The sequence below is a fragment of the Mycolicibacterium sp. CBM1 genome (assembly GCF_054073305.1).
Genome location: NZ_JBSXPP010000002.1, coordinates 56,277 through 113,593, shown reverse-complemented (window position 1 = coordinate 113,593; position 57,317 = coordinate 56,277). Strand labels below are relative to the sequence as shown.

General features: G+C 67.7%; 52 protein-coding genes and 2 pseudogenes (2 of these 54 cut by a window edge). 25 read left to right on the top strand and 29 right to left on the bottom strand.

All coding sequences use genetic code 11. From position 1 onward, the window contains the following. Both alaS and ACXDF8_RS03270 read right to left on the bottom strand, forming a co-directional pair. Nucleotides 1-1,327, bottom strand: the 5' end (the start) of a protein-coding gene (gene alaS, locus ACXDF8_RS03275; protein ID WP_457221813.1) for an alanine--tRNA ligase. It extends 1,388 nt beyond the left edge of the window; 1,327 of the gene's 2,715 nt are visible here — the first part of the coding sequence; the start codon lies at nt 1,325-1,327; the stop codon falls past the left edge of the window. Nucleotides 1,328-1,420: 93 nt separating this feature from the next. Continuing rightward, nucleotides 1,421-1,822: a secondary thiamine-phosphate synthase enzyme YjbQ gene (locus ACXDF8_RS03270; protein WP_457221812.1), complete on the bottom strand. Its 402-nt coding sequence runs from the start codon at nt 1,820-1,822 to the stop codon at nt 1,421-1,423. Nucleotides 1,823-1,919: 97 nt separating this feature from the next. Between ACXDF8_RS03270 and ACXDF8_RS03265 the strand changes: the two genes are divergently transcribed. After that, nucleotides 1,920-2,552 carry a hypothetical protein gene (locus ACXDF8_RS03265; protein WP_457221811.1) on the top strand — a complete coding sequence of 211 codons (633 nt, stop codon included), beginning with the start codon at nt 1,920-1,922 and terminating at the stop codon, nt 2,550-2,552. Nucleotides 2,553-2,648: 96 nt separating this feature from the next. On the opposite strand, the gene ACXDF8_RS03260 is transcribed toward ACXDF8_RS03265, so the two are convergent. Next, nucleotides 2,649-3,989: a replication-associated recombination protein A gene (locus tag ACXDF8_RS03260; protein ID WP_457221810.1), complete on the bottom strand. Its 1,341-nt coding sequence runs from the start codon at nt 3,987-3,989 to the stop codon at nt 2,649-2,651. Between the two features lie 34 nt (nt 3,990-4,023). Between ACXDF8_RS03260 and ACXDF8_RS03255 the strand changes: the two genes are divergently transcribed. Beyond that, the gene (locus tag ACXDF8_RS03255) at nt 4,024-4,902 is read left to right on the top strand and encodes a DMT family transporter (protein ID WP_457221809.1); all 879 of its coding nucleotides are present in this window, start codon (nt 4,024-4,026) and stop codon (nt 4,900-4,902) included. On the opposite strand, the gene ACXDF8_RS03250 is transcribed toward ACXDF8_RS03255, so the two are convergent. Continuing rightward, nucleotides 4,879-5,460: a TetR/AcrR family transcriptional regulator gene (locus ACXDF8_RS03250; protein ID WP_457221808.1), complete on the bottom strand. Its 582-nt coding sequence runs from the start codon at nt 5,458-5,460 to the stop codon at nt 4,879-4,881. The genes ACXDF8_RS03255 and ACXDF8_RS03250 overlap by 24 nt on opposite strands. Nucleotides 5,461-5,557: 97 nt before the next feature. Here ACXDF8_RS03250 and ACXDF8_RS03245 point away from each other — a divergent pair, with 97 nt between their 5' ends. After that, the gene (locus ACXDF8_RS03245; RefSeq protein WP_457221807.1) at nt 5,558-6,346 is read left to right on the top strand and encodes an SDR family NAD(P)-dependent oxidoreductase; all 789 of its coding nucleotides are present in this window, start codon (nt 5,558-5,560) and stop codon (nt 6,344-6,346) included. Between the two features lie 98 nt (nt 6,347-6,444). Further along, nucleotides 6,445-7,806 (top strand): HNH endonuclease signature motif containing protein, encoded by a 1,362-nt coding sequence (locus ACXDF8_RS03240; RefSeq protein ID WP_457221806.1) that lies wholly within the window; start codon nt 6,445-6,447, stop codon nt 7,804-7,806. Here the strand turns inward: ACXDF8_RS03240 and ACXDF8_RS03235 are convergent. Further along, on the bottom strand, nt 7,803-8,528 hold the full coding sequence (locus ACXDF8_RS03235) for an IclR family transcriptional regulator (protein ID WP_457221805.1): 726 nt from the start codon (nt 8,526-8,528) through the stop codon (nt 7,803-7,805). The genes ACXDF8_RS03240 and ACXDF8_RS03235 overlap by 4 nt on opposite strands. Nucleotides 8,529-8,634: 106 nt before the next feature. Here ACXDF8_RS03235 and ACXDF8_RS03230 point away from each other — a divergent pair, with 106 nt between their 5' ends. Genes ACXDF8_RS03230 through ACXDF8_RS03220 form a run of 3 tightly spaced genes read left to right on the top strand, consistent with a single transcriptional unit; the run spans nt 8,635 to nt 10,763 of the window. Next, on the top strand, nt 8,635-9,489 hold the full coding sequence (locus ACXDF8_RS03230) for an LLM class F420-dependent oxidoreductase (protein ID WP_457221804.1): 855 nt from the start codon (nt 8,635-8,637) through the stop codon (nt 9,487-9,489). A gap of 12 nt (nt 9,490-9,501) precedes the next feature. Continuing rightward, entirely contained in the window at nt 9,502-9,990 is a 489-nt protein-coding gene (locus ACXDF8_RS03225; RefSeq protein WP_457221803.1) for a nuclear transport factor 2 family protein, read from the top strand. Then, nucleotides 9,987-10,763, top strand: coding sequence for an SDR family NAD(P)-dependent oxidoreductase (locus tag ACXDF8_RS03220; protein WP_457221802.1), 777 nt, complete (start codon nt 9,987-9,989; stop codon nt 10,761-10,763). Before ACXDF8_RS03225 ends, ACXDF8_RS03220 begins: the two co-directional genes overlap by 4 nt. 1 nt (nt 10,764) lies before the next feature. Here the strand turns inward: ACXDF8_RS03220 and ACXDF8_RS03215 are convergent, their stop codons facing one another. Next, entirely contained in the window at nt 10,765-11,976 is a 1,212-nt protein-coding gene (locus ACXDF8_RS03215) for an acyl-CoA dehydrogenase family protein (protein WP_457221801.1), read from the bottom strand. A 151-nt stretch (nt 11,977-12,127) separates the two neighbouring features. Next, on the bottom strand, nt 12,128-12,967 hold the full coding sequence (locus tag ACXDF8_RS03210; RefSeq protein WP_457221800.1) for a DUF3097 domain-containing protein: 840 nt from the start codon (nt 12,965-12,967) through the stop codon (nt 12,128-12,130). 147 nt (nt 12,968-13,114) lie between these two features. On the opposite strand from ACXDF8_RS03210, the pseudogene ACXDF8_RS03205 reads away from it, so the two are divergent. Further along, nucleotides 13,115-14,114: pseudogene (locus tag ACXDF8_RS03205) on the top strand (serine hydrolase domain-containing protein). Between the two features lie 32 nt (nt 14,115-14,146). On the opposite strand, the gene ACXDF8_RS03200 reads toward ACXDF8_RS03205, so the two are convergent. From ACXDF8_RS03200 to ACXDF8_RS03175, 6 genes are all read right to left on the bottom strand, one after another. Next, the gene (locus ACXDF8_RS03200; protein WP_457221799.1) at nt 14,147-15,217 is read right to left on the bottom strand and encodes a zinc-binding metallopeptidase family protein; all 1,071 of its coding nucleotides are present in this window, start codon (nt 15,215-15,217) and stop codon (nt 14,147-14,149) included. Next, nucleotides 15,210-16,178: a transglutaminase family protein gene (locus tag ACXDF8_RS03195; protein ID WP_457221798.1), complete on the bottom strand. Its 969-nt coding sequence runs from the start codon at nt 16,176-16,178 to the stop codon at nt 15,210-15,212. The genes ACXDF8_RS03200 and ACXDF8_RS03195 overlap by 8 nt, the downstream gene beginning before the upstream one ends. Beyond that, nucleotides 16,145-18,832, bottom strand: coding sequence for a circularly permuted type 2 ATP-grasp protein (locus ACXDF8_RS03190; protein ID WP_457221797.1), 2,688 nt, complete (start codon nt 18,830-18,832; stop codon nt 16,145-16,147). The genes ACXDF8_RS03195 and ACXDF8_RS03190 overlap by 34 nt, the downstream gene beginning before the upstream one ends. A 79-nt stretch (nt 18,833-18,911) precedes the next feature. Next, on the bottom strand, nt 18,912-22,226 hold the full coding sequence (locus ACXDF8_RS03185; protein WP_457221796.1) for a transglutaminase family protein: 3,315 nt from the start codon (nt 22,224-22,226) through the stop codon (nt 18,912-18,914). 102 nt (nt 22,227-22,328) lie between these two features. Further along, nucleotides 22,329-22,781 (bottom strand): hypothetical protein, encoded by a 453-nt coding sequence (locus tag ACXDF8_RS03180; RefSeq protein ID WP_457221795.1) that lies wholly within the window; start codon nt 22,779-22,781, stop codon nt 22,329-22,331. A gap of 72 nt (nt 22,782-22,853) precedes the next feature. Continuing rightward, nucleotides 22,854-23,780 carry a DUF389 domain-containing protein gene (locus tag ACXDF8_RS03175; RefSeq protein ID WP_457221794.1) on the bottom strand — a complete coding sequence of 309 codons (927 nt, stop codon included), beginning with the start codon at nt 23,778-23,780 and terminating at the stop codon, nt 22,854-22,856. A 51-nt stretch (nt 23,781-23,831) separates the two neighbouring features. Between ACXDF8_RS03175 and ACXDF8_RS03170 the strand changes: the two genes are divergently transcribed. Beyond that, complete coding sequence (locus ACXDF8_RS03170) at nt 23,832-24,134, top strand: hypothetical protein (RefSeq protein ID WP_457221793.1); 303 nt, start codon at nt 23,832-23,834, stop codon at nt 24,132-24,134. A gap of 22 nt (nt 24,135-24,156) precedes the next feature. Here ACXDF8_RS03170 and ACXDF8_RS03165 read toward each other — a convergent pair whose 3' ends face one another. From ACXDF8_RS03165 to ACXDF8_RS03150, 4 genes are all read right to left on the bottom strand, one after another. After that, on the bottom strand, nt 24,157-27,054 hold the full coding sequence (locus ACXDF8_RS03165) for an MMPL/RND family transporter (RefSeq protein WP_457221792.1): 2,898 nt from the start codon (nt 27,052-27,054) through the stop codon (nt 24,157-24,159). Then, entirely contained in the window at nt 27,051-27,470 is a 420-nt protein-coding gene (locus ACXDF8_RS03160; RefSeq protein WP_457222050.1) for an MmpS family transport accessory protein, read from the bottom strand. The genes ACXDF8_RS03165 and ACXDF8_RS03160 overlap by 4 nt, the downstream gene beginning before the upstream one ends. Nucleotides 27,471-27,779: 309 nt before the next feature. Beyond that, on the bottom strand, nt 27,780-29,111 hold the full coding sequence (locus tag ACXDF8_RS03155; RefSeq protein ID WP_457221791.1) for a condensation domain-containing protein: 1,332 nt from the start codon (nt 29,109-29,111) through the stop codon (nt 27,780-27,782). A 25-nt stretch (nt 29,112-29,136) separates the two neighbouring features. Continuing rightward, nucleotides 29,137-29,631: a winged helix-turn-helix transcriptional regulator gene (locus ACXDF8_RS03150; protein ID WP_457222049.1), complete on the bottom strand. Its 495-nt coding sequence runs from the start codon at nt 29,629-29,631 to the stop codon at nt 29,137-29,139. 90 nt (nt 29,632-29,721) lie between these two features. Between ACXDF8_RS03150 and ACXDF8_RS03145 the strand changes: the two genes are divergently transcribed. Next, nucleotides 29,722-30,906, top strand: a complete 1,185-nt coding sequence (locus ACXDF8_RS03145) for a thiolase family protein (protein WP_457221790.1) — start codon at nt 29,722-29,724, stop codon at nt 30,904-30,906. Nucleotides 30,907-31,037: 131 nt separating this feature from the next. On the opposite strand, the gene aspS is transcribed toward ACXDF8_RS03145, so the two are convergent. Next, nucleotides 31,038-32,840 carry an aspartate--tRNA ligase gene (aspS, locus tag ACXDF8_RS03140; protein WP_457221789.1) on the bottom strand — a complete coding sequence of 601 codons (1,803 nt, stop codon included), beginning with the start codon at nt 32,838-32,840 and terminating at the stop codon, nt 31,038-31,040. A 116-nt stretch (nt 32,841-32,956) separates the two neighbouring features. Between aspS and ACXDF8_RS03135 the strand changes: the two genes are divergently transcribed. Beyond that, complete coding sequence (locus ACXDF8_RS03135; protein WP_457222048.1) at nt 32,957-33,448, top strand: SRPBCC family protein; 492 nt, start codon at nt 32,957-32,959, stop codon at nt 33,446-33,448. A gap of 7 nt (nt 33,449-33,455) precedes the next feature. On the opposite strand, the gene ACXDF8_RS03130 is transcribed toward ACXDF8_RS03135, so the two are convergent. Beyond that, entirely contained in the window at nt 33,456-34,940 is a 1,485-nt protein-coding gene (locus ACXDF8_RS03130) for a carboxylesterase/lipase family protein (protein WP_457221788.1), read from the bottom strand. A gap of 71 nt (nt 34,941-35,011) precedes the next feature. Between ACXDF8_RS03130 and ypfJ the strand changes: the two genes are divergently transcribed. Next, nucleotides 35,012-35,896 carry a KPN_02809 family neutral zinc metallopeptidase gene (ypfJ, locus tag ACXDF8_RS03125; protein ID WP_457221787.1) on the top strand — a complete coding sequence of 295 codons (885 nt, stop codon included), beginning with the start codon at nt 35,012-35,014 and terminating at the stop codon, nt 35,894-35,896. On the opposite strand, the gene ACXDF8_RS03120 is transcribed toward ypfJ, so the two are convergent. Then, entirely contained in the window at nt 35,893-36,567 is a 675-nt protein-coding gene (locus ACXDF8_RS03120) for a DUF427 domain-containing protein (protein WP_457221786.1), read from the bottom strand. The genes ypfJ and ACXDF8_RS03120 overlap by 4 nt on opposite strands. A gap of 1 nt (nt 36,568) precedes the next feature. Beyond that, nucleotides 36,569-37,450 carry an acyl-CoA thioesterase gene (locus ACXDF8_RS03115; protein ID WP_457221785.1) on the bottom strand — a complete coding sequence of 294 codons (882 nt, stop codon included), beginning with the start codon at nt 37,448-37,450 and terminating at the stop codon, nt 36,569-36,571. An 83-nt stretch (nt 37,451-37,533) separates the two neighbouring features. On the opposite strand from ACXDF8_RS03115, the gene ACXDF8_RS03110 reads away from it, so the two are divergent. The 4 genes from ACXDF8_RS03110 to ACXDF8_RS03095 all read left to right on the top strand — a co-directional run bounded on the left by ACXDF8_RS03110 (nt 37,534) and on the right by ACXDF8_RS03095 (nt 42,005). After that, on the top strand, nt 37,534-38,166 hold the full coding sequence (locus tag ACXDF8_RS03110) for a TetR/AcrR family transcriptional regulator (protein WP_457221784.1): 633 nt from the start codon (nt 37,534-37,536) through the stop codon (nt 38,164-38,166). A gap of 132 nt (nt 38,167-38,298) precedes the next feature. Beyond that, nucleotides 38,299-39,528 carry an amidohydrolase family protein gene (locus ACXDF8_RS03105; protein ID WP_457221783.1) on the top strand — a complete coding sequence of 410 codons (1,230 nt, stop codon included), beginning with the start codon at nt 38,299-38,301 and terminating at the stop codon, nt 39,526-39,528. Between the two features lie 81 nt (nt 39,529-39,609). Continuing rightward, nucleotides 39,610-40,749: an acyl-CoA dehydrogenase family protein gene (locus ACXDF8_RS03100; RefSeq protein ID WP_457221782.1), complete on the top strand. Its 1,140-nt coding sequence runs from the start codon at nt 39,610-39,612 to the stop codon at nt 40,747-40,749. Continuing rightward, nucleotides 40,746-42,005 carry an acyl-CoA dehydrogenase family protein gene (locus ACXDF8_RS03095; protein WP_457221781.1) on the top strand — a complete coding sequence of 420 codons (1,260 nt, stop codon included), beginning with the start codon at nt 40,746-40,748 and terminating at the stop codon, nt 42,003-42,005. Before ACXDF8_RS03100 ends, ACXDF8_RS03095 begins: the two co-directional genes overlap by 4 nt. A gap of 140 nt (nt 42,006-42,145) precedes the next feature. Here the strand turns inward: ACXDF8_RS03095 and ACXDF8_RS03090 are convergent, their stop codons facing one another. Continuing rightward, a complete protein-coding gene (locus tag ACXDF8_RS03090) occupies nt 42,146-43,456 on the bottom strand; it encodes a sensor domain-containing phosphodiesterase (RefSeq protein ID WP_457221780.1) in 1,311 nt (436 codons plus the stop codon). A gap of 445 nt (nt 43,457-43,901) precedes the next feature. On the opposite strand from ACXDF8_RS03090, the pseudogene ACXDF8_RS03085 reads away from it, so the two are divergent. Continuing rightward, nucleotides 43,902-44,294: pseudogene (locus ACXDF8_RS03085) on the top strand (LLM class flavin-dependent oxidoreductase); the annotation flags it as partial. A gap of 106 nt (nt 44,295-44,400) precedes the next feature. On the opposite strand, the gene ACXDF8_RS03080 reads toward ACXDF8_RS03085, so the two are convergent. Beyond that, complete coding sequence (locus ACXDF8_RS03080) at nt 44,401-45,063, bottom strand: hypothetical protein (protein WP_457221779.1); 663 nt, start codon at nt 45,061-45,063, stop codon at nt 44,401-44,403. 83 nt (nt 45,064-45,146) lie between these two features. After that, nucleotides 45,147-45,575 (bottom strand): Rv2576c family protein, encoded by a 429-nt coding sequence (locus ACXDF8_RS03075; RefSeq protein WP_457222047.1) that lies wholly within the window; start codon nt 45,573-45,575, stop codon nt 45,147-45,149. A 212-nt stretch (nt 45,576-45,787) separates the two neighbouring features. On the opposite strand from ACXDF8_RS03075, the gene urtA reads away from it, so the two are divergent. The 6 genes from urtA to ACXDF8_RS03045 all read left to right on the top strand — a co-directional run bounded on the left by urtA (nt 45,788) and on the right by ACXDF8_RS03045 (nt 51,084). Then, nucleotides 45,788-47,050: an urea ABC transporter substrate-binding protein gene (urtA, locus tag ACXDF8_RS03070; protein WP_457221778.1), complete on the top strand. Its 1,263-nt coding sequence runs from the start codon at nt 45,788-45,790 to the stop codon at nt 47,048-47,050. A 65-nt stretch (nt 47,051-47,115) separates the two neighbouring features. Further along, a complete protein-coding gene (urtB, locus tag ACXDF8_RS03065) occupies nt 47,116-48,000 on the top strand; it encodes an urea ABC transporter permease subunit UrtB (protein WP_457221777.1) in 885 nt (294 codons plus the stop codon). Nucleotides 48,001-48,026: 26 nt separating this feature from the next. Further along, nucleotides 48,027-49,127: an urea ABC transporter permease subunit UrtC gene (gene urtC, locus ACXDF8_RS03060; RefSeq protein ID WP_457222046.1), complete on the top strand. Its 1,101-nt coding sequence runs from the start codon at nt 48,027-48,029 to the stop codon at nt 49,125-49,127. Beyond that, nucleotides 49,124-49,930 carry an urea ABC transporter ATP-binding protein UrtD gene (gene urtD, locus ACXDF8_RS03055; protein ID WP_457221776.1) on the top strand — a complete coding sequence of 269 codons (807 nt, stop codon included), beginning with the start codon at nt 49,124-49,126 and terminating at the stop codon, nt 49,928-49,930. The genes urtC and urtD overlap by 4 nt, the downstream gene beginning before the upstream one ends. Further along, the gene (urtE, locus tag ACXDF8_RS03050) at nt 49,930-50,622 is read left to right on the top strand and encodes an urea ABC transporter ATP-binding subunit UrtE (protein ID WP_457221775.1); all 693 of its coding nucleotides are present in this window, start codon (nt 49,930-49,932) and stop codon (nt 50,620-50,622) included. Before urtD ends, urtE begins: the two co-directional genes overlap by 1 nt. Before the next feature lie 78 nt (nt 50,623-50,700). Next, a complete protein-coding gene (locus ACXDF8_RS03045; protein WP_457222062.1) occupies nt 50,701-51,084 on the top strand; it encodes a hypothetical protein in 384 nt (127 codons plus the stop codon). 116 nt (nt 51,085-51,200) lie between these two features. On the opposite strand, the gene ACXDF8_RS03040 is transcribed toward ACXDF8_RS03045, so the two are convergent. The 3 genes from ACXDF8_RS03040 to ACXDF8_RS03030 all read right to left on the bottom strand — a co-directional run bounded on the left by ACXDF8_RS03040 (nt 51,201) and on the right by ACXDF8_RS03030 (nt 53,691). Further along, nucleotides 51,201-51,662, bottom strand: a complete 462-nt coding sequence (locus tag ACXDF8_RS03040; protein ID WP_457221774.1) for a hypothetical protein — start codon at nt 51,660-51,662, stop codon at nt 51,201-51,203. Between the two features lie 92 nt (nt 51,663-51,754). After that, complete coding sequence (gene hisS / locus ACXDF8_RS03035; RefSeq protein WP_457221773.1) at nt 51,755-53,014, bottom strand: histidine--tRNA ligase; 1,260 nt, start codon at nt 53,012-53,014, stop codon at nt 51,755-51,757. Continuing rightward, entirely contained in the window at nt 53,011-53,691 is a 681-nt protein-coding gene (locus tag ACXDF8_RS03030; RefSeq protein WP_457221772.1) for an MBL fold metallo-hydrolase, read from the bottom strand. The genes hisS and ACXDF8_RS03030 overlap by 4 nt, the downstream gene beginning before the upstream one ends. A gap of 108 nt (nt 53,692-53,799) precedes the next feature. Here ACXDF8_RS03030 and ACXDF8_RS03025 point away from each other — a divergent pair, with 108 nt between their 5' ends. Further along, nucleotides 53,800-54,696 (top strand): peptidylprolyl isomerase, encoded by an 897-nt coding sequence (locus ACXDF8_RS03025; protein ID WP_457221771.1) that lies wholly within the window; start codon nt 53,800-53,802, stop codon nt 54,694-54,696. Between the two features lie 6 nt (nt 54,697-54,702). After that, complete coding sequence (locus tag ACXDF8_RS03020; RefSeq protein WP_457221770.1) at nt 54,703-55,701, top strand: peptidylprolyl isomerase; 999 nt, start codon at nt 54,703-54,705, stop codon at nt 55,699-55,701. Nucleotides 55,702-55,719: 18 nt separating this feature from the next. Here ACXDF8_RS03020 and ACXDF8_RS03015 read toward each other — a convergent pair whose 3' ends face one another. Both ACXDF8_RS03015 and ACXDF8_RS03010 read right to left on the bottom strand, forming a co-directional pair. Next, a complete protein-coding gene (locus ACXDF8_RS03015; protein ID WP_457221769.1) occupies nt 55,720-55,962 on the bottom strand; it encodes a hypothetical protein in 243 nt (80 codons plus the stop codon). 316 nt (nt 55,963-56,278) lie between these two features. Next, nucleotides 56,279-57,317 carry the 3' portion of a wax ester/triacylglycerol synthase domain-containing protein gene (locus ACXDF8_RS03010; protein WP_457221768.1) on the bottom strand. The gene runs 167 nt beyond the window's last position, so only the last 1,039 of its 1,206 coding nucleotides appear in the window; the start codon falls outside the window, past its right edge; its stop codon occupies nt 56,279-56,281.

Genomic DNA, 57,317 nt, shown 5'->3' with positions numbered 1-57,317 from the left:
TGCGGGCCGCGGCGTCGGCCTTGGCCCGGCGACGCTGCTCGGCCATCAGTTCGCGGAACCCGAGTTCGTCGACGGTCAGCCCGGACTCGGCGGCCATCTCCAGGGTCAGTTCGATCGGGAAGCCGTAGGTGTCGTGCAAGGCGAACGCATCCGAGCCGCCCAGTACCGTCTTGCCGGCCTTCCTGGTCGCGGCCGCAGCGTCCTCGAACAGCTTGGAGCCCGAGGCCAGCGTGCGGTTGAACGCGTTCTCCTCGGCGACGGCAATGCGCTCGATGCGGGTGTCAGCCAGTTCCGGATACGACGGGCTCATCGCGTCGCCCACGGTGAGAATCAGCTCGGACATGATCGGCTGCTCGATACCGAGGAGCTTGGCCGCTCGGATGATCCGCCGCAGCAACCGACGCAGAACGTAGCCGCGGCCTTCGTTACCCGGGGTGACACCGTCGCCGATGATGATCGCCGCGGTGCGGCTGTGGTCGGCGATGATCCGGTAGCGGACGTCGTCCTCGTGTGAGCCCTGGCCGTACCCGCGCGGGGCGTACTGCGCCACCTTGTCGATCACCGGCCGCAGCAGGTCGGTCTCGTAGACGTTGTCGACGTTCTGCAGCAGGCAGGCGATGCGCTCCACGCCCATGCCGGTGTCGATGTTCTTGCGCGGGAGAGGGCCCAGGATCTCGAAGTCGTCCTTAGAGGTGCCCTCGCCGCGCTCGTTCTGCATGAACACGAGATTCCAGATCTCGATGTAGCGGTTCTCGTCGGCCTCCGGGCCGCCCTCGACGCCGTACTCGGGCCCGCGGTCAAAATAGATCTCCGAGCAGGGTCCGCACGGCCCCGGAATGCCCATCGACCAGTAGTTGTCGGCCATGCCGCGGCGCTGGATCCGCTCCGGCGGCAGGCCGGCGATCTCCTGCCAGAGCTGCTCGGCCTCGTCGTCGTCGTAGAAGACCGTGGCCCACAGCCGCTGGGGATCGAAGCCGTAGCCGCCGTCGGCGACCGGCTTGGTCAGCAGCGTCCAGGCCAGCTCGATCGCGCCGCGTTTGAAGTAGTCGCCGAACGAGAAGTTGCCGGCCATCTGAAAGAAGGTGTTGTGCCGGGTGGTGATGCCCACCTCGTCGATGTCCGGCGTCCGGATGCATTTCTGGATGCTGGTGGCCGTGGCATACGGCGCCGTCCGCTGCCCAAGGAAGAACGGCACGAACTGCACCATGCCGGCGTTGACGAACAGCAGGTTCGGATCGTCGAGGATCACCGAGGCGCTGGGCACCTCGGTGTGGCCTGCCTTCACGAAGTGATCCAGGAACCGCTTCCTGATCTCGTGTGTCTGCACTGGGGTTCCTTGCGTTCGGGGGTGCGGCCGACTGACGCTTCGACCGCACCACATTACCGGTCCGGGTGCCGGCGCCCACCGGCTCGACGGCTCTCAGCCGGCCAGAAAGCTCAGCCGTACCGATCGGCGTGGGTTGTCGCGGTTCAGGTCGACCAGGACCACGCTCTGCCAGGTGCCCAGCAGCGGCGCGCCGTCGGCGACCGGAACCGTCATCGACGGCGCCACGATGCCTGGCAGCACGTGGTCGGCGCCGTGGCCCGGCGAGCCGTGCGAGTGCCGGTAGCGCTCGTCACGCGGCAACAACCGCTCGAGGGTGTCGATCAAGTCGTCGTCGGAGCCGGCACCGGTCTCGATGACCGCAACGCCGGCGGTGGCATGCGGGACGAAGATGTTGCACAGTCCGTCGCCGCGACCGCAGCAGAAGGCGCGAACCTCGTCGGTGAGATCGACGAGCCGCCGCCGGGAGGTGTCGATGTCGAGTACATCGCTGTCCATCCCCCCAACCTACGGGCCCCGACGGCGACCGCACCGCCCGCGCGCCGGGACTTAAGGCTCTCCCCCCTCGCCGCGGCGGGGACTACGGTTCGCGACTATGGGCGAGCAGCGGCCGGCATTGGCGATGCTCATGGCGGCGGTTGGCACAGCAGGGCTGTACCGCTGGATCGTGCGTCCCAGGATGTACACCTGGGGCGCGACGGCGGCCGAGGTCGCCGCCCGGCTGCCGGGCGACGAGCTGGTCGACGCCGACGCGCCCCGGACCACCCGCGCCATCACCATCGGCGCCCCGGTCGACGCGGTGTGGCCGTGGCTGGCCCAGATCGGTGAGAACCGCGGTGGCTTCTACAGCTACGACATCCTGGAGCGGTTGGCCGGCGCCGACATCCACAACGCCGATGCGGTGCGTCCCGAGTGGCAGGATCTGGAGGTGGGCGACACCGTGTGGTTGGCGCGCCGCTACGGCCAGCGCGCCAGGCAACTGGTCGCGCAGGTGCAGCCAATGTCGCATGTGGTGCTGACCTCGGTGGCCGACTTCGATCGAATCCAGCTCGGCGAGAAGGCATTTGGATCGTGGTCCTTCTACGTGCGGCCGCACGGTGACGCCACCCGACTACTCGCCCGCGGCATCGGCGGCGCCGTGGGGATCGCCACGTTCGACATCGTGCACTTCGTCATGGAACGGGGAATGCTGCGCGGCATCCGCGACCGCGCCGCACGCAGCACCTGAGCATTCTGGTCCAGGTGGTCGTGGCGGCTCTCGGGGTAGCGCCGATATCCGCGCTGACCGGCCAGCGGCGTAGGCGCGGGCCGCCGCGCCGCTGACTCAGCGCCTGCGGCGGATGATCGCCCGAAGCTTGTCCAGTCGACTGGCGATCTCCCGCTCAGTGCCGTGGCTGGTCGGCTTGTAGTAGTCCACGCCAACCACCTCGTCCGGCGGATACTGTTGTGGCACAACACCATCCGGATCGTCGTGTGGATAGCGGTAGCCCTGGGCGTTGCCGAGTTTCGCCGCGCCGGCGTAGTGCCCGTCACGCAGATGCGGCGGCACCAGCCCGGCCTTGCCGGCCCGGATGTCGTTCATCGCGGCAGCCAGTGCGGTGGTCACGGCGTTCGACTTGGGTGCGGTCGCCAGGTGGACGGTGGCGTGGGCGAGCGTGAGCTGCGCCTCGGGCATCCCGATCAGCGCGACGGTCTGCGCCGCAGCGACCGCCGTCTGCAACGCCGACGGATCCGCCATCCCGATGTCCTCGCTGGCCAGGATCATCAACCGGCGGGCCACGAACCGCGGGTCCTCCCCGGCGACCAGCATCCGCGCCAGGTAGTGCAAAGCGGCGTCGACATCCGAGCCACGGACCGACTTGATGAACGCGCTGATCACGTCGTAGTGCTGGTCGCCGTCGCGGTCGTAGCGGACGGCGGCCTTGTCCAGCGACTGTTCGACGGTCTCCACGCTGATGTGTTCGCCGACCTCGGCAGCCACCTCCAGGGCGGTTAGCGCGCGCCGCGCGTCACCTGTCGAGAGCTGGACCAGCAGGGCGATCGCGTCCTCGTCGACGGTGATCTTGCCGGCCAGTCCGCGCGGATCGTCGATGGCCCGCTGCACCACAGCGCGGATGTTGTCCGGGGTCAGCGGTTGCAGCTGCAGGATCAGGGAGCGCGACAGCAACGGCGCCACCACCGAGAACGACGGGTTCTCGGTGGTCGCGGCCACCAGCAGCACCACCCGGTTCTCGACGGCGGCGAGCAGCGCGTCCTGCTGGGTTTTGGAGAATCGGTGCACCTCGTCGATGAACAGCACGGTCTGCTCCCCGTAGGCGGCCGCGCGACGGGCGTTGTCGATGACCGCCCGCACTTCCTTGACACCGGCCGTCAAGGCGGACAGCGCCTCGAAGCGTCTACCGGTGGCCTGGGACACCAGCGAGGCCAACGTGGTCTTGCCGGTGCCGGGTGGTCCGTAGAGGATCACCGATGCCGCGCCGGAGCCTTCGACGAGCCGGCGCAGCGGGGAGCCGGGCCGCAGCAGGTTCTCCTGCCCGACCACTTCGTCCAGCGAGGCCGGCCGCATCCGCACGGCCAGCGGCGCGGAGGCTGTCCCTGACGCCGACCCCGGCCCTGACCCGAGCCGGTCGTCGTCGCCGGGAACGTCGAACAGGCTGTCGGACACGCACTCAGGCTTACCACGTTCGTACTGTGGTCGGGTGACTGCACGCGGGTGGGTCCTGTTCGCCGCGATGAGCGTCATCTGGGGCATCCCGTACCTGTTGATCAAGGTCGCCGTCGGCGAGGTGTCGGTGCCGGTGCTGGTGTTCACCCGCTCGGCGGTGGGCGCGACGCTGCTGCTGCCGCTGGCACTGTCCCGCCAGACCCGCGCGCTGCTGCGCATGCACTGGAAGGCGGTGGCGGCGTTCGCGTTCTTCGAGATGGTGGCCGCGTGGCTGCTGCTGTCCGACGCTGAGCGGCACCTGACGAGTTCGCTGACCGGCCTGCTGATCGCCGCGGCGCCGATCATCGCGGCGGTGCTCGATCGGCTTTCCGGCGGTGAGCAGCTGGGTCCGGCCCGAGTGGTCGGCCTCGGCGTCGGGCTGGCCGGTGTCGCGGTGCTGGCCGGTCCCGGCCTGTCGGTCGGCGGCGCCTGGCCGGTGTTCGAGGTGCTGCTGACGGCGACCTGCTATGCCATCGCCCCGCTGATCGCGGCACGCCATCTGGCCGGTGTGCCGGGGCCCGCCCTGACATCGGCCTGCCTGGGTTTGGCCGCGCTCGTGTACGCGGTGCCGGCAGCCCTGACCTGGCCAGCGCACCGGCTGACAGGCGGCGCTTACGGGGCCATCGCTGCCTTGGCGGGCATCTGCACGGCACTAGCGTTCGTGGTGTTCTTCGCGCTCATCCGCGAGGTGGGGGCCACCCGCGCGTTGTTGTTCACCTACGTCAACCCCGCCGTGGCACTGGTGGCCGGGGTGCTTGTGTTGCACGAGCCGCTCGGCTGGTTCCACATCGCCGGGTTGGTGCTGATCCTGGCGGGCTCGGTGCTGGCGACCCGGGTCACGCGGAAGCCGTCAGAAGACGTCACCCACGAGTAGGCGGCAGGCGACATCGACGTCGGCCAGGGCGTCCTCGGGGCGCAGCGCTCCCCCGACCGTCCAGGTCAGGATTCCGAAGGCCGCCTGCTGCACCAGCCGGGTGCGGCGCAGCTGTTCGGCCGTCGGGTCCTCGACGCCGGCAATCGACAGGATGAGTTCGCGCAACGTGGGATCGTCGGGGGCATCCTCCTGCGCACGAACGATCTGCGTCGAGGTGATCATGGCATGCGCAAGATGCTTGTGCCGCAACAGATTTCGACAGGCAGCTACCATCAGGGCGGCGATGTCACCGGCCGGGTCGCCGCTCGGCGGCGGCGGACGGAACTTGGAGACCTGCGCGAAGAGCACCGCCGCGAACACATGGTGCTTCGAGGGGTAGTAGCGATAGAGGGTGCGCAGTGCCACACCGGCGTCTGCGGCGATCTCCTGCGCGCCGATGCGATCGATCTCTTTGGTCGCGCCCAGCCTGGCGGCAGCGGCGAGGATGGCACCGCGCCGATTCTCCTGGTCATCGGTCGCCGGGCGGGCCGGCGCCCGGGGCTCTCCGATCCGCGGCACGCTGACCAGTATCGGGCATGGGGTGGGCGACCGCGCAGCCGTACCGATCAGCGGGACCGTACCGACCGGCGCCGGCGGCGGGGGCCACGATCGGGTGATGTCGTATGCGAAGTACGGGCCGTGGGCGGTGATAGCGGGCGGATCCGAAGGCGTGGGCGTCGAATTCGCCCGCCTGCTCGCCGGTGCGGGAGTCAACCTGGTGCTGGTGGCCCGCAAGCCTGAACCGCTGGCCGCCGCGGCCGCGGACTGCCGGCGCCTCGGCGTCGAGGTCCGCACGCTCGCAATCGATCTCGTCGATCCGGACGCGGTGGCTACCGTGACGTCGCAGACCGCGGATCTGGAGGTCGGGCTATTCGTCTACAACGCCGGAGCCAACACGTGCAGTGCGGAATTTCTCGACGCTGAGCTGGTCGATTTCCAGCGAGTGATCGATCTGAACATCACGACGATGATGGCGCTGGTGCAGCACTATGGCCGCTTGATGCGCGACCGGCGCCGGGGCGGCATCCTTTTGGTCGGTTCCATGTCAGGCTACCTGGGCTCGGTGCGCCACACCGTGTACGGCGGCGTGAAGGCATTCGGCCGGATCTTCGCAGAGGGGTTGTGGCTGGAGTTGCGCGATCACGGAGTCGACGTTCTCGAACTGGTTCTAGGTGTGACGCGGACACCGGCCATGGAACGGGTGGGGCTCAACTTCGACGTGCCCGGCATGCGGGTCGCCGACCCCGCGGATGTCGCGCGGGAAGGGCTGGACCACCTGGGGCACGGTCCGGTTCACGTCGCGGGCGGCAACGCCGAGGATGTGGCGCGCCGCAACGATCCAGACCGCGCCAAAGTGGTAGCCGGCGCGCACCGGATGATGCAGAGATTGATGGGGCTGACGTAGTTCTCGGTCGCGCTGACTGGTTATCCCCAGTTCGTTGTTGATCCCCAGATGTGTTGGGGCGCCCGGTTTTGTCGGTGCCGCGGGGTACCGTTTCGAACATGCGTTCGGTCGGTGTGATGTTGGACGATCTCGACACCGTCCTCGGGGAGATCGGCGCGGTCGATGTCGAGGCGTTGGCGGCGCCGGAACGGTTTGCGGTGTTGGAGCGGTTGGAGACCGCACGGCGACGACAGGCCGCGGTCGCCTTGTCCTGGGTGGGCACGCTGGAGCAGTTCCAGGGGTGTCCGCCGGTGAGTATCGCGGTGGCGGATGTGTTGCGGATCAGCCCGCGCGAGGCCAAACGCCGGATCCGTGATGCCGAGCAGCTGGCCCCCCGGCGGACCTTGACCGGGGAGCCGGTGGCGCCGCTGTTACCGCAGACCTCGCAGGCCTGGCATGACGGGCAGTTGGATGGCGAGCATCTGCGAGTGATCCAGCAGTTCTTCCGCGACCTGCCCGACCATGTCCCGCCCGCGGAGCGGGACAAGGCCGAACGCTCGCTAGCCGAGCATGCGGTGAGTCTGCGGCCGGATCAGTTGGCCACGGTCGCCCACCAACTGTCGCTGCTGCTCAACCCCGACGGGAAGCTCTCTGAGGAGGACCGGGCCCGCAAACGCGGGTTCGTGTGGTGCGGCGGGCAAGGTGTCGACGGGATGAGCGTCGGGAAACTGATCGCCGATCCCGAGCTACGGGCCGCGGTGGATGCCTGGATGGCCAAATACGCCGCACCCGGCATGTGCAACCCCGCCGACGAATCCCCGACCGTGGCACCGTCGCAGGAGGTCGCGGCCACAGACACGCGGGGGTATGCCCAACGCCAACACGACGCCCTCACCGCCCTGCTACGCGGAGCATTGGGGGATCCGAAGTTCGGCCAACACAACGGCCTACCGGTCACCGTCATCGTCTCGGCCACCCTGCACGACCTCCACGCGAAGACCGGTCACGCCGTCACCGCCGCCGGGACATTGATCCCGATCCCCGACCTGATCCGCCTGTCCGCCCACGCCTATCACTACCTGGCGTTGTTCGACGGAATCACTGGGCGGGCGTTGTGGCTGGGCCGCACCAAACGCATCGCCTCGGCCGACCAACGCATCATCCTGCACGCCAAAGATCGGGGCTGCACCCGGCCCGGCTGCCCCGCGCCGGGCTATCACAGCGAGGTTCACCACGCCGCCCAAGACTGGAAACACGGCGGCAACACCAACATCGACGACCTCACCCTGGCCTGCGGGCCCGACAACCAACTCGTCGACACCGGCGGCTGGACCACCCGCAAACAACCCGACGGCACCACCGCATGGATCCCACCACCGGGTCTTCCCATGCTGCACGGCGGCACCAACACCTACCACCACCCCGAACGACTACTCGGCGGCGCCTCGCCACCCGACGACGGCGGCGGCGAAGCCGCCTAGTTCGACGCTCCCGCCAGTGCGCGGGCGATCCGGGCGGCCGCCCCGGCTACCAGAGGCTGGCAGCGCTGGGCGAGCACTCGATCGGAGGTCACGATTCCGATCGCGGCGCGCGAACCGATCGTCGCTGCGACCGACACCATTGGAGTCGCGTAATCGCCTTGCCGGACCACCACCCGGCGGCGCACATTGTGCAACTCCCCCCACCACGCGGCATCAGGCTCCCAGTCCTGCACGTGGCCGAGTTCGGCGACGACGTCTTCGGGCGAAAGGCCGGCCAGCGCAGCGACACCCAGCGCAACTCGATAGGCGGGACAGCGCGAGCCCACCGAGGTTGGCACCTGACGGGCCGACGGTCCACCGAGCTTGTCGAGGTGGACGATCTCGCCGCGGTCGAGCAGACCGAGATGCACCACCGCGCCGGTGCGCAGCTGCATGTCGTGCAGGACCGGCGCGGCGACCGAGCGCAGCCGGGCGTCGGCGGCCTCTCCCGCTCCCCAGGCCGATGTCCGGGCGCCGAGTCGGTAGCCCCGGCCGCTGTGGGTCAGCCATTGCAGGCGCACCAATTGGTCGAGGATGCGGTGGGTGGTCGAGCGGGGCAGTTGCGCCCGCGCGGCGATCTGGTCCAGCGTCAAGCCCGCCGAGGCATCGTCGAAAGCGTCGATGATCGCCGTAAACCGGTCGAGCATCGACGCGGGAGCGGTATCGCTCAGCGCCGCGGTCATGGGCACTCCTGTCCACCTGACGAGAATTGGTTCTACCCGCACCGTAGCGGTCCCGATCACCGGGACGCAAGCATTCGGCCGGTGTGGCGGCCGATAGAACAGCACTGTGCGGATCGGACTGTCGACGCCGGTGGTGATGCAGTTGCCCGGGGTGTCCGCCGCGTGGGAAGCGTGTGCGACGGTCGCCGATCTGGCGCAGATCGCACACACCGCCGATGAGCTGGGCTTCGATCACCTGACGTGTGCTGAGCACGTCGCCGTGCCCATCGATGACGGCGCGCAACGCGGGCTGACGTACTGGGATCCGCTGTCGACGTTCGGCTTCCTCGCCGCTCACACCGAGCGGATCCGGTTGACGACGTCGGTGATCGTGCTCGGCTACCACCACCCGCTGGAGATCGCCAAGCGGTTCGGCACGCTGGACCTGCTCAGCGGCGGACGCCTGGTGCTCGGTGTCGGCGTCGGGTCGCTCGCCGAGGAGTTCGATCTGCTCGGCGCTCCATTCGTCGACCGCGGCGAGCGCGCCGACGACGCCATCAACGCGCTGCGCGCCTCACTGTCGACCCCCAGGCCGGCCTATCACGGCAGCCACTACCGATTCGAGGGGTTCGCCGTGCAACCCTGCGCGGTCCAGCCTCGGGTGCCCATTTGGGTCGGCGGCCGCACCTTGCGCTCACTGCGCCGCGCCGCCCGGCTGGCCGATGGCTGGATGCCCTTCGGCCTGAGCGCCCCCGACATCGCCGACATGCTCACCGAGGTCGACCTCCCGCCGGATTTCGAGGTGGCCCTGCCCACCGGGCACGCCCTGGACCCGATGGCCGATCCGGAACGAACTCGCAAGCGACTCAACACCTTACGCGATGTCGGTGCCACCATCGCCACCTGTTCGGTGTCCGCTACGGCATCGGGCCACTACTGCGAGCAACTGGCCGCACTACGGGAGCTGGCCGACCCGCTCTGAGAGGAACGCATCATGAGCGACACCCTGACGGACTTGGAGAGACGCCTCAAAGTCATCGAAGACGAACGCGACATCGCCCGGCTGATCGGCTCCTACGGTCCGCTGGTGGATTCCGGTGACGCCGAGGCCGTCGCCGCGCTGTGGGCCGTCGACGGCAACTACGACACCGGCGACTGGACGATGACCAGCCGTGCAGACGTCGCGGCCATGGTGCACTCCCCCGAACACCAAGGATTGATCGAGCGGGGCTGCTGTCACTTCTTCGGCCCACCCGTGGTCACCGTGGACGGCGACGAGGCGGTCGCCGTCTGCCAATCCGCACTGCTGGTGCGCCGGCGCGACTCCCCCGGCTATCAGGTCGCCCGTGCCGGCGTGCACCTGATCCGGCTGCGCCGGGCCGACACCGGCTGGCAGATCACCAGCCGCACCGCCCGACAGATCGACGGCAGCGGTTCGGCCGCAAGTCTGGTCGCCGCCGCCATCGTCGGGGGTGCCCGGTGAGCGGGGCACTGACGGGCAGGGTCGCGCTGGTCACCGGTGCCGGTGCCGGGATCGGTGCGGGCATCGCCCGCCGGTTTGCGCATGAGGGCGCCCGGGTGGTGGTCGCCGAGTTCGACGCAGCGAGCGGATCGGCAGTGGCCGAGGAGATCGGCGGGCTGTTCGTCGCGACCGACGTCTCGCAGCGCGATCAGGTCGAGAACTCCGTCACCGCAACGATTTCCAAGTACGGATCGGTCGACATCCTGGTGAACAACGCGTGGGGCGGCGGCGGAGTCGGGCGGGCAGAGCACAAGACCGACGAGCAGCTCGCCCACGGCATGGCGGTTGGCTACTACGGACCGTTCTGGGCGATGCGAGCCACCTACGGACACATGAAAGAGCGCGGCTGGGGCCGGGTGATCAACATGTGCAGCCTCAACGGCGTCAACGCCCACATCGGTTCGCTGGAGTACAACGCCGCCAAGGAGGCGCTTCGCACCCTGACCCGCACCGCCGCTCGGGAGTGGGCACCGACCGGGGTGACCGTCAACGCCATCTGTCCGGCCGCCAAAAGCCAAGCATTCCTGGCTGTTACGGCGCAACATCCCGAGATAGCCGCCGTCGCCGATGCCGCCAACCCGATGGGCCGGATGGGCGACCCGTACGACGACATCGCCCCGGTGGCGGTGTTCCTGGCCTCGGAGGGTTCGCGCTATCTGACCGGCAACACGCTGTTCGTCGACGGCGGCAGCCACATCAACGGGGTGGCGTGGGCGCCGGACCTCGGGCCGTGACCTACCGCAGTGGCAGACCGGTGAGCGCGCGGGCGATCACCAGCCGCTGAATCTCGCTGGTGCCCTCGAAGATCGTGAAGATCTTGGCGTCGCGGTGCATCCGCTCCACGGGATAGTCGCGGGTGTAGCCGTTGCCGCCGAGGATCTGGATCGCCTCGTCGGTGACGTATACCGCGGTCTCACTGGCGAACAGCTTGGCCATCGACCCTTCGGCCGAGGCGAACGGCTTGTCGTTGCGCATCATCCAGCCGGCCCGCCAGATCAGCAGCCGGGACGCGTCGATGCGGCTCTTCATGTCGGCCAACTTGAACCCGGTGCCCTGAAAATCGCCGATCGGCCGGCCGAATTGTTCACGCTGGCAGGCATATTCGAGGGCGTACTCGTAGGCGGCGCGGGCCACACCGAGCGCCATCGCGCCCACGGCGGGCCGGGTACGTTCGAAGGTCGCCATCGCGGCCTGGCCCGAGGTTCGCTGGCCTTCTCGAGCTCGGGCGATGCGCTGCTCGAACTTGTCCATGCCGCCCAGGATCAGGTTGCCAGGCAGCCGAACGTTGTCGAGCACCACCTCGGCGGTGTGCGAGGCACGGATGCCGTGCTTCTTGAACTTCTGTCCCTGCGAGAAGCCCGGCGTGTTCGGCGGAATGATGAACGTGGCCTGGCCGCGGGTGCCCAGTTCCGGATACACCGAGGCGACGACGATGTGGACGTTGGCGATGCCGCCGTTGGTCGCCCAGGTCTTGGTGCCGTCCAGCACCCACTCGTCGGCGGCCTGGTCGTAGCGAGCTCGGGTGCGCACGGCGCCGACGTCGGATCCGGCGCCCGGTTCCGAGGAGCAGAACGCGGCCAGGTGCGGGTCCCCGGGGGTGCCGAACATCTCGGGCAGCCAGTGCCCCAGCTGCTCGGGGGTGCCGTTGGCGGCCAGCGCCGCCGCGGCCAGTCCGGTGCCCAGGATCGACAGCGCGATGCCGGCGTCGCCCCAGAACAGTTCCTCGAAAACGGTGAGCATCCCGAGCCCGGAGGGTTCGACGGACATTTCGGCAAACAGCTCAGGGGTGTAGAGACCGACCTTGGCCGCCTCCTGGATCAGCGGCCAGGGGGTCTCCTCGCGCTCGTCCCATTCGGCGGCCGCAGGACGGACCACATCGGCGGCGAACTGGTGCACCCAGTCACGGACGTGGACAACTTCGTCGGGCAGTTCAAGGGAGAAGGTCATGACGATGCAGGCTCCGGATCAAGTCGTACCGCGTCGGTCTGCCTCGGCTGACCAGACTGCGGTCGGCGGAAAGTTTCGTATAGTGAACGACTGTACACCGAGAGCGGTCGATTGTTTCCTGCGACATACGTCACACGGGCCGTGGGCGGACTCAAGCGGGCTGCGTCACGAAGTCGATGAGTTCCTCGACGCGGCCGATCAACGCCGGATCCAGATCAGTCCAGTCCCGCACCGAGGAACGGATGCGCTGCCAGGCCCGGGCGATGTCGGCCTGGTCGTTGTGCGGCCACTTCAGCGCCGCGCAGATTCCGTGCTTCCATTCCACGTCCCGCGGTATCGACGGCCACGCCCGTAGCCCGACCCGCTCGGGTTTGACGGCCTGCCAGATGTCGACATACGGGTGGCCGACGACGAGGGTGTGCCCCCCGCCCGGGCCGCGCCGCACCGCGTCGGCGATGCGCGCCTCCTTGGATCCCGCAACCAGGTGGTCGACCAGGACGCCGAGGCGCCGGCCGGGACCGGGCCGGAACTCCGCGACGATGTCGGCCAGGTCGTCGACGCCGCCGAGGTATTCCACGACGACGCCCTCGACCCGCAGGTCCTCACCCCACACCTGTTCGACGAGTTCGGCGTCGTGGCGGCCTTCGACGTAGATGCGGCTAGCCAGCGCGACCTTGGCCCGGGCATCGGCGACCTTCACCGATCCCGACTTGGTGCGCTGCGCGCCCGCGGGCGCGGACCGGCGCAGCCCGGTCAGAATCACCGGCTTGCCCTCCAACAGGAAGCCGGGTCCCAGCGGGAACACCCGGCGCTTGCCGCGACGGTCCTCGAGTTCGACGCGTCCGCCCTCGACGCCGACGACCGCGCCGACGAAGCCCGATTGCGGGTCCTCGACCACCATCCCCAGTTCGACGGGGTGTTCGGTCGAGCGGACCCGGCCTGCGCGGTGCGGATTGTCGGCCAGAATGTCGGTCCCATAGCGATCAGCCACCTGGCGATCCTAGGGAGCGCTCGTGTGCTGACGGCCGAGGCAACTCCGGCGCGTCGCGTGTCCGCAGCCCAACTGTGATCGCCGAACTCGCCACCGTCGCCTCCGCCCACCCCTACGCTCGTGGCCTGGCAACGCAGGAGGCACTCGATGGTTCTCAAGGTCGCCGTACCGCCTGAGACGATGGGCGGCGACGTCGCGGAGGGTTACGGGAAGGTGGCCGACGCCTTCCGGGCAAATCTGGCCTCCGGCAAGGAGATCGGCGCCGCGGTGGCCGCCTACCGCGACGGGGTCAAGGTCGTCGACCTGTGGGGTGGCTACCGAAACGGCCACACTGCGGCGCCGTGGCAGGCCGACACGATGGTGAACATGTTCTCCACGACGAAGGGTGTCACCGCCCTGGCCTTCGCCGTCGCGGTGTCCCGCGGGATGCTGGCCTACGACGCCAAGGTCGCCGACTACTGGCCAGAGTTCGCCCAGGCCGGCAAGGGCGCGGTGACCGTCCGCCAGCTGCTGGGTCACCAGGCGGGCCTGTGTGCTCTCACCCCCGCGCCGGCTCTGGCCGACATTGCCGACCCGACCCGGCTTGCACCGATACTGGCCCGGCAGGCACCCGCGTGGCGGCCCGGTACCCGGCACGGTCTCGCTCAACCCCTTCGGACTGGCCGCACGTAGCACCGCACTGCCCCGCGACGTCGATGCCTGGGCCGGCGACTACAACACCGATCCGGTCCGGGCTGTCGAAATGCCGTCGAGCAACGGAATCGGCACCGCGCGGTCGGTCGCCCGGCTCTACGGCGCCGCGGCCGCCGGCGGGACGGAGCTGGGGCTGACGGCAGCCGTGCTCGACGAGCTGAGCGGGCCAGGCACGCCGCCCGCCCGCGGCACCCGAGACAGGGTGCTGAACGTGAAGTTGGCGTACTCGCTCGGCTTCGTCAAGCCGGTGCCGATCGGGAGATTCGGATCGTCCGACACAGCTTTCGGCACACCGGGGTTCGGCGGGTCGTTTGGCTTCGCCGACCCCGACACCGGTGTCGGCTTCGGATACGTGATGAACCGGCTGGGCTTCCACCTGGTCAGCGACCCACGTGAGCTGTCGCTCCGGCAAGCGCTGTTCCGCGATGTGCTCGGCGCGCGCCCGCAGTCGTAGACGCTCGGCGACCGCGGAGAGCCTGCTGCGGCTCAGCCCTGCTGCTGGACGCTGAGCGCGCCCGCGGTCTGTGCCGGGGCCGACGCCACCTCGTCGATCACGGTGTGGATGAACCGCATCTTCTCCAGCACCGGCACCGGCAGCACGAACGGGTAGAGGTCGTCCTTGCCCATCGACCGGTTCACCATGTTCAGCGACCAGGCCAGCGGCAGCCACATCTCCAGGGTGTTGTCGAACCCGCTGGGGCCCAACACCCGTCGCTCGTAGGTGGCGTTGGCCGGCGCGATGCCGAACGCCGCTGCGGTGTCCAGGGTGTCGCGGATGTGCAGGTAATGCGCGAATGTCTCGGCCCAGTCCTCGGCGGGATGCATGGTGGCGTAGGACGAGACGTAATTCTTCTCCCAGCCGGCAGGGGGTCCCTGGCTGTAGTGCCGGTCCAGCGCCGCCTGATAGTCGGCGTCAGGGTCGCCGAACAGCTCGTTGAACCGCTCGAGGAACCCCGGGGAGGTGCCCACCAGCCGGTAGAAGTAGTAGTGGCCGATCTCATGCCGGAAGTGGCCCAGCAAGGTGCGATACGGCTCGTCCATCGAGGTGCGGAGCTGCTCGCGGTGCACATCGTCGCCCTCGGCGAGATCCAGGGTGACCACGCCGTTGTCGTGGCCGGTGAACACCTTCTCGTTGGCACTCGACAGCAGGTCGAAGGCGAGCCCGTACTCGGGGTCCTCGTCACGGCCGATGATCGGCAGCTTGAGTTCATGCAGTTCGGCGATCAGGCGCCGCTTCGCCTGCTCGGCCAGCGCGAACGCCGCCAGCGCAGTGGGATCTGAATCGTTGGGTCTGGTGCGGGTCAGCCGGCACGATGCGCACAGTTGCCGGACCGGCTGCACCTTCACCAGCCAATTACATTCGGCCAGATGCAGGTTCGCGCACAGCTGATATTCGGCAGCGTCGACTGCACCACCGTGTTCGCTCCCCTCGCCGGAGGCGATGACCAGAAAAGCCATGTCGTCCAAGGAGAATCCGACCGAGCTGCGACACGACAGACATACCGAGTTCTCGAACGCCAGATGTTGCCCACAGTTCGGGCAGATGAAATCACGCATACACACCGCCCGTGACTGGAGGGACCGGAGCCACGTCGACCGAGACGTCGATCACGCTGCGCTCCGAATCGGTGTAGATGATTCCACGCAGCGGTGGGACATCGGCATAGTCGCGGCCCCAGCCGACGACGATGTACCGCTCGTCGACCAGTTGATCGTTGGTGGGATCCAGTCCGAGCCATTGATCGTGGGGAGTCCAGACGGCGGCCCAGGCATGGGTCGCATCGACGCCGAACATTCGTTCCTTTCCCGGCGGCGGGTCGGTGGCAAGGTATCCCGACACGTAGCTCGCCGCCAATCCGTTGGCACGCAGGCAGGCGATAGCCAGCCGGGCGAAGTCCTGGCATACCCCTTCTCGCGCGGCCAAAACCTGGTTCACCTGTGTCGAGACGGTGGTCGACCCCGAACGGTAGGTGAAGTCGGAAAAGATCCGTGCGTTGAGGTCGCGCAACACCTCGACCAGCGGGCGGCCCGGCGCGAAACTGGGCGCGGCGTAGTCGCGGACGGCGTCGGTTATTTCCGGCGGCCGCAGATCCAGGGTGAACTCGCTGGCCAGCACGCCGTCACGACCGATGGGCCGGGAGGCCTCCCAGGGCGCCGCAGCTGGGCCGGCACCGTAGAGCTCGGCGGTCGGGGGCTCCACCTCCACGACCGAACTGCTGGTCACGGTCAGTGCACGATGACGCTGGGTGACGTGGAAGTAGGAGCTGATGTTGCCGTAGACGTCGCGGCTGGTGGACCGGTCGGCCGGTTCCGGGTCGATCTGCAGTTCGTGGCTCAGGCAGCGCTGGTAATCGGTGTCCCGGGGAGTCAGGTGGCCGCGGCCGTAGGAACTGGTCACCACATCGGAGTAGCGGTACTCGGTGCGGTGGGTGACTCGGTAGGCGCGGGTCGCCGGCCGATCGCCGGCGTTGCTCGACGGTTCGTTCACGGCACCACCCGCCGCTGGTCGGGCCCCCATAGCGGTTGCATGTCGCCGGGCAGCGACAGCTGGGTCTGGGTTATTACCTCGGAGAGGTCCCGCAGTGCGGTGTGCATCCCGCCCAGCAGGCCGTCGAGGTCCACCCGGCGGCCCTCGTCGTCGGCCTGCTCCAGGTCCGCCGGATCGAGACGACGCAGGCGGGTGCTGATCTCGTCGACCAGCCGATCCGGACGCGAGGACCCCGATGCGCCCGGCAGGGCGCGCAGGTTGGTTCGCAGCCGCTCCAGTTGGTAGACCAGCGATCGCGGATTCTCCCCGTCGAACAGGACGAGTTCGGCGACGGCAGCCACGCTGACCTTGCCGAGGTTGCGCCTGCGATAGATCACCGCGGATTCGCAGACCACCAGGGCGGACTCGGTGATGGTCTGCTCGGCGCCGGGACTGCGCTCGGCGGTCAGCGTCGCGCGCAGCAACGCCGTCAGTGCGAGCCCGCGTTCGATCCGCTTGCCGATGTCCATCATGGTCCAGCCCGCGTCGTGCACCATCGACTCCGCGGCCACCCCCGACAGCGCCAGCATCCCGGCCAGCGTCTGCTGCTGGGCGGCGGCCAGATGGGTGTCGTCTGCGACCCGCGAACCGCGGGGTGCGCTCGGCGGCGCGTCGGCCTGGTCGGCCAGGGCACGTTCGACCGCGCCGAGCACCATCCAGGTGTCGTTGGACATCTGGTCGCGCACCGACCTGGCCGCCAGGCCGAGCCGTTCGATCGACTGGGCCAGCGATCCGGCGCTCTGCCGGTCGACGGTCAGCGACCACAGCGTGCGCTGGGCGGCGGCCACCGCCTCGGCATACGAGCCGCCCGCGCTGGTGTCGTTGCCGGTCAGGGCCCCCACGGCGGCGAGCAGAACCGGCACGCATTCGCTGCCTTCCATGTCCTGGCGATACCGGTATTCGTGGTAGCGCTCCCGGGTCACGATCAGCAGCCGTGCAAGGTTCTCGGCGCGCTCGGCGTAGCGGCCCATCCAGAACAGGTCCGACAGCACGCGCGGGGAGCTGATGAACCGCGTTCCACTGGGCAGCTCCACCGACGGGACGGTCAGCGTCTCGGCCTGAACCCGCGACGGCGGCCTGACCCAAATATCCTTAGCAGCAATGCTTTTCAGCTTGTACGCGGCGTTCCCCGGAGCCAGCACGTAGCCGAGCCCGCCGATCATCGGGGCGTACCCGCCGCGCTGGGACACGGTGAACAGCCGCATGCCCACGCTGGCCGCCGCCAGCCCACCCGGATAGTGGTCGGTGGGCGCCGACGAGAACTGGGGCAACTCCTGGCCGGTCCACTGCCAAGGCTGAGCCTCGATCCGGGCGGCCAGCTCGTCGCGCTGCGCGGCCGACAGTGCCGGACCGACGATCGTCTCGTCGCTGACCGTCGACTTGATCACCAGAGCGCTCAACCGGGCCAGCAGATGCGCACGTTCACGATCGAATCCGCCCCAGTACCACTGCGGCGTCTCCAGCAGCGGCTTCTCCCCCAGCAGCCGCTCGGCCAGCTGAGGCAGGAAGCGTTGCAGCCCAGGGCTTTCCAAGATACCCGCACCGAGTGTGTTGACCACGGTCACCGCGCCGCGGCGTTGCACCTCGACCAAGCCGACGACCCCGAGCCGGGAATCCGGCCGCAGGTCCAGTGGGTCGGCGTAATCGGCGTCGACCCGGCGCAGCACCACGTCGACCCGCTTGAGGGTACCCAGCGAACGCATCCACAACTTGCCCTCGCGCACCACCAGGTCGGCGCTCTCCACGAGCGGGAATCCCAGCACCGACGCCAGGTAAGCCTGGTCGAAGGCTGTCTCGCTGTGGATACCGGGGCTGAGCACCACGACCACCGGGTCCTCGGCGGCCTCCGGGGCCGCCTCGATCAACGCCAACCGCAGAGCCTGGGCGAACGGCGAGGCCGGGCGGGGACCGATGCGCTCGTAGACGTCGGGAACCGCGTGGGCGACGACCCGGCGGTCGGCCAGGGCATAACCGGCCCCGGAGGGTGCCTGCGTCCAGTCGGCGTTCACCAGGAACCGGCCGTCGGCGGCCCGGCTGACGTCGCAGCCCAGCATGAACAGCTGGTGGCGTCCGGGGTTCTGGATGCCGCGGGCGGCGCGGATATAGCCGGGGTGGCCGAATAGCAACTCCGGCGGCAGGATCCCCGTGGTGATCGCCCGGCGCGCCCCATACAGGTCGTTGAGCACCGCGTCGAGCAGCCGGGAACGTTGCAGCACACCGGCTTCCAGCGTCTCCCAGTCGGCGGCGGACACCACCAGCGGTATCCCGTCGAGATGCCACGGGCCGGGCAGCGCGATGCCCTGACCGTTGGTGACGACCTCACCGTGGCGGTCGATCTCGATGTAGGTGATGCCATCGTTGTCGACCAGCCCGCGTACGACACCGCGCAGCCGTTCCAGCCCGGCCCGGCCACGTTCGCCGATGAAATCGGCGAGTTCCTGCCAGGACGCCCGGATGACGCCGGTGGCGTCGACGAATTCGTCGTACCCGGTGCCCCCGAAGGCACCGAACGCTCCCGCACCAGGTGCCGCACCACGAAGGTCGAACAGCACCTCCTGGGCCCGGGCGGCCCGATATCCGGCGAGCAGGCGATCAGGGTCGTGGATGTGCCGGCTGAGGTCAGAACCGGCGGCCGACAGCGACAACGGCCACACCTCCTGACTGAAGTACTTCTGCCAACCTACGAGAACGCCCCGCCCCGACCAATTTCGGGTCGGCGTCCCATCAGTTCTGCAGCACGGTACGCACCCGGCGCATGTCCAGGATTCCCGGCGCGCCGACATCGATGGACTGCCGGGCCTGCTTCTCCCGGATATCGGCGATATCGACCTTGCCGGGGGTGAAACCGGTGGCTTCGAAGCGTCTGCCGCGCCGTGACTCGGCCTCCACGGCGTTGACCGGCGGGCTGTCGTAGGCCCGGCCACCAGGGTGGGAGACGTGGTACGTGCAGCCGCCGCGTGAAGTGCCGGTCGCGATGTCGATCAGCTCGAACCGCAGCGGACCGTCCACGGTGATCGTGGGGTGCAGGGCGCTGGGCGGCTGCCAGGCGCGGTAGCGCACGCCACCGACCTGGATGTCCGGATTGTCGGTGGCCAGCAGCGGGATCGGGTAGCCGTTGCAGGTCACGACGTGGCGCTGGCGGTCGGCCCCGATGGTGCGGACCTGGATGCGCTCGACCGAGGAGTCGACGTAGCGGGCGGTGCCGGTGCCGGTGGACTCCTCGCCGAGGGTGTTCCACGGTTCGATGGCGCCGCGCAACTCGATCTCGACGTGGTCGAACACCGCGGTGCCGATGCGCGGAAAACGGAACTCGGTGAACGGATCCAGCCAGCTGGTGTCGAAATTGATGTCGTGTGCGCGAAGGTCGGCGCACACATCGGCGATGTCATGGATGATGAAGTGCGGCAACAGGTATCGGCCGTGCAGGTTGAGTCCGTGCCGGATCAGAGGAGCCCGCAACGGCTCGTCCCAGAACCAGGCGACCAGTGATCGCACCAGCAGCGACTGCACCATGGCCATCTGGAAGTGCGGCGGCATCTCGAAGCCGCGCAGTTCCAGCAGGCCCAGCCTGCCGCGCGGGCTGTCAGGGCTGTAGAGCTTGTCGATGCAGAACTCCGCGCGGTGGGTGTTGCCGGTGATGTCGGTGAGCAGGTGGCGCAGCGCCCGGTCGGCTACCCAGGGCTGGGGGGTTCCGGAGCGCGTCAGGCGGGCGATCTCGGAGAACGCGATCTCCAGCTCATACAGCGCCTCGGAGCGACCCTCGTCGACGCGCGGCGCCTGCGAAGTGGTGCCGATGAACCGACCGGCGAACAAGTAGGACAGCGCGGGGTGCCGCTGCCAGTACGTCAGCAGGGAGACCAGCAGGTCCGGCCGGCGCAACAGCGGAGAGTCGGCCGGGGTGCGTCCGCCCAGGGTGATGTGGTTGCCGCCGCCGGTGCCGCCGTGGGTGCCGTCGACGTCGAATTGCTCTGTGGAGAGACGAGCCAGCCGGGCTTCCTCGTACAGGGCCTGCAGCTGCTCGCGCTGCTCGGCGAAGCTGGCGCTGGGGGCGACGTTGACTTCGATGACGCCCGGGTCGGGGGTGATCGACATGGATTCCAGCCGGGCGTCCGACGGTGGGCCGTAGCCCTCGACGACCAGGGCGCAACCCACCTTCGCTGCCGCCGCCTCCACCCGGGCGACGAGGTCCACGAAGTGTTCCAGCGCCTCGGTAGGAGGCATGAACAGGTAGAGCACCCCGTCGCGCACCTCGGCGACCATGGCGGTCGTGGGGGCCGCATCTGGGTCCTCCAAAACAGCGTCGGCGCCGTCGGAGCCGACCGGCAGCGGGGCTGATCCGCTGAACAGGGGGTCGGCGTGGAACGACGGGCGCGGGGCCTGCCAGCTGACCGCGTTCAACGGCAGTCGCAATCCGGCCGGCGAATCTCCCTCAAGCAGCACGACGCGGCCCCGGCGCAGCTGCCAGTCCGCACTGGCCCAGCCGGTGTCGTCGTCGCGGCGGTGTACGGGCAGCACGTAGGCCGCCGGTTCGACGACGGATTCGTCCAGCCGGGCCAGCAGGGCGGAGCGGGCGGTGGGACTGTCGGCTTGCAGGTCTTCGTCGGGCCCCACGGGGTCACCTTCGGGCATGCGCACAGCGCTGGCCAGCCGGCTCAGCGGGTCCTCGTAGGCCGGGCGTACCTGGGTGGCGGGCAGCCCGAGGCCGTCGGCGAGAACCGCGAGAAGTTGTTGGGCGGCCTCGGGATCGACGTCGTGGCGTTCGTCACTCCACGGATCGGCCAGCAACGCGGCATCCTGCCAAAGTGGCTGCCCGTCGCGACGCCAGTAGAGCCCGATCTGCCAGCGCGGCAACGGTTCTCCCGGATACCACTTACCCTGGCTGCGCTGCACCAGGCCGCCCGGGGCCCACACCGCCTTGAGTCGGGCGGCCAGCGCCGAGGCTCGTTCGCGTTTGTGCGGTCCGTCGGCAGCGGTGATCCATTCCTCGTCGACCTGGTTGTCCACCGAGACGAAGGTCGGCTCGCCGCCCATGGTCAACCGCACGTCGGCATCGGCCAGGCGCCGGTCGACGCGTGCACCCAGTTCGTTGATGGCGGCCCACGCGGTGCCGTCGTAGGGCAGCGTGACCCGTGGGTCCTCGTGCACGCGGGTGACGGTGTTGGAGAACTCCAGGGTGGTCTCAGCCAGCCCGGTGGCGCCGGTGATCGGCGCAGCCGAGGACGGGTGCGGGGTGGCCGCCAGCGGGATGTGGCCCTCGCCCGCGAACAAACCCGACGTCGGGTCCAGGCCGATCCAGCCGGCCCCGGGCACGTACACCTCGGTCCAGGCGTGCAGGTCGGTGAAATCGGCAGCCGGACCGGACGGGCCGTCGAGCGCTTGGACGTCGGAGGCCAGCTGTACCAGATAGCCCGAGACAAAGCGGGCGGCCAGGCCCAGCTCGCGCAGCAGGGCGACCAGCAGCCACGCTGAGTCGCGGCACGAGCCGATGCCGCTCTGCAGGGTGAAGTCCGGGGTCTGAACACCGGGCTCCATGCGCACGCTGTACCCGACGTCTCCGTTGACCGCCCGGTTGAGGGCGACCAGGAAGTCGATGGTCCGGGTGCCTGGTGCGACCACGAAATCGCGGACCCACGACCCGACCAGCTCACCGGGTCCCGAGCCCTCCTCGGCCTCGTCGACCGGGCGCAGATAGGGCTCCAGATCGTCCTTGAGCGCCTTGGGATAGACGAACGGGAACGTCTCGGCGTAGTCCTCGATGAAAAAGTCGAACGGGTTGATCACCTTGAGGTCGGCGATCAGGCCGACCTTGATGGTCAGCTGGCGGGTGCGGCTGGGGAACACCAGCCGGGCCAGGAAGTTGCCGAATGCGTCCTGTTGCCAGTTGACGAAGTGGTCGGCGGGTTCGACCTCCAGCGAGTACGCCTCGATGGGGGTGCGGGAGTGCGGCGCCGGACGCAGCCGGACGACATGCGGGTGCACCTCGACCAGCCGGTCGAAGGTGTAGCTGGTGCGGTGCTCCAGCGCCACTTTGATTCCCATAGGCCGCAATCCCACCACATGGCAATGGGACGTGCAGACCGCACGGCCACGGCGGGTCGCGAACGGGCCCGGATTTTCGTGCCGCCCGCTGCCAGCGATCCCCTACTGCTGGACCGTTCCGAACCGCCGTCCACCGTTGGGAAGCTCAGTGGGGTTGACCCGCATCCGGTATGTCGGCGGCGAGGAGGAGGTGGGTGGCGCGCTGGATGTGGGTGTCGTGCTCGACGGCGTGGGGACGTAGGTTTGGGTCGGCACGTAAGTCTGAGCCGGAACGTAGGTCTGGGTGGCCACTGGCGGCGCGGCGGGGGTAGTCGGCGCCACCGGCGGTGGCGGTGGCGGCGCGGGAGCCGGGGCGAGCGGTGCGGGAGCCGGGGCGAGCGGTGCCGGAGCCGGGGCGAGCGGCGCCTCGCCCGGCTGGAGCCAGCCCCCGTTCGCCGGAACGGGGGCGGGGGTAGAGGTGGACTCGGGGTAGATCGACCGGTCCTCGGGCGGGGTGGGCTGGTATTGCAGGGTCGCGATCGCCAGACCGGCGACCACAACCGTCAGGATCGTCATCACGACGCCGCGAGGCGAAACGTGTTCTTTGATTCTCGCGATGTCCGTCATCCACCCCACAGAGGTCAGACCTTAGCCCAACTCATGATGGCGAGTCTCGTGACGCCGCCGCACCGACAGCACCACCACTCCGGCCACGGTGATGCCGATCAGGTTGAGACCCAGTTGCGCGGCGGATTCCACGGCGACGTCCCATTCCCCCACCGACGCCGCGACGACGGCGAAGCCGGCCGCCGGAACCGTGGTCACCGAGATGAACACCCCGACCAGAGCGGCCGATTTCGCCGACACCAGAGAGAGCATTCCGGCGGCCCCGGCGAGTAACGCCACGACGAACGACAGCGGGCCCACCTGGAAGATGAAGTCCACCTCGGTGAGCTGGCGGGTGCTGCCCAGCTGGATCCAGCCGAGGGCCTCACCACCGAGGACGAACGCCGCCGTGGCCGCCATCGCGACCGGGAAACCGACCAGCAGGGCGATCGAGGCGCGGCGGGCCAGATCCATGCGTCGGCGCACCAGGGCCACCGCCAGCGCTGCCAGCGGGCCGAATTCGGGACCGACCACCATCGCGCCGACGACGGTCACGGGCGAGTTGGTCACCACCCCGACCGCGGCGATCATGCAGGCCAGGCACAGGAACATCAGGAAGGTGACGTTGAGCGTCGATTCTTCGCGGGTGCGGGCGGACAGCTCCTCCCACACGATGGCGTCGCCGGGGTCTCCCTCGGCGAGCTTCTCGGCACGGTAGGCGGCATTCGACACCACCGTGTCGACGACGTCGAGGGTGATGGCCCCGCGCCGGCGCAGGTCGAGTGCCTTGAGGTCGTCGATGACGTCGTTTGCGCTCTCCCGGGCGATGTCGGCCGTGATCTCGTCGCCGCGCGGTTCCAGGGCGGCGTCGCGATGCACCACCAGGTGTGTCACCCCGGCGTGCCGGCCCAGCACCCCGACGACCTGATCCCGAAGCTCGGCCGGAGCGATCACCCGCAGATGCAGCACACCGCGAGACTACTGGCGAGATTCCGGCTTGCGGGTGCGACAATCTGCGGTGTGGATCGGCCGACGCCGCGCTGGGTACCGCACTCGTTGCGCCCGCTGCTGGCCAGGCGGTGGGTCAAGACGGTGCTCGTGATCGCCGTCTTCGCAATCCTCGGTGTGGTCTTCATGCTGGTGTCCGATCGCAAGGACGCCTCGTACTGGGCCGGTTACACCGACGGTCAGCACTGGATCGATGCCGGCGGATACCAGGCGCACGAGGAGTCCATCGCCGCCTACTGCCACGGCAAGGGGGCGCAGCACCCGGGGAGCTACGAACGCGGCTGCATCGACGGCGCCCACAACGCGATGCGCTAGTCCGCCGGCCGAAATCGGTTGGCTATGACGGGGATTCAGCAGCGATCGACTGGGTGTTCTCCGACCGGGGCGACGGCCACGGGCTGGGTGCCGGACGTTTGCGCACCCGCTGCGGCCACCAGAACCAGCGGCCAAGCAGCGCGGCGATCGACGGTGTCATGAACGAACGGATCACCAGTGTGTCGACCAGTAGACCCATGCCGATCGTCGTGCCCACCTGGGCCAGGATCGTCAGCTCACTGAACGCCATCGCGGCCATGGTGACGGCGAAGACCAGACCGGCCGAGGTGACCACCGACCCGCTGCCGCCCATGGCGCGGATGATGCCGGTGCTGATGCCGGCACCCACCTCTTCCTTGAGCCGGGCGACCAGCAGCAGGTTGTAGTCCGAACCGACCGCCAGCAGGATGATCACCGACATCACCAGGACCATCCAGTGCAGTGGACGGCCGATCAGGTCCTGCCAGATCAGCACCGACAGGCCGAACGACGTGCCCAGCGACAGCAGGACGGTCCCGACGATGACCGCGGCCGCGACCACCGCCCGGGTGATGAGCAACATGATGATGAAGATCAGGCACAGCGCGGCGATACCGGCGATCAGCAGGTCGTAGTTGGCGCTGTCCTGCATGTCCTTGTAGCTGGCCGCGGTGCCCGCCAGGTAGATCTTGGAGCCTTCGAGCGGGGTGCCCTTGATCGCTTCGAATGCCGCGTTCTTGATCGGGTCGACGTGGCTGAGGCCTTCCGGAGACATCGGATCACCCTCGTGAGAGATGATGAACCGCACCGCTTTACCGTCCGGCGACAGGAACATCTTCATACCGCGCTTGAAGTCGGGATTGTCGAACGCCTCCGGGGGCAGGTAGAACGAGTCGTCATTTTTGGCCTCGTCGAAGGCCTTGCCCATCGCGCTCTGGTTCTCCTGCATGGCCGCGATCTGGTCCTGCTGGCCGGCCTGGGTGCTCTCCATGGTGAGCTGCATGGTCTGCATCGACTTCATCGTGGCGATCATCGGCGGCATCAGCGCGCGCAACGTCGGTAGCAGCGCATCGAGCTTGTGCAGCTCGGGCACCAGTTGCTGGATGTCGTCGGTCATCGTGTCGATGCCGTCGAGGGTGTCGAACACCGAGCGGATCGACCAGCACATCGGAATGTCGAAGCAGTGCGGTTCCCAGTACAGATAGTTGCGGACCGGGCGCAGGAAGTCGTCGAAGTCGGCGATGTGGTTGCGCAGCGTCTGGACATCGGCCAGCGTCAGGTCCATCTTGCCGACCATGCTGTGGGTGACGGCGCTCATGTCACCCATCAGGTCGTACATCTGGGTCATGGTGTTGATGGACACCTGCATATCCGCGCCCATTTTCAGCATGTCCTTCATGCGGTCCTGCATGTAGGACTGGTTGAGCGTCTGCGTGGTGCCCTGCATGCCGAGCAGGAACGGGATCGAGCTGTGCTCGATCGGGGTGCCCAGCGGTCGGGTGATGGTTTGTACCCGTCCGATGCCCGGCGTGTGGAATATGGCCTTGGCGACGCGGTCGATGACCAGGAAGTCCGCTGAGTTCCGCAGGTCGTGGTCGCTCTCGAGCATCAGCAGCTCGGGACTCAGCCGCGACTCCGGGAAGTGACGCTCGGCGGCGGCGAATCCCTCGCTGGCCGGGATGTCCGGCGGCAGGTAGTGCCGGTCGTTGTAGTCGGTGCGGTAGCCGGGCAGCGCCAGCAATCCGATCAGGCAGACGAACGTCGTCGCGACCAGGATCGGCCCGGGCCAGCGCACGACGGCGGTGCCGATGCGCCGCCAGAACTGCTCGCGGGACGCACGTTTGGGCTCGAGCAGGTTGAAGTGACTGGCGGCGGTGACGACGGCCGGTCCCAGCGTCAGCGCGGCCGCCACCATCACCAGCATGCCGACGAAGAGCGGGACGCCCATCGAGTTGAACATCGGGCTGCGGGTGAAGTGCAGGCAGAACAGCGCACCGGCGATGGTCAGTCCCGACCCGAGGATCACGTGGCCGGTGCCGTGATACATGTCGTAGTAGGCGGCCTCTTTGCTGGCCCCCTTGCTTCGGGCCTCCTGGTAGCGCCCGAACAGGAAGATCACGTAATCGGTGCCCGCCGCGATGGCCACCATGACCAGCAGGTTGACCGCGAACGTCGACAGTCCGATCAGATGGTGATAGCCGAGGAAGGCCACCACGCCGCGGGCCGCCGCCAGTTCCAGGAACACCATGAACAGCGCCAGCAACACGGTGACGATCGAGCGGTAGACGAACAGCAACATCACGAAGATGACGCCGAAGGTCAGGCCGGTGATCATCTTCAGGCTTCGGTCGCCGGCGATATGAGTGTCGTTGATCAGCGCCGAGTTGCCGGTCACGTACGCCTTGATCCCCGCGGGCGGGGGTACATCCTCGACGATCTTCTTGACGGCCTCGACCGACTCGTTGGCCAGGCCCTCACCCATATTGCCGGCGAGGTAGGCCTGCACGTAGGCGGACTTGCCGTCGGCGCTCTGCGAGCCGGCGGCGGTCAGCGGGTCACTCCAGAAGTCCTGGATGTGCTCGACGTGCTTCTTGTCGGCCTCGAGCTTCTTGATGATCTCGTTGTAGTACTGGTGGGCAGAGTCGCCGAGGGGCTGGTCGCCCTCCAGCACGATCATCACCGAGGTGTTGGAGTCGAACTCCTGGAACTTCTCGCCGATGGTGTTCATCGCGATGGTCGACGGAGCATCGGCGGCCGACATCGGCACCGACTGCTGCTGGCCGACCACCTCGATCTGCGGGACCACAATGTTGGTGACGACGGTGAGGGCGAGCCAACCGAGGATGATCGGCACCGAAAGCCAGCGAATCCAGTGCGCCAGGTGGGGGCGGTTGCCGTGCTCGTCGACAGTAGGCTTATCGCCCTTGTTCAGCACGATCATGCCGATTTGACCAGGCAGAAGGTCTGGGCGTTCACTCCGGTGTTGGTCTTTTCATCCTTGAGTTCACCGTTGACGGTGATGCGGCAGCCGATGGTGTCGCTGTCGCCCTGGGCGACGATGTTGGCCGATGCCGCCGGCGCGGTAGTGGTCAGGGTCAGCGACCACGGCAGGGTGACATCCCGGGCGATCTGCGGGGTGGCATCGAGATCCAGGTAGTTGATGGTCGCGACGGTGCCCGGCGGACCGTAGATCTCGTAGACCACGGTCTTGGGGCTGAACGGCTTGGTGTCGTTGGCCAGCCCGCTGCCCGCGCGGGTCAACTCGGTTTTGCCGAAGACACCGTGCAGGCGATAGACGCCGAAAGCCGCGATGGCGACGACGACGAGGATCACCAGCGGTAACCACGCCCGCCGCAGTAACCCGAGCGGACCGCGGCGGCGATTGGCCGTGTCGCCCTTGGCGCGTTTGCCGCGCCGGGCGGGTGCCGGCTGCTCGGCGGCGGTGTCCGGCTCCGCGGGGCCCGACGGGGTGTAGGTCTGGCTGTCGAGTGTCATGACCCGGTCCCCTCCTCGCCCTGCAGTTGCGCCTGCCGGTCGACCGCGGCCGCATTTAGCACCGCTACATAGTAGAACTAACGGACTTGGTCATCCTAACCGGTGTGATGAGCGTCATCACCCGGGAAGTTCCCGCAGCGCGGTCATAACAGCAGCCCTATCCGGGTGGACTTATTCGATGGTGCCGACCAGCCCGAAGTCATCCAACGCGCGGGCGACCACCGCCACCAGGTCATCCCTGGTGTTCGGACCTTCGACCCGCCAGGCCGACACCGAGATACTCAGGGTGTCGTTGACCTCGCCCGATGCCAGGAACAGCATGCCACCCAGCCGCTCGAGGATCTCGGCGGTGGTCCGCGATTCGATCTGCCGAAGGAACAGCCGCTCGGCGTCGGTGCCGTCCGGGCGGTTCACGTCGGCATCCAGCTTGCCCAGGTTGGAGCAGCCGATCACCGCGCCCACACCCAGCGCCATGGCTTCCAGCCGACGGGCCAGCCCGGTCGGGATCAGCGGAGCGAGGGCCACCGGCCCCAGCAGCTCGAAACGAGCGTCGGCGAGCCCGGCCAGTTTCCGCTTCAGTTCCGCACGCACCTCGCGCAGGCTCGTCGTGACGATGCTGGGGTCGATCGTCAGCGTCATACCGGTCAGGGCGTTGGCCCTGGTGTCGTCTTCGGTTCGCTCGCTGACCGGGAACGACAGCTCCGCCCGACCGTGCTCGTCGACCCGGCCGATGATCTGCCCGACGCGGGCCGCTAGCCCGGCGAAGAGCGAATTACTGGTTCCGCCAAGGGTTTCGCAGCGTTCACGCCAGTGCGCGGCGTCGATATAGACCCCTACCGAGGGGACGGTGACGAGTTCGGCGCCGTCGAGCTTCGCCGGCCGCGGGGCCGAGCGGCCCGCCGAGGACGCCAGGTCGCCGCCGCTGCTGCGGGCGAGCCGGACCGCCGCGACGACCGCCTTGGCGAAGTCGGGTACGGCACGCAGCACCTCGGCGGCGTCCTGGCGCAACGCCTCGCCGCGGGTGCGGGCGTGCGGCTTCGGATAGCCCAGGTCCCACGTCTCGCCGCGCGCGGCCCGAGCGACCGACTGGGTCAACGCCAGCCCGTCGCACACGCTATGGGACGCCACGAGGGTCACCGCCGCGCCGCCTTCGGTGAGGGGTTGCACCGCCAGCCGCCACGACGGCCCGGCCTCGGGGTCCACCGGGATGCGTAACTGCTCGTCGAACCAGGCCATCGCCGCGCTGCGCGGGCGGGCATCCGAAGCGAGCTCGATGTCCGCCGGTCCGGCCCAGGCCACCCAGTGGTCGCGACCGAACGGCAGCGGCGAGCGCTCGATCCGCCGCCCCAGCAGGCCGCGGCCGAGGTTACGGTGGAATCGGCGCAGGGCTTCGAGGTCGACGGGATGCTCGTAGATCCAGTTGTACTGGGCGAGCGGTCCGCGCCCCAGCGCCCGCAAGCCGAGGAACGAGCCCTGGTCGATGTAGGCCAACGTGGAGTCCACACGCGTATGTTAGGCCGCCCCGGCGCTACTGCGGCGGCGTCGCGGGCTCTCCGCGCCGCTTGACCTCCACCCCCAGCTCGTCTGGTACAACCAAATGACCTTCGGCGCAACGGATTTCGACAGTAGCTTCGGCGCCGCAACCGAGATGGGTAAGCCGCAGCCGCGAGTCGTCCATCAGGTGGCGCCGGCCCCATTCGAACATCGACCACACCACCGGCATCAGGTCGGTGCCCGCGTCGGTGAGCACGTACTCCTCGCGCACCCGTTGCCCCGGCTCCCGGTAGGGCCGGCGGGTCAGCAGCCCGGCCTCGACGAGTTCGCTCAGCCGCGCCGAGGTGGCCGCCTTGGTGATACCGACACGGCGGGCGAAGTCGTCGAACCGGGTGGTGCCGTAGTAGGCCTCGCGCAGGATCAGCATCGCCGATTTGGTGCCGATCACCGCCATGGTCTTCTCGATGGGGCACTTGCCAACCGCCGACCAGGCATCCCGGTCGACGAGTGGGCCCTGCAGAACTGTCACCGACATCACTTCTCCTACTGAGTTGCTTTCAATATACCCAGGTGTTATAGCTGGGTATAGAACGCTTTACTCAGCGACGAGGAGGACGTCATGGTCGGATATTCAGGACGCGACGCGGTCATCGTGGGTGCGGTGCGCACCCCGATCGGCAAGGGCAAGCCCGGCGGGGCGCTCCACGGGGTGCTGCCGGCCGATCTGCTGGCGCACAGCCTCGCCGAGCTGGTGGCCCGCACCGGTGTCGACCCCGTCGACGTCGACGACGTGATCGCTGGCGCAGTGACCCAGGTCGGCGACCAGTCGATCAATATCGCCCGCAACGCCCTGCTGGGTGCGGGCTTCCCCGAGTCGGTGCCGGGCACCACCGTCGACCGCCAGTGCGGCAGCAGCCAGCAGGCGATCTCGTTCGCCGCGCAGGGTGTGCTGGCCGGCGCCTATGACATCGTCATCGCCGGTGGTGTGGAGTCGATGAGTCGCGTTCCGATGGGATCCTCGGTGCTGCCCGGCAGCAATCCGTTCGGCCAGCGGTTCGCCGAACGGTACGCCGAGGGCCTGGTCCCCCAGGGCATCAGCGCGGAGTTGATCGCCGCCAGGTGGGGCCTGTCGCGCGCCGAGCTCGACGAGTTCTCCGCGGGCAGTCACGAGAAGGCGGCCCAGGCCAGCAAGGACGGGCTGTTCGACGCCGAACTGGCCCCCATTGCGGGATTGCAGCACGACGAGATCGTCCGCCCCGGGACCACGGTGGAGACGCTGGCCGAACTCCGGCCGGCGTTCTACGACGAGGCCGTCGCGGCCCGCTTCCCGCAGATCAACTGGGCGATCACGCCCGGCAACTCGTCTCCCCTGTCCGACGGCAGCGCCGCGGTGCTGATCACGACCTCGGAGGTGGCCCGAACGCATGGTTGGCGGCCGCTGGCCCGGATCCACACCACCACCGTGGTGGGGTCCGACCCGCTCTACATGCTGACCGGAGTGATCCCGGCGACCGAGAAGGTGCTGGCCCGCGCGGGCCTGAGCCTGGCGGACATCGACCTGTTCGAGGTCAATGAGGCCTTCGCGCCGGTGGTGCTCGCCTGGGCCAGCGACACCGGTGCCGACCTGAGCAAGACCAACGTCAACGGTGGCGCGATCGCGATCGGACACCCACTGGGCGCCAGCGGGGCACGCATCATGACCACGTTGGTCAGCGCGCTGGCACAGCGCGGCGGGCGCTACGGCCTGCAGACGATGTGCGAGGGCGGCGGCATGGCCAACGCCACCATCATCGAGCGGCTGTAGACCTATGCCCACCGAGACCCGTTTCGACGGGGTGCGGGTGCACACTGTTCAGGAAGGTGACGGGGCCGATTAACGACACCTAGGCCCCGGGTCAGCCCGAAGCCGTCCGGCGTGGACGTGTCAGCGAAAGGTCAAGCCTTGTCTTGCTTTTCGGGCTTGGCATCTATTCCGGATTCCTTGCGCTGCTGGGCGGTGATGGGCGCCGGCGCATCGGTGAGCGGGTCGACGCCGCCGCCGGACTTCGGGAAGGCGATCACCTCGCGGATCGAATCGGCACCGAACAGCAGCGCGGTGATCCGATCCCAGCCGAATGCGATGCCACCGTGCGGAGGCGCCCCAAAAGTGAAGGCGTCCAACAGGAATCCGAATTTCTCGTTCGCCTCGGCCTGATCGATGCCCATGATGGCGAACACCTGCTCCTGCACGTCGCGGCGATGGATACGGATCGACCCGCCGCCGATCTCGTGGCCGTTGCAGACGATGTCGTAGGCGTCGGCGAGCACCGCACCGGGGTCGTCGACGATCGAGGTCTGGTACTCGGGCTTCGGCGCGGTGAACGCGTGGTGCACCGCCGTCCACGCCCCCGACCCGACGGCGACGTCGCCGGCTGCGGTGGCGTCGCCGGCGGGTTCGAACAGCGGCGGGTCGACGATCCAGGTGAACGCCCAGGCGGCGGGGTCGATCATGTCCAGGCGGCGGGCGATCTCGCCGCGCGCGGCGCCCAGCAGCGCGCGTGAGGTCTTGACTGGACCGGCCGCGAAGAACACACAATCACCGGGGTTGGCGCCGACGTGGGCGGCCAGGCCGGCGCGCTCGTCGTCGGAGAGATTCTTGGCGACGGGCCCGGACAGCTCGCCGTCTTCCCCGACCAGCACGTAGGCCAGGCCCTTGGCGCCGCGCTGCTTGGCCCACTCCTGCCAGCCGTCCAGGGTGCGGCGCGGCTGCGAGGCTCCGCCGGGCATGACGACCGCGCCGACGTAAGGCGCCTGGAAGACCCGGAACGGGGTAGCCGCGAAGTAGTCGGTGCACTCCACGAGCTCCAGACCGAACCGCAGATCGGGCTTGTCCGAACCGTAGAGCCGCATGGCGTCGGCGTAGGTCATCCGCGGGATGGGACGGGGAACGTCGTAACCGATCAGCGCCCACAGCGCGGACAGGATCTCCTCGGCGACGGCGATGACGTCGTCGGAGTCGACGAAACTCATCTCCATGTCGAGCTGGGTGAACTCCGGCTGGCGGTCGGCGCGGAAGTCCTCATCGCGGTAGCAGCGCGCGATCTGGTAGTAGCGCTCCATGCCCGCCACCATCAGCAGCTGCTTGAACAACTGCGGGCTCTGCGGCAGCGCGTAGAACGAGCCAGGCTGCAGGCGGGCCGGCACCAGGAAGTCACGCGCCCCCTCGGGGGTCGAGCGGGTCAGGGTGGGGGTCTCGATCTCGACGAAGTCGTGGGCAGCCAGCACCGAGCGTGCGGCGGCGTTGGCCTTCGAACGCAACCGGATCGCGTCACCCGGGCCGCCCTCGCGGCGCATGTCCAGGTAGCGGTACTTCAGCCGGGCTTCCTCACCGGCCTGCTCGTCGAGCTGGAACGGCAGCGGGGCGCTCTCCCCCAGCACCGTCAGCGACGTGGCGTTGACCTCGATATCGCCGGTCGCGATCTCGGCGTTGGCATTGCCCTCCGGGCGGATCTCCACCACGCCGTCGACGGCGATGCAGAACTCGGCGCGCAGCCGGTGGGCCTGAGCCAGGACGTCCGCGTCACGGAAGACCACCTGCGACACACTCTGCCCATTTCCTTGCCCACCACCAGCCCCGTCGCGCAGGTCGATGAAAATGACCCCGCCATGGTCACGGCGGCGAGCTACCCAGCCGGCCAGGGTGACCCGCGCCCCGGCGTCGGTGGCCCGCAACGAACCGGCGGCATGACTGCGCAGCACTGAAACTCCTGGGGATCGGAAGGTGAGGAAACGACTGCTCAGTCTATGAGGTGAACTGGACGGGACAATCCACGCCTCGGTGTATGGTCCCCCGCGGAGGTAGCCCGATGACCACGATGTATCCCTGCGAACGCGTCGACACCGACTTCATCAAGACCGCGAAGTACCGGTTCGCGAACAGCGTGGACCTCGCGATCACCCCCGAACAGCTCTTCGAGGTACTCGCCGACGCCGAATCCTGGCCGCAGTGGGCCAAGGCGATCACCCGCGTCACCTGGACCAGCCCGAAGCCCTACGGCGTGGGCACCACCCGCACCGTCGACATGCGCGGTGGGCTGGTCGGCGACGAGGAGTTCCTCGCCTGGGAGCCGCACACCTACCTGGCGTTCCGCTTCAACACCTGCTCGAACAAGACGGTGGCGGCGTTCGCCGAGGAATACCGGGTGGTCGAGACGCCCGGTGGTTGCCGACTCACCTGGACCGTCGCGCAGAAGGCGAACGGGCCGGCCCGGCTGGGGCTGCAACTCGGCGGACCGGTGATGAACCTGACGTTCAAGTGGTTCCTGGCTAGCCTGCGGCGCTACACCGACAAGCGCTACGGCAAGTAGCAAGAAGTCAGTACAACCCCGCCCACGCCTGCCGGCGGGCCGCGTCGGGATCGTCGACCGAGACGTCACGGGTCGACCGGATGACGCGAGTGCGCCGGGTGACGGTGTCATAGCGCGGCCAGTCCGCCATCTCCGCCCCGGTGGCGAAGTCCAGCCAGGTGCGCTGCATCCGCCTACCGACCGAGGGCTGCACCCGCCTGCCCAGCGGATGCAGCTTGCGGCCCAGATAAGACCCGTAGCTGTGCTGGATGTGCACGATCTCGCTGCCGTGCGTGGCCCCGAGCCCCAGCAGGCGCAACGTCCAGGTGGTGTGGTCGAACCGGTAGACGTGGGTGAGCGCGCTGGCACTGTAAGCATCGGCGAATGCCCACGTGGGTGCGCCGAACATGACGTCGGAACCAACCGCGATCCGGGCCCGCCGGCGCGGGTAGTCCGGATAGCCGGCCAGCACGCTGTCCCGCGCGCCGGGGGCGGTGCGGGCGAAGAAGTCGTCGATCCCGGCGGCTGTGGTCGGCAGCATCGGCGGCTTGGACCAGGCGAACATGGATGCCTCGTGGCTGTTGGTGCCGATGATCAGCGGGACCGGGTTGACCGCGCCGACGCGGGCCGCGTCGATCGGATGGCGGGGCAGCAGGTCCACGCCGTGGGTCAGCCCGTAGGCCAGCGTCGGCGTCGTCTCGGCGCTGCGGCGTTGCAGTTCGCCGGCCGCCCGGCGCAGAACCCGTTGCGGCAGTACCGCGAAGGTGGCGGGGTCGGCGCCGACCAGGTCGACGAATTCGTGGGCTCGCCGGGCCCGGGTGTCGCGATCGGCGATCAACGGCAGTGCCGGGCTCTGGGCGATCGCGCGGGCGAACAATCCAGCCCCGGCCGGGCTTGCCAGCAGCGCGAGCACCGATGTCGCTCCCGCGGATTCCCCGAAGATGGTGACGCGCTGTGGATCTCCGCCGAACGCGGCGATGTTGTCGGCCACCCAGCGCAGTGCGGCGATCTGGTCGCGCAGGCACAGGTTGTCGGCGAAGCCGGGGCCGAGGTCGCCGAGTTCGAATCCGCCGAACACACCGAGGCGATAGGTCACGTTGACCACGACGACGTTGCCGTTGGCGGCCAACCGGGAGCCGTTGTAGAGCTGCAACTGTCCGGCGCCGTAGACGAACGCGCCGCCGGGAATCCACACCATGACCGGCAGCAGAGTTCCGGGGTCACGCCGCGGTGACCACACGGTGACCGTCAGGCACGCTTCGTCGCGGATCTTGGGATCGTCGTGACCACCTCCGACGAAGGAGCGGCCCTGCGGAGGTACGGGACCGTGCTCGACGGAGTCGCGAATCCCGGACCAGGGCGCCAGGGGTTCCGGTGCGCGAAACCGGCGCTCTCCGACGGGCTGTTCGGCGTACGGGATGCCGCGCCACACTCGGACGCCGTCTTCGAAGGTGCCCCGCAGGGCGCCCAGGGACGTGTCTACCAGGGTCGACGGATCGGCGACGACGGCCACGGCGCAATCGTAGTGTGGCAAGCTGAACGCGGCCGGATGGTCCCCGGAGGGGCCAGTCTCAAGGAGCGACGATGACCTTCAACGAGGGTATGCAGATCGACACGAGCACCACCTCGACCGGCGGTGGCGGTGGCGGTGGAGGCATCGCGATCGGCGGCGGCATCGGGGGGCTGGTGATCGTGCTTCTGGCACTGTTTCTCGGGGTCGACCCCGGCCAGGTGGTCGACCAGCGGCAGGCGTCGCCCCCCGGCGCCAATCAGTCGTCGGCCTACGACCTGACCAAGTGCAAGACGGGCGCTGATGCCAACAAGTACGTCGAGTGCCGCGTCGTGGCGACCGGCAACTCCGTCGACGGCGTGTGGGAGCAGCTGCTGCGTGGTTACAGCCGCCCTAAGATGACGCTGTTCAAGGGTTCGGTGCAAACCGGTTGCGGCCCGGCCACCAGCGATGTCGGCCCGTTCTATTGCCCCGTCGACCGCACCGCCTACTTCGACACCGACTTCTTCCAGGTGCTCAAGACCCAATTCGGTTCCAGCGGTGGGCCGTTGGCTCAGGAGTACGTCGTCGCCCACGAATACGGCCATCACGTGCAGAATCTGCTCGGCGTCCTCGGACGCGCCCAGCAGGGCGCCCAGGGCGCGACCGGCAACGGCGTGCGCACCGAATTGCAGGCCGACTGCTATGCCGGCGTGTGGGCGCACTACGCCGCGATCACCAAGCAGCCCGGTACCGATGTGACTTACCTGGAACCGTTGAGCGACAAGGACATTGCCGACGCGTTGTCAGCAGCAGCCTCGGTCGGGGACGATCGCATCCAGAAGCAGGCCACTGGCCGGGTCAATCCCGAGCAGTGGACCCACGGCTCGTCGGCCGAGCGACAGAAGTGGTTCACCGTCGGCTATCAAACCGGTGACCCCAAGCAGTGTGACACCTTCTCCGCCCGCGACCTGGGTTAGCCGGGCAGCGCGGCCGTCACTTCGGCCCGCTGGGCGTCGAAGCTGAAATAACCCGCAATCCGCCGGGTTTCCGGGAGCGGATCGTCGTAGGTCCAGGCGATGTCGTCGACGGCGGTGTCACCGATCACCGCGGCCCAGTAAGTCGCGTAGCCCTTGTAATTGCAGTAGCTCGAGCTGGCGGTTCGTCGCAGCAGGTCGGTGCGCACATGCTCTGGTGCGACGTAAAGCCTTGCGGCCAGCGCGGTTTCGAATACGATCACGGTGTCGTCGGTGTCCACCAACACCTCACCGGCGACCGCCACCCGCAGCCGCCGGCGGGTGGGCCGGCAGTCCACCCGGTGGTAGGGGTTGGGCGGATAGTGCACCAGCATGCGCCCCTCCTCAAGCCAGGTGTCGACCGCGTCCCAGGGAACCCGCACGTAGCCGGGCGCCTCGGGCACGGGCTCGGTTGGCAGATCGGCTGTTTCACCGAGGGGGAAGGCATAGCTCAGCGGGTGACCGGACCGATGGACCAGCAACGCGTTCTCGGTGTCGATCACCGGATCGCCGTCCCGTAAAGCCTGGACCCGCCGCGGGTGGGGCTCGACGTAGACAATCGGCTCGGCTACCGGAGCGGAGAACCAGCCCGCCCGGTCCGGGCCGAGCGGGCCGCGGCCGGCGACCAGGCTCAACCTAGATCCTGGCTTCGGCAGCGATCGCGTTGTCGGTGGCCCGAAGCGGCCGGATCAGCGCGTCCTGGCTGAACGACGCGATCAGTTCACCCTCTTCGGTGTGGACCGTACCGCGGATGTAGGACATCCCGGCACCGACCTGAGTGCTCTCGTGGCTGTAGAGCAACCAGCCGGTCCACGACACCGGCTCATGGAAACTCACCGTGACGGTCATCGGCGCGGTGGACACCGTGAGGTGCGACTGGGCGGTGCCGATCCCGGCGTGGGCGCGCATGGTGGTCGAGATGCCCAGGTGCCCGGTGAAGTAGGCGATCAGGGCCTTGGCTAGGTCGTCCCGGTCCGGGATCGGGTCATAGTGCAGCCAGGCGTGGACCTCCGGCGGCCCCACTTCGTCGGGGCTGTTGATGTCGACGATGTCGACGAGCTTGACTTGCCTTCCCGCCATGGGCATTTCGCAGACGTTGGCCTCCTGCGGCCCGGCGACCTGCGGCCTGGGCAGCTGGTGGCGGATCACATCGGGGGTGGGCACGTCGACGAGAACGGTGAAGGTCATGCAGCGCTTGCCGTTCTGCGAGGCGATGACGACCGCGGTGGCAGTCGAGCGCCCCTCGGACACCACGTCGAAGTCGAGGACGACCGGCGGTCCGACCAGAACCGCGCGCGCGAACACCGAATGCACCGAACGGATCGACTTGCCCTCGAAGCGTTTCGCCGCCGCGACGATCACCTGGGCCAGCACCTGGGTCCCCTCGACGACCTGGCGCTCGTCGGCACCGGCCAGGCCGGTCTGGGCGACGAAGCGATCGGTTCCGTCGCCGTCGACCTCGAACAGGTCGAGCAGTCGGCCCACAGTCCACTGCGCCTCGTCGGATTCCGCGGTCATGTCTCTCCTCACTTCCCCGTGCAAGTTCTCAAAAGACGGTAACGTCATTCTCGTCACTGTAACCCGACCGATAAGCTGGACACATGGCCAAGGCAGGTGAACGTTCGCCGGAGGCGGTGCGCGCCGATCCAGAGTCCCGAGTCAATCGCTTCATGCGATCGGCGCTGTCGATCCTGGCCGAGACCGGGCGTACCGACTTCACCGTGCTGGAAGTCGTCGAACGCTCGAAGACATCGCTGCGGTCGTTCTATCAACACTTCACCACCAAGGACGAACTCCTGCTGGCGCTGATCGACACGATCATGGCCGAGTCCACCAAGCAATGGCGCGCACAGACCGAGGATCTGCCGGCCGCCGAAGCCATGCGCGTGCTGATCGACAGGATCTGCACACCCGCTGAAAACACCAAGCAGGACAGCATCAATCGCGGCCTGACGTACTACAACGACCACCTGGCCGAGACGTTGCCCAAGGAGTACTCCCGGGTGCTCTCCCCGCTGCACCAGCTGATCGTCGACATCCTCGAGCGCGGCATCGACGAGTCGGTGTTCCGTACCGACCTCGAAGCGGACACCGCCGCGGCACTGATCATGCAGGCCGTGCTGGGCGCCATGCGGCTGCGCAGCCTGGGCGCCGAGCTCAACGGGGTGCCGATCGACGGCGAGGACATCTACGAGTTCTGCGTCCGCGGCCTGCTGCCCAGCCCCCCGAAGTAACCCGCCCAGCAGGGCACCCATCCGTCACTAAGCACTCGCACCGACCGCGCCGGAAGCGCCCTGTCGAGCCCGGCCGACCGCGTGGTAACGTCATTACCGCTACCGACAAATCAGACTCTCCTAGGAGGCGAGATGGCTTCACGCGAGCTTCCCTACCCGGTGTTCGACGCCGACAACCACTTCTACGAGCCCAAGGAAGCGCTGACCCAGTTCCTGCCGGACAGCCGCAAGGGCGTCATCGACTACATCGATGTCCACGGCCGCACGAAGATCGTGGTGCGCAACCACATCAGCGACTACATCCCCAACCCGACCTTCGAGGTGGTGGCGCGTCCCGGCGCCCAGGAGGAGTACTTCAAGCACGGCAGCGGCGGCAAGAGCTACCGCGAGGTGATGGGCAAGCCGATGAAAGCCATCCCCGCCTTCCGCAATCCCGAAGCCCGCCTCGAGGTGCTCGACGGTCTGGGCCTGGACTACACGATCATGTTCCCCACCCTGGCCAGCCTGGTCGAGGAGCGGTTGAAGGACGATCCGGAACTGATCCTGGACATCATCCACGCCCTCAACCAGTGGATGTACGAGACCTGGCAGTTCAACTACGAGGGCCGGATCTTCTCCACCCCGGTGATCAACCTCGGCATCGTCGACCGCGCCCTGGAAGAACTCGAATGGTGCCTGGAGCGCGGCGCCAAGACGGTGCTGGTCCGTCCCGCACCGGTTCCGGGCTTCCGCGGCAGCCGGTCGCTGGGCCTGCCCGAGTTCGATCCGTTCTGGGACGCGTGCGTCAAGGCCGGCATCCCGGTGTGCATGCACGCCTCCGACAGCGGCTACGCCCAGTACCTCAACGACTGGGAGCCGGCCGAGGAATTCCTGCCGTTCAAACCGACGTCGTTCCGCATGGTGGCGATGGGCAAGCGGCCCATCGAGGACACCATGGCCGCGCTGGTGTGCCACGGTGCGCTGACCCGCAATCCGGATCTGCGGGTGCTGTCCATCGAAAACGGCGCCTCCTGGGTGCCCTACCTCTTCTACCAGTTCAAAGACGTGTACTCCAAGATGCCGCAGGAGTTCCCGGAGGATCCGATCGCCGCATTCAAGCGCTGCGTCTACCTGGCTCCGTTCTGGGAGGACGACTTCAAGAAGATGGCCGACCTGTGTGGCATCGACCGCATCATCTTCGGTTCGGACTGGCCGCATCCCGAGGGCCTGGCCGATCCGATCAACCTGGTCGACGAGCTTGTCGCCCAGGGCCTCAACGAGGACGAGCAGCGAAAGGTGATGGGCGGCAATCTGGTCGAGCTGTTCAAGGTCGCCAACGAGTCGGTTCACAAGCCCGACGTGCCGGCTCTCGTCATCGCTTGACCGATCCGATCGTCATGATGGACGTGCGCGCCGGGACGCCGGCGCGCACGTCCGCTGTATTAAGGAAAGCGAGGACGGCACATGACAGATGTCGCCAATCCCGAACAGATGTTGTTCGTGTCGACGACGCAGGCCTTTCTGGACAAGGAGGCCTCGCTGAGCCGGGTGCGCGAGCTGCAGGCCGCGGACGTCTCCTTCGACGCCCAGTGGTGGCAGCGTGCGGCTGAGCTTGGCTGGGCGAGCCTGCTGGTGCCCGAAAACCTTGGCGGTGGCAGTGTCTCGGGTGACGGGCTGGCCGATCTGGCGCTGGTGGCCGAACTGATCGGACACAGCGTGGCACCTGGTCCGCTGCACCCGGTCAGCATCGTGCTGGCCGGCCTGGTCGAGGCACCGGAGAGCCACCAGGACACCATCGACGCGCTGGTGTCCGGCGAATTGGTGGCGTCTTGGGCGGTCTACGAACCGCGCCGGCCGTTGGCGCCGTTGCAGCCCGGCGTGACCGCGACCCGCACCGAATCCGGGTATCGCATCGACGGGGTGAAGGACCGCGTCGAGGCGGGCACCGAAGCGGGTGCCTTCCTCGTCGTCGCCGATGTCGAGGGCAGCCCTCGCCAGTTCCTCGTCCCAGCCGATCGCGTGCGCGTCACCGAGCAACGCTGCGTCGACATGGTGAAGCGCTACGCCAGAGTCGAATTCGACGGCGTCGTCGTCGACGAGTCGGCCGCAGTCGGCGATGCCACGCAGACACCGGCGATCATCGACCGGCAGCGACAGGTGGCGGTCGTGCTGCAGTGCGCCGAGATCGTGGGCATTCTCGACACCGTGCTGGCGATGACGTCGCAGTGGATGTTCGACCGCCACAGCTTCGGCCGACCGCTGGCGTCCTACCAGGCGCTCAAGCACCGGATGGCCGACATGAAGATGTGGTTCGAGGCATGCCGGGCGACGACGGGAGCCGCGGTTGCCGCGGTCTCGCAGCGCTCGGATGAGGCCGCCCTCTTGGTCAGCGTCGCCAAAGCCTATGTGGCCGACCGAGCCCCGGCGATGCTGCAGGACTGTGTGCAGCTGCACGGCGGCATCGGCGTCACCTGGGAGCACGATCTGCACTTGTTCCTGCGCCGTACCGCGTTGTACCGCGCGCTCTACGGTTCCCCCGAGGAGCACCACCGCACGGTCTACGAGTTGAGCGCCAAGACCGCACGACAGGAGGCCTCCGCATGACCGAGACCACCATCCCGACGGCCACCGAATCGGTCGCCGACTTCGCCGCCAGGGCGCGCGCCTGGCTCGCCGAGAACATGCCGGCCATCGACCCCGACCACCCGCCGTTCTCGGTGCGCGCCGAACAATCGTCCTGGGATCACGCCAAAGAGCTCCAAAAGCGGTTGTACTCCGGCGGTTTCGCCGGAATCTGCTTCCCACGCGAATACGGCGGGCTGGGCCTGGGACCGGCCTACCAGAAGGCGTTCGACGCCGAATGCCGCCGCTACGAGATGCCGCTGATCCTCAATGTGCCGACCTTCACGATCTGTGCGGCCACCATTTTGGACATGGGCACCGAAGCCCAGAAGAAGGACCGGATTTCGGCCGTCATCCGCGGTGACGAGATCCTGTGCCAGCTCCTCAGCGAACCCAGTGGCGGCTCCGACCTCGCCGGCGTGATTACCCGCGCCGACCGACGCGGCGACACCTGGGTGATCAACGGCGCCAAGACCTGGAGCACCAGCGCGTTCGCCGCCGATTACGGCCTGCTGTTGGCCCGCACCGACTGGACCGTGCCCAAACACGAGGGCCTCACCATGTTCCTGGTGCCGCTCAACGCGCCCGGCATCACGATGCGCCGGATCAAAGAGGTCAACGGCAACGAAGAGTTCTGCGAAGAATTCTTCGACGGCCTCGAACTCGGCGACGACGCCGTGGTCGGCGAGGTCAACAAGGGCTGGGAAGTAGCCTCGCGCCAGCTGTTCCACGAACGCCGCGCGGTGGGCGGCGGATCGGAATTCGCCAGCGGAGTCGGCGCGGAAAACGCCACCGAAATGCCACCAGATCACGTCGGGCTGATCGAGCTCACCGGCCAGGCCGACAACCCGGTCGCGCAGGAGCTCGCCGGTCGCGCGCTAACCCGCCGGATCGTCAAAGACCAGCTAATCGATCATGTCGGACACAGCATCGGCAACGGCACCCTGCCACCCAACTCCGGGACGTTGATCCGGCTGTTCCACGCCGAGACCACCGAGCTCGAGGTCGACACCGCGCTGGCGCTCGCCGGTACTGCCGGGGTGATCGACGAGGGCGGCAAGCTGTCCGACCTCGCCGACATCGGGGTGCGGTATCTGTCGCGGCAGACCGGTTCGCTGGGCGGAGGCAGCAGCGAGATGGCCCGCAATGTGATCAGTGAACGCATTCTCGGCTTCCCACGCGAGTTCGCCGCCGACAAGGGCGTGCCGTTCAACGAGGTCAAGCGCGGCCGCACCTAGGTTCCCGACGCCGAGTGTGGGCGTCATGCACGGCATTGCACCTTTTTCCGTGCATATCGCCCACACTCGGTGCGATCAGAACGCCACAACAGGCCGGGCGAAGCAGTACCGGCAGGCGTGTGCGCGACGTCGCCGGCCGATCAGCGAGGAAAGGCCGGCGCCGAGGCGGTGGACGCTTCGGGTCGATGCGCGGATGCCCCGCGCTGATACGGCCGGGCGGTGCGATGGGGCCGACCAAGGAAGAAACCTTGGCCGTATTCGACGCCGAGCCCGAGAAGTGTCTGTAGCTGCTCGGGTGTCTCCACCGCCTCGGCGACTGTCTTCGCCTGCAGCTCGGCTGCCAGCGCGTTGAGTGCGGTCGTCAACGCACGCTTGGCGGGATCGTGATCGATACCGGTGATCAGCTCGCCGTCGATCTTGATGACGTCTGGATTCAACCGCAGCAGTTGGGCGAAACTGGCGTACCCGGCGCCGGCATCGTCGACAGCCAAATAGATTCCGCGATCACGCAACCACATCAGATTTGCAGCGAGGTCGTCGGGAAAGGGTTCGTGCTCAGTGATTTCCACGATCAGTGTCCGATCGTAGGTTGTCAGCATCTCTTGAATCGCCGGCTCGCCCGCCGCGGTCGGGCTGAGGTTGACGGCGACCGGGCAATCGCCGGGGATCGCGTGAGCAGCGGTCAGAATTGTGGACAGCGCCGCACGTTGCAAGTCGATAGTCCGGCCCACGCGCCGGGCTGCACCGAACCATTGCGTGGGGGTCAATTCCTCGGACAGAGGAAAGCGCGTCAGGCCTTCGTACGCAACGGTCGTGCCGCTGGGCAGATGGACCATGGGTTGGAAGACGGCACTGAGGGCTTTCGGTTGCAACAACAGAGCGTCCAATCGGTCCTGCATCCCCTGAATTTCCACGGCGTCCGGCAGCATTACCGAAGCAACGAAACGCGCTGTGATGGTGCGCTTTCCGGGCTCACCGCCATCTGCCATCGCGTAGGTCAAGGCGGACACAAACTCACTGATTTCGAGCATGAGGCCAACGTCTGTCGCGTCGAACGCTCGGGACGCGCGTGCGGTCAGCATCAGTGATCCGATGGCGTCGTCGCCGTGCATTAAGGGAATCACTGCCCACGACCGGGTACCCCACACCTTGTTCATCGCGCGAACACGTGGCGACAGTCGCGCGTCTACGGTCCCGTCATCGATCAGCATCGGCCGTTTCTCCCGGGCCGCGAGACCCTGAAGACTGCTGTGCCTGGGTACCGCAAAACCCGCGGTCTCCGCGATTATTCCGTAGGCGGAAACAGTGACGTACGCGTCATCGGAGGCGCGCAGTAACGTCACCGCTGATCCATCGGCTTTCGGCATGAGTGCACACGTCTGCTCAGCAATGCGGCCCATCATCGACACCGGATCCATCAAAGTGGCCAGTGCCGGAACCAACTTATCCACTTCACCCCCTCACCAGGGCCACCGCTGATGATTTCTCCCCCGGCAAAGAACCATACCGACCGTGCCGCACCACGCGGGCAACGTTGCACAGATGGTGCGCCAGATGTTCATGCACCTCAGATCTCATTCTGCGGGGCTCACAGCGCCGATGACGCCGTGATCATCGGGAACCGCGCCCCTCTGCGGGCCAACCAGCGAGCCGCTCGACTACCTGTCACCGACGTGTATCGCGCGCCTCATCGACACCTCTTCGGCGCCATGCAGGTGGTACCCCAACGACGCCGCCGAGTAACGCCGCCCGGCTTGTGTTGAGGAGTACCCGGGTAGGAGAGGCGCCTGATTGAGATGTTCCATCTGGGTTGGCTTTTGAACTTCGTCGCCGACGAGTGGAACGGCACCTGGGGGTGACGGTGGACGCGACTTCACCGGCGACTTCTACGTTGAGATCGCCAGAGACCTCGAACGAGCGAAGTTCGACTATGTCTTGATCGAAGACAAACTCATGGTGTCCACCGCCTACGGCGGGACGACGGAGGCCGACCTCAAACACGGTGTCAATCTCAAGCACGGTGTCAATCTCAAGCACGACCCGGTGCCGTTGGCCATCCTGATGGCCAACGCCACCCAGCGGCTCGGCGTCATCCCCACGATGTCGACAAGCTTTTACCCGCCGTTCATGCCGGCCCGGCTCTGCGGCACCGGAGACCACATCGCGCGCGGCCGGTCCGAATGGAACGTGGCGACCTCCGCCGAAGACCGGGCAGCGCAGGACTTCGGGCTGGACAAGTTCTACGAGCACGACGAGCGCTACGCGATGGCCAGTGAATACCTCGAGCTGGTCACCAAGCTCTGGGAGTCGTGGGAGCCCGTCGGCGGGGACCGTTTCCTGCCGACCACCCCGATCCAGCACCTGAGCCGGCGCTGCGGGAGAACTCGCGGGCGTTCTAGTCCAACTCCCCGGCGATGCCCCGCTCGATGCCCGCCCTGGTCCGGTCCGGCAGCACCAGCAGTCCCTCGAGTTCTCCGCGGGCGAGTTCGTAGGCGCGCTCGCGCTCCTGCGGGGTCGCCCCGTTGTCGGAGGCCACCCGCAGCAGGCTCTGGGCTCTGGTCAGCCGCTGCTGGTCTTCGCGGCTGAAGTCGGTGCGCCGCCGGCGCACCGCCTCGGCTTCGGCGGCGTCGAACGCCGTCGCGTAGGCCTCGACGGCGTCGAGGTAGTGCCGCGCAGCCTCGGGATCGTCGAGGAGGTCTTCGGCTGTCGCCGGCCGCAGCAGATCGGCACGCAACTTGGCCCGGTGAAACGCCACCGTCAGCGGCTCACGCATGTCTGTGATCACCGGAAAGTCCAGCAGCTTGGCGGCATCCAGTTCATAGTCCAGCCAGCGGGTATCGGTACGGCTGTGTTCGTCGAGCACGCGGGTGATGGTGCGCCATTGCGCAGCTTGGCTTTTCGGTTCGGCCCGACGGACAGCGGGTGCCGCGCGGGGGCCATCATCGACCTCCTCACGGCGACGGTTGACCGCGGAGATACCCCTGACGGCAGCGTAGATAGCACCCGCGAGCGGCACGAGGACGAGTAACAACTCGACCAACCGAAAAATCAGCCCCACCCCGTCAGGATGCCACCCGCCCCGCAAGTGCCGGTTACAACGCCCTGGGCGATCTCATGGCGCCCAGTGTCACAGCAGACGGGCTAAGACGCCCACTGCCCCATGTAGCACTGCGGGCTGTACGGCGCGTCCTGGGCGATGGCGACCTGTCCGTCGATGGAGACCTCGCAGTGCGCGTTGGGTGCGGCCTGTCCGCCGTGCGTGGTGCTGGCCACCTGTAGGAACGCCCACTGCGGATCGGCGAGCGTGGTCTGGAAGACCCACGGCGCATCCGGCGACACGCTGATGGTCTCGCGCTTCATGAACGCGTCGGAGTCGGCGTTGAACGCGGCCTTGCTCGGCGGCTGGGCGGTCAGGTAGGTGATGGTGAATTCGTAGGTGCCACCCGTGGCGAGGGTGTAGGTCACCTGATGTCCAGGCGCCGGATCGGCGCTCGACACGGCGTGAGTGGCCGCAATACCGGCGGTCGCCAAAACCAGCGCCGCCCCGACTCGTGCTGTCACTTTTCGCATGTGGGCCATATCGGCAACGCTACCCAGATCGTTACGGCACCTCCACAAGGTGGGGCGCCAGCGAATGAACAACGCGTTAACGAGTTCGTCACACACAGATATCTCACAGAAACTTATTCGCTCTAACGTCCGGGTTCTACACCGCCGCGGGTCCCGACGTCACACAGTTGTCGGGACCCAATGCTTGTCGTTTGCAAGATGAAAGGGCACATATGCAATTCCGCCGTTCCATAGTAAACCGATCGGCCCTCGCCGCGACGAGCATGCTGGTGACCGCCGGCCTGGTGCTGTCCGGGTGCGGCAGCAAGGCCACCGAAAGCGACTCAGCAAAGTCTGAATCGTGTGTGGACACCTCCGGGTCGTCAATCAAGGTGGGCTCGCTGAACTCGCTGTCCGGCACCATGGCGATCTCGGAAGTCACCGTCCGTGACTCCATCAAACTCGCCGTCGACGAGATCAACGCCAAGGGCGGCGTCATGGGCAAGCAGATCCAGATCGTCGGTGAGGACGGCGCATCGGATCCGGCGGTGTTCGCGCAGAAGGCCGAGAAGCTGATCAAGGACGACTGCGTGGCGGCGGTCTTCGGCGGCTGGACGTCCTCGAGCCGCAAGGCCATGCTGCCGGTGTTCGAGAGCAACAACTCGCTGCTCTACTACCCGGTGCAGTACGAAGGCCTGGAGTCGAGCAAGAACATCTTCTACACCGGCGCGACGACCAACCAGCAGATCGTGCCCGCCTTGGACTACCTCAAGGAGAAGGGCGTCAAGTCCCTGTACCTGGTGGGCAGTGACTACGTGTTCCCGCAGACCGCCAACCGCATCATCAAGGCCTACGCCGCGGCCAACGGCATCGAGATCAAGGGCGAGGACTACACCCCGCTGGGCTCGACCGACTTCTCGACCATCGTCAACAAGGTTCGCGCCTCCAATGCCGGCGCGGTCTTCAACACCCTCAACGGCGACTCGAACGTGGCGTTCTTCAAGGAGTACACCAATGCGGGCCTGACGCCGCAAAAGATGCCGGTGGTCTCGGTGTCCATCGCCGAGGAAGAGGTTCAGGGCATCGGCGCACAGAACATCGCGGGCCAGCTCACGGCGTGGAACTACTACCAGACGCTGGACAACCCAGTGAACAAGGCCTTCGTCGCGGCGTTCAAGGCCAAGTACGGCGCCAACCGGGTCACCTCGGACCCCATGGAGGCCGCCTACGTGTCGGTCTACCTGTGGAAGAACACCGTCGAGAAAGCGAAGTCCTTCGACGTCAAGGCGATTCAGGACAACTGCGCCGGGGTCACCTTCGACGCTCCCGAAGGTCTGGTCACCATCGACGGCGAGAACCATCACATCACCAAGACCGCGCGAATCGGTGAGATCCACCCCGACGGCCTGATCTACACCATCTGGTCCTCCCCCGGCCCGATCACGCCGGATCCGTATCTGAAGTCCTACCCGTGGGCCAAGGGTCTGTCGGGGTAACTCAGGCGAGCGAAGCGACGGAGAACTAGGACACTGGCGAGCGAAGCGACGGGGAACTAACACATATGGATGTCCTTGTCGGGCAGCTGGCAACAGGATTGAGCCTCGGCTCGATCCTGTTGCTGGCCGCATTGGGACTGTCTCTGACCTTCGGTCAGATGGGCGTCATCAACATGGCGCACGGTGAATTCATCATGGTCGGCTGCTACACCGCGTACGTGGTGCAGAAGGTTATCTCGAACGCCGGTGCGTCGCTGCTGGTTTCACTGGTCGTCGGGTTCGTGGTCGGCGGACTGCTCGGCGTGCTGCTGGAGGTCTCGCTCATCCAGCGGATGTACGACCGTCCGCTGGACACCCTGCTGGTCACCTTCGGTGTCGGGCTGGTGCTGCAGCAAGCCGCGCGCAACATCTTCGGCGCTCCCGCGGTCAACGTCACCGCACCGTCGTGGCTGTCCGGCGGGGTGGAGATCCTCGGCGCCGTCGTGCCCAAGACCCGCATCTTCATCCTCGTGCTCGCAGTGGCGTGCGTGGTGGTTCTCGCCTCGGTGCTCAAGCTGAGTCCGATGGGACGGCGCATCCGCGCCGTTGTGCAGAACCGGGATCTGGCCGAAACCAGCGGCATCTCGAGTCGCAAGACCGACATCACCACGTTCTTCATCGGTTCCGGTCTGGCCAGCGTCGCCGGCGTCGCGCTCACCCTGATCGGGTCCACGAGTTCGACGATCGGCCAGAGCTATCTGATCGACGCATTCTTGGTGGTCGTGGTCGGCGGGTTGGGCCAGATCAAGGGCACCGTCATCGCGGCCTTCGCGCTGGGCCTGCTCAACTCGTTCATCGAGTACAGCACCACGGCGTCGCTGGCGAAGGTGGTGGTCTTCGTGGCGATCGTGATCTTCCTGCAGGTCCGGCCGCAGGGGTTGTTCACCGTGCGGACAAGGAGTCTCGTATGACGCAGGACAATGGCGCCGGCCACCGCCTGCGCGGCGTCATCGGGCGCTGGCAGACCTGGCTCGGGTTCGCCGTCGCCGCAGCGGTCCTCTTCGGCCTCGCCCCCGCGTTGCTGTCCAGCTTTCGGCTTGGCCTGCTCGGCCAGTACCTGTGCTACGCCATCGTGGCGGCCGGCATCGGACTGGCTTGGGGCCGCGGCGGCATGCTCACCCTCGGCCAGGGCGTGTTCTTCGGGCTCGGCGCCTACATGATGGGCATGCACCTGAAGATCGCCGACGCCGAGATCCGCAAGCAGGCAGTTCCCGACTTCATGCAGATTGCGGGAATCCCGGTGCTGCCGTCGTATTGGGAGCCATTCACCTCGGCGGCCTTCACGCTTTTCGCCATCGTCGTGATTCCCACCGCGATCGCGGCGCTGCTGGGGCTCGGGGTGTTCAAGCGCCGGGTGAAGGGCGCCTACTTCGCGATCCTGTCCCAGGCGCTGGCCGCCGCGCTGGCGATCCTGCTGGTCGGCCAGTCAACGCTGGGTGGTAGCAACGGACTCAACGGTTTTCGTACGTTCTTCGGATTCAAGCTGTCCGATCCGGTGAACCGCCAGATGCTGTACTTCATCGCCGCCGCCACGCTGCTGATCGTGGTCGCGGTGGTGCGTCAGCTGATGCAGAGCCGCTACGGCGAGCTTCTCGTCGCGGTCCGCGACGGCGAGGAGCGGGTGCGCTTCCTGGGCTATGACCCGGCAACCATCAAGGTCGTCGCCTACACCGCGGCGGCGCTGTTCGCCAGCATCGCCGGCGCCCTGTTCGCCCCCATCATCGGGTTCATCACCCCGGCACAGGTTGGAGTGGTGCCCTCCATTGCCTTCCTGATCGGTGTGGCGATCGGCGGCCGGACCACCCTGCTGGGGCCGGTGCTGGGCGCCATCGGGGTGGCCTGGGCGCAAACCGCGTTCTCCGAACGGTTTCCGTCGGGCTGGACCTACGCCCAGGGCCTGCTGTTCATCGTCGTCGTCGGCTTCTTCCCCGCCGGCTTGGCCGGGCTCGGGGCACTGCTGCGGCGCCGGCGAAGCAAGCCGCCGGCACCCGACGCCGAGCAGCCGACACAGTCCGAGACGGTGGGAGCAACGCCATGACCGAGCTCGCCGAACCGGTCGCCGGCGGCAACGTCGGCATGGGCACCGAATACCTCGAAGTCCGCGGTCTCACCGTCGACTTCGACGGGTTCAAAGCTGTCAACGACGTGGATCTCACCCTGTTTCAAGGCGATCTGCGATTCCTCATCGGCCCCAACGGTGCCGGCAAGACCACCGTGATCGACGCGATCACCGGCCTGGTATCCGCCAGCGGTTCGATCAACAAGTCCGGCGTCGACCTGCTGGGCAAGAAGGTCCACCAGATCGCCCGGCTCGGGATCGGGCGAACGTTCCAGACCGCCAGCGTGTTCGAGCAGTTGACCGTACTGCAGAACCTGGACATTGCCGCGGGGGCGGGCCGCTCGTGGTGGACGCTGCTCCGCCGTCGCCACTCGGTGTTACCGATCATCGAGGAGGCGCTCGAAACCATCGGTCTGACCGATCTCGCCGACCGTCCGGCGGGTGTACTGGCCCACGGCCAGAAGCAGTGGCTGGAGATCGGCATGCTGCTGGTGCAGAACGCCGACGTGCTGCTGCTCGACGAACCCGTCGCGGGAATGAGCGGTGAGGAGCGGGAGGAGACTGGAAACCTGTTGCGCCGCATCGGCTCGTCGCGCACCGTAGTGGTCGTCGAGCACGACATGGACTTCATGCGCGCGTTCGCCACCTCGGTCACGGTGCTGGCCCGCGGGCAGGTGATCGCCGAGGGTTCGGTGGCCGAAGTGCAGGCCAACCCGAAGGTGCAGGAGGTCTACCTCGGTACTGCCGCAGCGGGCACGTCCGACTTGGAGGGCGGCGAATAATGTTGCAGCTCATCGATGTTCACACCGGCTACGCGCGCTCGCAGGTGATTCACGGCGCCAGTGTCGAGGTGCCCTCCGACGGGGTCGCCGCGGTGATGGGCCACAACGGGGCGGGTAAGACCACCCTGCTGCGTGCGGCGGTGGGCCTGCTGAAATGCGCCTCGGGCAAGGTGTTGCTGCACGGCGAGGACGTGACCCGCCTGCGCCCCAGCGCGCGGGTGGCGCGCGGGCTGGCCTACGTGCCGCAGGGTCAGCAGTCGTTCGGCCAGCTGACCACCGCGGAGAACCTGCAGGTCGTCGCCGACGGCCGGAAGGGCGGCAAGCAGCTGATCGACGAGCAGCTCGACCTCTTCCCCGCGCTCAAGGAGCTGCTCACCCGCCGAGCGGGTCTGCTCTCCGGCGGCCAGCGCCAGCAGCTCGCCATCGCCCGCGCGCTGATCACCACCCCGAAGATCCTGATCCTCGACGAACCCACCGAGGGCATTCAACCCTCGGTGGTCGCCGAGATCGAAGCCGCCATCACCGCCCTGACCCGCCGCGGCGACATGGGTGTGCTGCTGGTCGAACAACACATCGGCTTCGCCCTGGAATCGGCACAGCAGTACTACATCCTGGAGGCCGGCCGGGTGACGTCCAGTGGCACCGGCGGCTCGGCGTCCGAGGCGGACGTGCGGGCGGCGATGGCGATCTGACGGTCCCGAGCTCGCAGCGAATCGTGAGCTGGATCACGACAGTGAACGAATCGCAGCCGGTTCGCGTCTCTGATTTAGGTGACCAACCGCCCAGGCTGGGGGGTGAAAACCGCGGTGAGCCGGCGCTCGGTGCTGATCGATCTCGGCGCCGTCGCCTACGGGCATCAACTCAGCCGTGCCGAGGTGTTCCGTCCCAGTCGGGTGCCCGTCGTCGGGCGCTTCTCGCTGGCCGATGGCCGATGGCTATATCGCCGACTCCCCCTCAACCGGCCGCGGCCTCGGTCTGGTGTTGGGCTTTCCCGGCACCCACTGGTTTTCGCCGCGCTGTTCATCGGCTTCGTGATGGTCAACGCCCTCGGCGGTTACGGCGCGCTGATGCTGGCTCAGCCGCTGATCGGGTGGGCGATGGTGTCAGCCAGCGGCCGACCGGTGGTGGTGTTCGGCGCCGTGCGACTGCCGTAGCGCATGGCAGCGAGGAAGCCATCATGGCCGTCGACTGACAGCCATGATGCGCCCGCACCGAACGGCGGCCGCCGGTCTACTGCTGGTGACGCGGCACCGCACAAGGTGTGGCGAGCTCAGCCCGCGTCGAGCAGGCGCTGGCCGTGGGCCTGCGCGCCCAGCGCCGACATCCTGCCGAACAGGTCGACCGCCGACTGGATCGTCTCGTCGACGAATACCCCGAAGTCGGACTCACTGCCGGCATCGGCACTGCGATAGCGGCTTTCGGCCAACACCCCCACCAGCCGGGGGTCGGAGGATTCGACGACCGTAGCGATGGCCCGCGGGCCTGCCGCGTTCCACCGGTCGGCCAGCATCGTCACCCGGGGCCATTGTGTCACCGGGTAGTACCGCTCGGCGGTCACGCTGATCCTGGCCGCGGTCGCGTCTCGCGGGCACGGCTTCAAGTGCACGTGCAGCCGACCGGGGTAGGCGTTGATCATTAAGAAGTACTCGTCGTCATGATGGCCGCGGAAGTACCGCACCTGCCGCGCACGCAGATAGCCTTCGATGAGTTCGGCGCCGGTCGCGGTTGTCATAATCGTTCAACGGTTCGGGCAAACACCGCGGTTCCCGCTTTAGCCAAGCCGAGGCCAAGAATCTGGTGAGAATCGGCTGAATGGCGGGCCCACTAGGCCAGCCGGGAAAGCACCTCGCCGACAACCGAATCCGTGGGTACATCGACCTGCTCTCCGGTGGACAGGTCCTTCACGCCGACGGTGCCGGCCTCGACGTCGCGGTCACCGGCCACCAGCGCGAGGCGGGCGCCCGAGCGGTCAGCCGCGCGCATCGCGCCCTTGACGCCGCGATCGCCGTAGGCGAGGTCGGTACGGACGCCGGCCGCGCGCAGCTTCGCGGCCACGGTGGCCAGCGCAAGCTTGGCCTGCTCGCCCAGCGGCACACCGAACACGTCGCACCGGCTGCGGACACCGGCGGCCTTGCCTTCTGCTCGCAGAGCGAGCACCGTGCGGTCCACCCCCAGACCGAAGCCGATCCCGGACAGGTTCTGGCCGCCGAGCTGGGCCATCAGGCCGTCGTAGCGCCCCCCGCCGCCAATCCCGGACTGCGCGCCGAGCCCGTCGTGGACGAACTCGAACGTGGTCTTGGTGTAGTAGTCCAACCCGCGGACCATCCGGGGGTTGATGACATAGGGGACGCCGAGCGCGTCGAGGTGGGTCAGCACCGTCTCGAAGTGCTGCTTGGCGGCATCGGAGAGGTGGTCGAGCATGACCGGCGCGGCGGCGGTCATCTCCCGCATGTGCGGACGCTTGTCGTCGAGCACCCGCAGCGGGTTGATCTCGGCGCGACGACGGGTCTCGGGGTCCAGGTCGAGCTTGAACAGGAAGTCCTGCAGCAGCTCGCGGTACTGCGGGCGGCAGCTGTCGTCCCCCAGCGAGGTGATCTCCAGCCGGAAGCCGTCGAGACCCAGCGCGCGGTAACCGGCGTCGGCAACCGCGATCACCTCGGCGTCCAGCGCCGGATCGTCGATGCCGATGGCCTCCACCCCGACCTGCTGCAGCTGACGGTACCGCCCGGCCTGGGGGCGCTCGTAGCGGAAGAACGGCCCGGAATAGCAGAGCTTGACCGGCAGCGCGCCGCGGTCCAGACCGTGTTCGATCACGGCCCGCATCACCCCGGCGGTGCCCTCGGGCCGCAGTGTCACCGAGCGATCGCCACGGTCGGCGAAGGTGTACATCTCCTTGGACACCACGTCGGTGGACTCCCCCACCCCGCGGGCGAACAGCGCCGTGTCCTCGAAGATCGGCAGCTCTACATCGCCATAGCCCGCGCGTCGGGCGGCCTCAAGCAACCCGTCGCGGACCGCGACGAACTCGGCCGACTCGGGCGGCAGGTAATCGGGGACACCCTTGGGTGCCTGGAATTCGCTCACGGACTCAGACCTTCGAGAAAGGGGTTGGTTCGGCGTTCGAGACCGATCGTGGTGGATTCGCCGTGCCCCGGTAATACCAGGGTGTCGTCGTCGAGCACCAGCAATTTGTCCACGATAGAACCCAGCAGCTCCTTGCCGCTGCCGCCGGGCAGGTCGGTGCGGCCCACCGACTGTTTGAACAATGTGTCTCCGGTGAACGCCAGCGGCTCGTGGCCGGCGGACAGCGCCGAACGGCCCACCCGAAAGACCACCGAGCCCTTGGTGTGGCCGGGCGTGTGGTCGACGGTGACGCTGATGCCGCCGACGTCGATCTTGTCCCCGTCGCGGTCGAGCTCGATGACTTGTTTGGGCTCACGGAACAGCGCGCCCACCGCCAGCTGACCCAGTCGCGGCCCGAAGCCGCGGATCGGGTCGGAGAGCATGGGACGGTCCTCGGGGTGGATGTAGGCCGGGCAGCCGTAGGTGTCGGCCACCTTCTGCGCCGACCACATGTGGTCGATGTGGCCATGGGTGATTAGTACCGCTGACGGCGTGAGCCGGTTCTCGTCGAGAATGCGGCGCAGGTCTCCCATCGCGCGCTGACCGGGATCGACGACGATGGCGTCGGTCCCGGCGCGTGGGGCCAGCACGTAGCAATTGCACGCCAGCATGCCGGCCGGGAACCCGGTGAGTAACACGCCGTCCAGTTTCCCATCCCCTGTTCGCGAGGGTCGCGCCCCCTGGCTCCAGCATTAGCTGGCACACTCGGTGCCGACTCAACCGATCACCAACGGAGGATCACGGCGGTGCCCACCAACGAACAGCGACGAGCGACGGCCAAGCGCAAACTGGAGCGACAGCTGGAACGCCGTGCTCAGCAGCAGAAGCGGCGCCGTCTCCTCGCCATCGTCGGCGGCGCGGTGGTTCTCGTCGTGGCCATCGCGGTGGCGGCCACCTTCGTGCTGACCAAGAAGGACGACAAGAACACCGCTTCCGCGTCGTCGTCGGCCGCCACTAGCAGCACCGCTCCCGCCGACGCCGGGCCGACCGCGGCACCGCCCGCCACCGGCGGCCTGCCCGCGTTCAAGGCGAGCGCCAACCTGGGCGCGAACTGCCAGTACCCGGCCTCGCCGGAGCCGGCTAGTAAGAAGGTCGACCCGCCGCGGACCGGCAAGGTTCCGACCGATCCGGCGACCTTGACCGCGAGCATGGCCACCAACCAGGGCAATATCGGCCTGGTGCTGGACAACGCCAAGGCACCGTGCACGGTCAACAGCTTCGCCAGCCTGGCCCAGAAGGGCTTCTTCAACGACACCCCGTGCCACCGCCTGACGACGTCGCCGTCGCTGGCGGTGCTGCAGTGCGGCGACCCGACCGGCAAGGGCACCGGTGGCCCGGGCTACCAGTTCGCCAACGAGTACCCCACCGACCAGTACCCGAAGGACGATCCCGCCCTGCAGCGACCGATCACCTATCCGCGCGGGACGCTGGCCATGGCCAACGCCGGTGCGGACACCAACGGCAGCCAGTTCTTCCTGGTCTACAAGGATTCGCAGCTGCCGCCGAACTACACCGCCTTCGGCACCATCGACGCCACCGGGCTGGCCACGCTGGACAAGATCGCGGCTGCAGGGGTCGCCGGCGGCGGACAGGACGGTAAGCCGGCAACCGACGTCCAGATCAAGTCGATCCTGCTTGACTAGGCGGCGATGACCCAGCCCCCGCCGTACTACCCGCCCCCGCCGTACGGACCGCCGTACGGACCGGGGCCCTACCCGTACCCGCAACCGCCGCAGACCAACGGGATGGCGATCGCGTCGCTGATCTGTGCGTTCTTGTTCGCTCCGTTGGGCATCGTGTTCGGGCACATCTCGCTGTCGCAGATCAAGAAGACCGGCGAGGAGGGTCGCGGGCTGGCGATCGCCGGGCTGGTGATCAGCTACCTGGTAACAGTGCTGACGATCGTGGCGGTTATCGCCGGCGTGATGTTCTTCTCTTGGATCGCCCGTGAATTGGAGAGGAGTGGCGGCGCCGGAATCCCGCCGCGGACCATCAGCGCCGAGCCCGGTAGCGATCAGCTGCCGCCGTTCGCCCCGCCGGCCATGCTGGGCGCCAACTGCACCTACCCCGCCACCGCAACCAAGGCCGACAAGCCAAACAAGCCGCCGCGCACCGGCAAGGTGCCCACTATCCCGGCGACCGTGGACGCGACGATGGTCACCAGCGCCGGGGCGATCGGCCTGCAACTCGACAACGCCAAGGCGCCGTGCACGGTCAACAGTTTCGTCAGCCTGGCTCAACAGGGGTATTTCGACGGCACTCCGTGCCACCGGCTGACCGACTCACCTTCGTTGTCGGTGCTTCAGTGCGGCGACCCGACCGGCAGCGGCTCGGGCGGGCCGGGGTACCGCTTCGCCAACGAGTACCCGACCAACCAGTTCCGCCCGTTCGATCCCGCTCTGCAGCGGGGTGTGCGTTATCCGCGGGGCACGCTGGCAATGGCCAACGCGGGGCCGGACACCAACGGCAGCCAGTTCTTCATCGTCTACCGCGACTCGATACTCCCGCCCACCTACACGGTGTTCGGCCGAGTCGACGACACCGGACTGCAGACCGTGGAGGATATCGCCGTGACGGGCATCGCCGGTGGTTCGGACGACGGGCAGCCCAAGCGACCGGTGACGATCAGATCGCTCCGACTGGACTAAAGCGCCTCACCGAATGCGTCAGCCGGGCAGCCCCTGCTCTTCGGGCGGCAATGCCGCCGGGCCCTTGATGGCGGGCACGGCGATCGGCAGTCCGGCGGTGCTCGGGCCAGGCGACTGAGTGACGGTGACACCGGTGGACATCTCCGAACTGGTGAACCGATCGCTGCCGTCCTGCGGGTAAGCCTGCACCGCGGCAACGACACCGATGGCGACGAGTGCACCGGCTCCGATGGTCGCTGACAACAGATGACGTGCGTTCATGACAGGTACAAGAGCGGGTCCCTCGGCGCCTATTCCCGCCGGATTACGCTGACCGACAACAATTTTGGTCGTGTAGGTCAAATAACACGCCGTTGGGTATCCCGCGAAATAATCTGCGCCGCCGTGTCGTTGACCCAAGTGTTATGCCGCGTGGACTGCACAGAATGTTCCGGATGGTCCCCGCCGCGCTGGCCGCGGCGGCCTTCTTGGTCGCCCCGTCCGCGGCGCAGTGCTATGACGGGATCATCCCGTGGAATCCCTACCTACAGAGCTGCAGCCTGCCCTCGGTGCAGCCCCGGATGCCTGGCCTGGTACATCAACGGCGGTCCGTAACGCCGACAGCCGAGACGGCATCCCGCATACAGGCCGCGAACGTGTTTGCCGCAACGACAGATTCGTCGAGGTTGGTGCACACCGTGATCTGATCGTCGTATTCGATCAACGACGCCACGACATGGCCCCCGACGACCGGGGCGAACGAACTGAAGTCAACGACCCGACGCCCCGCCACCGCCATCGCGGGCAAAGCCTCTGAGACCGTCGCCAAGACGTCGGCCGTCTCGGGGCTAGCCGAAACCTGGCTCTGCTCTGCGTCGTCAGCAGGCTGCTGCTCGGCCGCGCCGGAATCGGCCGCCATCCCGGCCCGGATCATCTCGAGCGTTCGCCGTTCACTCGCGTCGACCTCGGTCGCCAGCTTGGTGGCGAGTTCGGGCAGATGGCCGGAACCCAGAAGGCCCCGGTTTACGGCCACCATCGGCAGGTGGATCCCCACCACACCGCCGGTGGCGGCACTGAGCGTCTCCGACACTGTCGGGACCACGACGGTCACGGTATCGCTGGAGGGTCCCGCCTGATTCCGGTACCGCAGCATCGCGTCGGCAATCAGACTGATGAACACCACGCGAGGCTCCACCCCATGACCTGCTGCGGTGGCCCGCCAGTCATTGGCCGACCCGAGCGAACTCACCCCGACTTGCTGATGCCGACTCCGGTGCTCCGCATCGTCCTCAGTCGGAGCATCCCTGCGGGTTCCGGGGACAGCCACCGGCTCCCGGCCGGCACCGAACGCCAGGGTCAACATGGCTTGGGCCTCGGCTCCGTTACCCACCGCGTGATGGAGCCGCACCAGCAACGCGCTGCGACCGCCTCGCAGGCCGGAGTAATACACCACATGCCACAGTTGACGGTCCAACGGAAAGACCCGGTCCTGCAATGTGCTGCACCGCTCCAGAACGTCGGCAACGTCGGAATCCGGAGGCAGGTCGACAAAATCGAGCTGACCCTCCACGTCGGTGGCAGCCCACTCATCGATCCCCGACGCGTTGCGGACAACCCGATTCCTCAGGCGCGGATTG

Coding starts and splice junctions, on each gene's coding strand:
- ACXDF8_RS03040 (WP_457221774.1), bottom strand. CDS start 51,662: ATGACAACCGCGACCGGCGCCGAACTCATCGAAGGCTATCTGCGTGCG.
- ACXDF8_RS03105 (WP_457221783.1), top strand. CDS start 38,299: ATGGCTTCACGCGAGCTTCCCTACCCGGTGTTCGACGCCGACAACCAC.
- ACXDF8_RS03100 (WP_457221782.1), top strand. CDS start 39,610: ATGACAGATGTCGCCAATCCCGAACAGATGTTGTTCGTGTCGACGACG.
- ACXDF8_RS03270 (WP_457221812.1), bottom strand. CDS start 1,822: ATGGACAGCGATGTACTCGACATCGACACCTCCCGGCGGCGGCTCGTC.
- ACXDF8_RS03195 (WP_457221798.1), bottom strand. CDS start 16,178: ATGGGGGCCCGACCAGCGGCGGGTGGTGCCGTGAACGAACCGTCGAGC.
- ACXDF8_RS03235 (WP_457221805.1), bottom strand. CDS start 8,528: ATGACCGCGGCGCTGAGCGATACCGCTCCCGCGTCGATGCTCGACCGG.
- ACXDF8_RS03265 (WP_457221811.1), top strand. CDS start 1,920: ATGGGCGAGCAGCGGCCGGCATTGGCGATGCTCATGGCGGCGGTTGGC.
- ACXDF8_RS03095 (WP_457221781.1), top strand. CDS start 40,746: ATGACCGAGACCACCATCCCGACGGCCACCGAATCGGTCGCCGACTTC.
- ACXDF8_RS03135 (WP_457222048.1), top strand. CDS start 32,957: ATGTATCCCTGCGAACGCGTCGACACCGACTTCATCAAGACCGCGAAG.
- ACXDF8_RS03185 (WP_457221796.1), bottom strand. CDS start 22,226: ATGGGAATCAAAGTGGCGCTGGAGCACCGCACCAGCTACACCTTCGAC.
- urtE (WP_457221775.1), top strand. CDS start 49,930: ATGTTGCAGCTCATCGATGTTCACACCGGCTACGCGCGCTCGCAGGTG.
- ACXDF8_RS03200 (WP_457221799.1), bottom strand. CDS start 15,217: ATGCGTGATTTCATCTGCCCGAACTGTGGGCAACATCTGGCGTTCGAG.
- ACXDF8_RS03245 (WP_457221807.1), top strand. CDS start 5,558: ATGTCGTATGCGAAGTACGGGCCGTGGGCGGTGATAGCGGGCGGATCC.
- ACXDF8_RS03115 (WP_457221785.1), bottom strand. CDS start 37,450: ATGACCGCGGAATCCGACGAGGCGCAGTGGACTGTGGGCCGACTGCTC.
- ACXDF8_RS03180 (WP_457221795.1), bottom strand. CDS start 22,781: ATGACGATCCTGACGGTTGTGGTCGCCGGTCTGGCGATCGCGACCCTG.
- ypfJ (WP_457221787.1), top strand. CDS start 35,012: ATGACCTTCAACGAGGGTATGCAGATCGACACGAGCACCACCTCGACC.
- ACXDF8_RS03165 (WP_457221792.1), bottom strand. CDS start 27,054: ATGATCGTGCTGAACAAGGGCGATAAGCCTACTGTCGACGAGCACGGC.
- ACXDF8_RS03015 (WP_457221769.1), bottom strand. CDS start 55,962: ATGAACGCACGTCATCTGTTGTCAGCGACCATCGGAGCCGGTGCACTC.
- ACXDF8_RS03075 (WP_457222047.1), bottom strand. CDS start 45,575: ATGCGAAAAGTGACAGCACGAGTCGGGGCGGCGCTGGTTTTGGCGACC.
- ACXDF8_RS03020 (WP_457221770.1), top strand. CDS start 54,703: ATGACCCAGCCCCCGCCGTACTACCCGCCCCCGCCGTACGGACCGCCG.
- ACXDF8_RS03145 (WP_457221790.1), top strand. CDS start 29,722: ATGGTCGGATATTCAGGACGCGACGCGGTCATCGTGGGTGCGGTGCGC.
- urtA (WP_457221778.1), top strand. CDS start 45,788: ATGCAATTCCGCCGTTCCATAGTAAACCGATCGGCCCTCGCCGCGACG.
- ACXDF8_RS03110 (WP_457221784.1), top strand. CDS start 37,534: ATGGCCAAGGCAGGTGAACGTTCGCCGGAGGCGGTGCGCGCCGATCCA.
- ACXDF8_RS03215 (WP_457221801.1), bottom strand. CDS start 11,976: ATGACCTTCTCCCTTGAACTGCCCGACGAAGTTGTCCACGTCCGTGAC.
- urtD (WP_457221776.1), top strand. CDS start 49,124: ATGACCGAGCTCGCCGAACCGGTCGCCGGCGGCAACGTCGGCATGGGC.
- ACXDF8_RS03225 (WP_457221803.1), top strand. CDS start 9,502: ATGAGCGACACCCTGACGGACTTGGAGAGACGCCTCAAAGTCATCGAA.
- urtB (WP_457221777.1), top strand. CDS start 47,116: ATGGATGTCCTTGTCGGGCAGCTGGCAACAGGATTGAGCCTCGGCTCG.
- ACXDF8_RS03240 (WP_457221806.1), top strand. CDS start 6,445: ATGCGTTCGGTCGGTGTGATGTTGGACGATCTCGACACCGTCCTCGGG.